55 protein-coding genes and 2 pseudogenes (1 of these 57 running past the window's edge) are annotated in these 57,062 nt (G+C 55.7%); 39 read left to right on the top strand and 18 right to left on the bottom strand.

Annotated features, from left to right (window positions below; translation table 11 throughout):
• The 20 genes from mnmG to DW56_RS09820 form a co-directional block, all read left to right on the top strand.
• A protein-coding gene (mnmG, locus tag DW56_RS09915; protein ID WP_024555011.1) for a tRNA uridine-5-carboxymethylaminomethyl(34) synthesis enzyme MnmG crosses the window boundary here: on the top strand, positions 1-149 show its 3' end. It extends 1,741 nt beyond the left edge of the window; the window shows 149 of its 1,890 coding nt (coding positions 1,742-1,890); the start codon falls outside the window, past its left edge; its stop codon occupies positions 147-149.
• Between the two features lie 52 nt (positions 150-201).
• Positions 202-825, top strand: a complete 624-nt coding sequence (gene rsmG / locus DW56_RS09910; RefSeq protein WP_024555012.1) for a 16S rRNA (guanine(527)-N(7))-methyltransferase RsmG — start codon at positions 202-204, stop codon at positions 823-825.
• Positions 826-1,439: 614 nt separating this feature from the next.
• Positions 1,440-1,820, top strand: a complete 381-nt coding sequence (gene atpI / locus DW56_RS09905) for a F0F1 ATP synthase subunit I (RefSeq protein WP_024555013.1) — start codon at positions 1,440-1,442, stop codon at positions 1,818-1,820.
• A gap of 8 nt (positions 1,821-1,828) precedes the next feature.
• Positions 1,829-2,647 carry a F0F1 ATP synthase subunit A gene (gene atpB, locus DW56_RS09900; protein WP_024555014.1) on the top strand — a complete coding sequence of 273 codons (819 nt, stop codon included), beginning with the start codon at positions 1,829-1,831 and terminating at the stop codon, positions 2,645-2,647.
• Positions 2,648-2,698: 51 nt separating this feature from the next.
• Positions 2,699-2,938 carry a F0F1 ATP synthase subunit C gene (gene atpE, locus DW56_RS09895; RefSeq protein ID WP_000429386.1) on the top strand — a complete coding sequence of 80 codons (240 nt, stop codon included), beginning with the start codon at positions 2,699-2,701 and terminating at the stop codon, positions 2,936-2,938.
• 65 nt (positions 2,939-3,003) lie between these two features.
• Entirely contained in the window at positions 3,004-3,474 is a 471-nt protein-coding gene (gene atpF / locus DW56_RS09890) for a F0F1 ATP synthase subunit B (protein WP_024555015.1), read from the top strand.
• A gap of 14 nt (positions 3,475-3,488) precedes the next feature.
• Positions 3,489-4,022: a F0F1 ATP synthase subunit delta gene (atpH, locus tag DW56_RS09885; RefSeq protein ID WP_024561928.1), complete on the top strand. Its 534-nt coding sequence runs from the start codon at positions 3,489-3,491 to the stop codon at positions 4,020-4,022.
• A 12-nt stretch (positions 4,023-4,034) separates the two neighbouring features.
• The gene (gene atpA, locus DW56_RS09880; protein WP_024551308.1) at positions 4,035-5,576 is read left to right on the top strand and encodes a F0F1 ATP synthase subunit alpha; all 1,542 of its coding nucleotides are present in this window, start codon (positions 4,035-4,037) and stop codon (positions 5,574-5,576) included.
• A gap of 50 nt (positions 5,577-5,626) precedes the next feature.
• On the top strand, positions 5,627-6,490 hold the full coding sequence (gene atpG / locus DW56_RS09875; RefSeq protein ID WP_024551307.1) for a F0F1 ATP synthase subunit gamma: 864 nt from the start codon (positions 5,627-5,629) through the stop codon (positions 6,488-6,490).
• Positions 6,491-6,516: 26 nt separating this feature from the next.
• A complete protein-coding gene (gene atpD, locus DW56_RS09870; RefSeq protein WP_007677766.1) occupies positions 6,517-7,899 on the top strand; it encodes a F0F1 ATP synthase subunit beta in 1,383 nt (460 codons plus the stop codon).
• Between the two features lie 20 nt (positions 7,900-7,919).
• A complete protein-coding gene (locus DW56_RS09865) occupies positions 7,920-8,339 on the top strand; it encodes a F0F1 ATP synthase subunit epsilon (protein ID WP_024551306.1) in 420 nt (139 codons plus the stop codon).
• Positions 8,340-8,855: 516 nt separating this feature from the next.
• The gene (gene glmU / locus DW56_RS09860) at positions 8,856-10,226 is read left to right on the top strand and encodes a bifunctional UDP-N-acetylglucosamine diphosphorylase/glucosamine-1-phosphate N-acetyltransferase GlmU (protein ID WP_024551305.1); all 1,371 of its coding nucleotides are present in this window, start codon (positions 8,856-8,858) and stop codon (positions 10,224-10,226) included.
• A gap of 181 nt (positions 10,227-10,407) precedes the next feature.
• Positions 10,408-12,237: a glutamine--fructose-6-phosphate transaminase (isomerizing) gene (glmS, locus tag DW56_RS09855; RefSeq protein ID WP_024551304.1), complete on the top strand. Its 1,830-nt coding sequence runs from the start codon at positions 10,408-10,410 to the stop codon at positions 12,235-12,237.
• 83 nt (positions 12,238-12,320) lie between these two features.
• On the top strand, positions 12,321-12,935 hold the full coding sequence (locus tag DW56_RS09850; RefSeq protein ID WP_024551303.1) for a hypothetical protein: 615 nt from the start codon (positions 12,321-12,323) through the stop codon (positions 12,933-12,935).
• A gap of 270 nt (positions 12,936-13,205) precedes the next feature.
• Positions 13,206-14,246, top strand: coding sequence for a phosphate ABC transporter substrate-binding protein PstS (gene pstS / locus DW56_RS09845; protein WP_024551302.1), 1,041 nt, complete (start codon positions 13,206-13,208; stop codon positions 14,244-14,246).
• A 69-nt stretch (positions 14,247-14,315) separates the two neighbouring features.
• A complete protein-coding gene (gene pstC / locus DW56_RS09840) occupies positions 14,316-15,275 on the top strand; it encodes a phosphate ABC transporter permease PstC (protein WP_024551301.1) in 960 nt (319 codons plus the stop codon).
• The gene (gene pstA, locus DW56_RS09835) at positions 15,275-16,168 is read left to right on the top strand and encodes a phosphate ABC transporter permease PstA (protein WP_029697196.1); all 894 of its coding nucleotides are present in this window, start codon (positions 15,275-15,277) and stop codon (positions 16,166-16,168) included. Before pstC ends, pstA begins: the two co-directional genes overlap by 1 nt.
• Positions 16,169-16,215: 47 nt before the next feature.
• Positions 16,216-16,989 carry a phosphate ABC transporter ATP-binding protein PstB gene (gene pstB / locus DW56_RS09830; protein ID WP_024551299.1) on the top strand — a complete coding sequence of 258 codons (774 nt, stop codon included), beginning with the start codon at positions 16,216-16,218 and terminating at the stop codon, positions 16,987-16,989.
• A 58-nt stretch (positions 16,990-17,047) separates the two neighbouring features.
• Positions 17,048-17,773, top strand: a complete 726-nt coding sequence (gene phoU / locus DW56_RS09825) for a phosphate signaling complex protein PhoU (RefSeq protein WP_024551298.1) — start codon at positions 17,048-17,050, stop codon at positions 17,771-17,773.
• A gap of 228 nt (positions 17,774-18,001) precedes the next feature.
• The gene (locus DW56_RS09820; RefSeq protein ID WP_024551297.1) at positions 18,002-20,725 is read left to right on the top strand and encodes a sigma 54-interacting transcriptional regulator; all 2,724 of its coding nucleotides are present in this window, start codon (positions 18,002-18,004) and stop codon (positions 20,723-20,725) included.
• Positions 20,726-20,755: 30 nt separating this feature from the next.
• Here the strand turns inward: DW56_RS09820 and DW56_RS09815 are convergent, their stop codons facing one another.
• From DW56_RS09815 to DW56_RS09790, 6 genes are all read right to left on the bottom strand, one after another.
• Positions 20,756-21,745 carry an SIS domain-containing protein gene (locus DW56_RS09815; protein ID WP_024551296.1) on the bottom strand — a complete coding sequence of 330 codons (990 nt, stop codon included), beginning with the start codon at positions 21,743-21,745 and terminating at the stop codon, positions 20,756-20,758.
• Between the two features lie 65 nt (positions 21,746-21,810).
• Entirely contained in the window at positions 21,811-22,872 is a 1,062-nt protein-coding gene (locus tag DW56_RS09810) for an SIS domain-containing protein (RefSeq protein ID WP_024551295.1), read from the bottom strand.
• A 15-nt stretch (positions 22,873-22,887) separates the two neighbouring features.
• Complete coding sequence (locus DW56_RS09805) at positions 22,888-23,748, bottom strand: PTS system mannose/fructose/sorbose family transporter subunit IID (protein ID WP_024551294.1); 861 nt, start codon at positions 23,746-23,748, stop codon at positions 22,888-22,890.
• Between the two features lie 2 nt (positions 23,749-23,750).
• Complete coding sequence (locus tag DW56_RS09800) at positions 23,751-24,494, bottom strand: PTS mannose/fructose/sorbose/N-acetylgalactosamine transporter subunit IIC (RefSeq protein WP_024551293.1); 744 nt, start codon at positions 24,492-24,494, stop codon at positions 23,751-23,753.
• Between the two features lie 10 nt (positions 24,495-24,504).
• Positions 24,505-24,975 carry a PTS sugar transporter subunit IIB gene (locus DW56_RS09795; protein WP_024551292.1) on the bottom strand — a complete coding sequence of 157 codons (471 nt, stop codon included), beginning with the start codon at positions 24,973-24,975 and terminating at the stop codon, positions 24,505-24,507.
• Entirely contained in the window at positions 24,972-25,400 is a 429-nt protein-coding gene (locus tag DW56_RS09790; RefSeq protein WP_024551291.1) for a PTS sugar transporter subunit IIA, read from the bottom strand. The genes DW56_RS09795 and DW56_RS09790 overlap by 4 nt, the downstream gene beginning before the upstream one ends.
• A gap of 335 nt (positions 25,401-25,735) precedes the next feature.
• Here DW56_RS09790 and DW56_RS09785 point away from each other — a divergent pair, with 335 nt between their 5' ends.
• Positions 25,736-26,854, top strand: coding sequence for an alpha/beta hydrolase-fold protein (locus tag DW56_RS09785; protein ID WP_234409169.1), 1,119 nt, complete (start codon positions 25,736-25,738; stop codon positions 26,852-26,854).
• 38 nt (positions 26,855-26,892) lie between these two features.
• Here the strand turns inward: DW56_RS09785 and cbrC are convergent, their stop codons facing one another.
• The gene (cbrC, locus tag DW56_RS09780; protein WP_024551289.1) at positions 26,893-27,480 is read right to left on the bottom strand and encodes a PF03691 family colicin E2 tolerance protein CbrC; all 588 of its coding nucleotides are present in this window, start codon (positions 27,478-27,480) and stop codon (positions 26,893-26,895) included.
• Positions 27,481-27,533: 53 nt separating this feature from the next.
• On the bottom strand, positions 27,534-28,199 hold the full coding sequence (gene yieH, locus DW56_RS09775; RefSeq protein WP_024551288.1) for a 6-phosphogluconate phosphatase: 666 nt from the start codon (positions 28,197-28,199) through the stop codon (positions 27,534-27,536).
• 168 nt (positions 28,200-28,367) lie between these two features.
• Here yieH and DW56_RS09770 point away from each other — a divergent pair, with 168 nt between their 5' ends.
• The gene (locus DW56_RS09770; RefSeq protein WP_024551287.1) at positions 28,368-29,705 is read left to right on the top strand and encodes an NCS2 family permease; all 1,338 of its coding nucleotides are present in this window, start codon (positions 28,368-28,370) and stop codon (positions 29,703-29,705) included.
• Positions 29,706-29,749: 44 nt separating this feature from the next.
• Here DW56_RS09770 and DW56_RS09765 read toward each other — a convergent pair whose 3' ends face one another.
• The 3 genes from DW56_RS09765 to DW56_RS09755 all read right to left on the bottom strand — a co-directional run bounded on the left by DW56_RS09765 (position 29,750) and on the right by DW56_RS09755 (position 32,152).
• Entirely contained in the window at positions 29,750-30,316 is a 567-nt protein-coding gene (locus DW56_RS09765; protein WP_024551286.1) for an NADPH-dependent FMN reductase, read from the bottom strand.
• A 28-nt stretch (positions 30,317-30,344) separates the two neighbouring features.
• Positions 30,345-31,085: a 4'-phosphopantetheinyl transferase family protein gene (locus DW56_RS09760; protein ID WP_024551285.1), complete on the bottom strand. Its 741-nt coding sequence runs from the start codon at positions 31,083-31,085 to the stop codon at positions 30,345-30,347.
• Between the two features lie 389 nt (positions 31,086-31,474).
• The gene (locus tag DW56_RS09755) at positions 31,475-32,152 is read right to left on the bottom strand and encodes a hypothetical protein (RefSeq protein WP_024551284.1); all 678 of its coding nucleotides are present in this window, start codon (positions 32,150-32,152) and stop codon (positions 31,475-31,477) included.
• Between the two features lie 375 nt (positions 32,153-32,527).
• On the opposite strand from DW56_RS09755, the gene DW56_RS09750 reads away from it, so the two are divergent.
• The 6 genes from DW56_RS09750 (at position 32,528) to DW56_RS09725 (ending at position 38,643) form a co-directional block, all read left to right on the top strand.
• Positions 32,528-33,457, top strand: a complete 930-nt coding sequence (locus DW56_RS09750) for a TauD/TfdA dioxygenase family protein (protein ID WP_024561929.1) — start codon at positions 32,528-32,530, stop codon at positions 33,455-33,457.
• A gap of 18 nt (positions 33,458-33,475) precedes the next feature.
• Positions 33,476-34,801, top strand: a complete 1,326-nt coding sequence (locus tag DW56_RS09745; RefSeq protein ID WP_024551379.1) for an ABC transporter substrate-binding protein — start codon at positions 33,476-33,478, stop codon at positions 34,799-34,801.
• Positions 34,802-34,813: 12 nt separating this feature from the next.
• Entirely contained in the window at positions 34,814-35,716 is a 903-nt protein-coding gene (locus DW56_RS09740; protein WP_024551380.1) for a carbohydrate ABC transporter permease, read from the top strand.
• Positions 35,697-36,572 carry a carbohydrate ABC transporter permease gene (locus DW56_RS09735; protein ID WP_024551381.1) on the top strand — a complete coding sequence of 292 codons (876 nt, stop codon included), beginning with the start codon at positions 35,697-35,699 and terminating at the stop codon, positions 36,570-36,572. The genes DW56_RS09740 and DW56_RS09735 overlap by 20 nt, the downstream gene beginning before the upstream one ends.
• Before the next feature lie 4 nt (positions 36,573-36,576).
• Positions 36,577-37,638: an ABC transporter ATP-binding protein gene (locus DW56_RS09730; protein ID WP_024551382.1), complete on the top strand. Its 1,062-nt coding sequence runs from the start codon at positions 36,577-36,579 to the stop codon at positions 37,636-37,638.
• A 384-nt stretch (positions 37,639-38,022) separates the two neighbouring features.
• A complete protein-coding gene (locus tag DW56_RS09725) occupies positions 38,023-38,643 on the top strand; it encodes a LysE family translocator (RefSeq protein WP_024551383.1) in 621 nt (206 codons plus the stop codon).
• A 56-nt stretch (positions 38,644-38,699) separates the two neighbouring features.
• Here DW56_RS09725 and mnmE read toward each other — a convergent pair whose 3' ends face one another.
• From mnmE to rpmH, 5 genes are all read right to left on the bottom strand, one after another.
• Positions 38,700-40,064, bottom strand: a complete 1,365-nt coding sequence (gene mnmE, locus DW56_RS09720) for a tRNA uridine-5-carboxymethylaminomethyl(34) synthesis GTPase MnmE (RefSeq protein ID WP_024551384.1) — start codon at positions 40,062-40,064, stop codon at positions 38,700-38,702.
• 105 nt (positions 40,065-40,169) lie between these two features.
• Positions 40,170-41,816 (bottom strand): membrane protein insertase YidC, encoded by a 1,647-nt coding sequence (yidC, locus tag DW56_RS09715; RefSeq protein WP_024551385.1) that lies wholly within the window; start codon positions 41,814-41,816, stop codon positions 40,170-40,172.
• A 2-nt stretch (positions 41,817-41,818) separates the two neighbouring features.
• A complete protein-coding gene (gene yidD / locus DW56_RS21620; RefSeq protein WP_049292869.1) occupies positions 41,819-42,076 on the bottom strand; it encodes a membrane protein insertion efficiency factor YidD in 258 nt (85 codons plus the stop codon).
• Entirely contained in the window at positions 42,040-42,399 is a 360-nt protein-coding gene (gene rnpA, locus DW56_RS09710) for a ribonuclease P protein component (protein ID WP_035889824.1), read from the bottom strand. Before rnpA ends, yidD begins: the two co-directional genes overlap by 37 nt.
• A gap of 17 nt (positions 42,400-42,416) precedes the next feature.
• On the bottom strand, positions 42,417-42,557 hold the full coding sequence (rpmH, locus tag DW56_RS21615) for a 50S ribosomal protein L34 (RefSeq protein WP_000831330.1): 141 nt from the start codon (positions 42,555-42,557) through the stop codon (positions 42,417-42,419).
• A gap of 611 nt (positions 42,558-43,168) precedes the next feature.
• Here rpmH and dnaA point away from each other — a divergent pair.
• From dnaA to yidA, 5 genes are all read left to right on the top strand, one after another.
• Complete coding sequence (gene dnaA / locus DW56_RS09705) at positions 43,169-44,557, top strand: chromosomal replication initiator protein DnaA (RefSeq protein WP_024551387.1); 1,389 nt, start codon at positions 43,169-43,171, stop codon at positions 44,555-44,557.
• Between the two features lie 4 nt (positions 44,558-44,561).
• On the top strand, positions 44,562-45,662 hold the full coding sequence (gene dnaN / locus DW56_RS09700; protein ID WP_024551388.1) for a DNA polymerase III subunit beta: 1,101 nt from the start codon (positions 44,562-44,564) through the stop codon (positions 45,660-45,662).
• A complete protein-coding gene (gene recF / locus DW56_RS09695) occupies positions 45,662-46,735 on the top strand; it encodes a DNA replication/repair protein RecF (RefSeq protein ID WP_024551389.1) in 1,074 nt (357 codons plus the stop codon). The genes dnaN and recF overlap by 1 nt, the downstream gene beginning before the upstream one ends.
• Before the next feature lie 28 nt (positions 46,736-46,763).
• A complete protein-coding gene (gene gyrB / locus DW56_RS09690) occupies positions 46,764-49,178 on the top strand; it encodes a DNA topoisomerase (ATP-hydrolyzing) subunit B (RefSeq protein ID WP_024551390.1) in 2,415 nt (804 codons plus the stop codon).
• Between the two features lie 170 nt (positions 49,179-49,348).
• The gene (yidA, locus tag DW56_RS09685; protein ID WP_024551391.1) at positions 49,349-50,161 is read left to right on the top strand and encodes a sugar-phosphatase; all 813 of its coding nucleotides are present in this window, start codon (positions 49,349-49,351) and stop codon (positions 50,159-50,161) included.
• A 117-nt stretch (positions 50,162-50,278) separates the two neighbouring features.
• Here yidA and DW56_RS22865 read toward each other — a convergent pair whose 3' ends face one another.
• On the bottom strand, positions 50,279-50,437 hold the full coding sequence (locus tag DW56_RS22865) for a type I toxin-antitoxin system Hok family toxin (RefSeq protein WP_049292914.1): 159 nt from the start codon (positions 50,435-50,437) through the stop codon (positions 50,279-50,281).
• Positions 50,397-50,555, bottom strand: a pseudogene (locus tag DW56_RS21610) (DUF5431 family protein); the annotation flags it as partial. The gene DW56_RS22865 and the pseudogene DW56_RS21610, both read right to left, overlap by 41 nt.
• A gap of 372 nt (positions 50,556-50,927) precedes the next feature.
• On the opposite strand from DW56_RS21610, the gene dgoR reads away from it, so the two are divergent.
• The 6 genes and pseudogenes from dgoR to DW56_RS09655 all read left to right on the top strand — a co-directional run.
• Positions 50,928-51,617, top strand: coding sequence for a D-galactonate utilization transcriptional regulator DgoR (gene dgoR, locus DW56_RS09680; protein WP_024553176.1), 690 nt, complete (start codon positions 50,928-50,930; stop codon positions 51,615-51,617).
• Positions 51,614-52,498 carry a 2-dehydro-3-deoxygalactonokinase gene (locus DW56_RS09675; protein WP_024553177.1) on the top strand — a complete coding sequence of 295 codons (885 nt, stop codon included), beginning with the start codon at positions 51,614-51,616 and terminating at the stop codon, positions 52,496-52,498. Before dgoR ends, DW56_RS09675 begins: the two co-directional genes overlap by 4 nt.
• Complete coding sequence (locus tag DW56_RS09670; protein ID WP_024553178.1) at positions 52,482-53,099, top strand: 2-dehydro-3-deoxy-6-phosphogalactonate aldolase; 618 nt, start codon at positions 52,482-52,484, stop codon at positions 53,097-53,099. The genes DW56_RS09675 and DW56_RS09670 overlap by 17 nt, the downstream gene beginning before the upstream one ends.
• Positions 53,096-54,244: a galactonate dehydratase gene (gene dgoD, locus DW56_RS09665; protein WP_024553179.1), complete on the top strand. Its 1,149-nt coding sequence runs from the start codon at positions 53,096-53,098 to the stop codon at positions 54,242-54,244. Before DW56_RS09670 ends, dgoD begins: the two co-directional genes overlap by 4 nt.
• Before the next feature lie 304 nt (positions 54,245-54,548).
• A pseudogene (locus DW56_RS09660) lies at positions 54,549-55,885 on the top strand (MFS transporter).
• A 148-nt stretch (positions 55,886-56,033) separates the two neighbouring features.
• On the top strand, positions 56,034-57,062 hold a 1,029-nt coding region (locus DW56_RS09655), incomplete at its 3' end, for an MFS transporter (protein ID WP_035889820.1).

Genomic DNA, 57,062 nt, shown 5'->3' with positions numbered 1-57,062 from the left:
GCCTCTCCAATGAGGTTATCGCCAAGCTGAACGACCATAAACCGGCTTCAATCGGCCAGGCGTCCCGCATCTCCGGGATAACTCCAGCCGCTATCTCCATTCTGCTGGTCTGGCTGAAAAAACAAGGGCTGCTGCGCCGCAGCGCCTGAACGTGTTAAACATGGGCCAGCAACTGACTGGCCCTTTTTTTGGGATACCGTTGTGCTCAATTCACTCAATCGTCTGCTGGATGCTGCGGCTATTTCGCTGCCCGATCGCCAGAAAGAGCAGTTGCTGGCTTATGTGGAGATGCTGAACAAATGGAATAAGGCTTATAACCTGACATCCGTACGCGATCCGCAGGAAATGTTGGTGCGTCACATCCTGGACAGCATTGTCGTTGCGCCTTATCTGAAAGGAACGCGTTTTATTGATGTCGGCACGGGACCTGGCTTGCCAGGCATTCCGCTGGCTATAGTGATGCCGCAGGCGCATTTCACGCTGCTGGATAGCCTTGGCAAACGCGTTCGCTTTCTAAAGCAAGTGCAGCATGAGTTGAAGCTGGAAAATATCACGCCGGTACAAAGCCGCGTGGAGGCGTTCCCCGCTGAGCCGCCGTTTGATGGGGTTATCAGCCGCGCCTTCGCCTCATTGTCCGATATGGTGAACTGGTGCCATCATTTGCCGGCAGGGGAGGGGCGGTTTTACGCGTTAAAAGGATTGCGTCCTGATGATGAAATCGCCTCGCTTCCGGCAGGCTTTAGCGTTGATGAAATCGTGCCGCTCAGGGTACCGTCTCTGGAAGGCGAACGGCATCTGGTTACGATTAAACCAAACAATATTTAATTTTTATCAAAAAAAGTGGAAATAAGGATGTTTCCATTTTGTTAATTACAGCCTTAAAAACAGGCGATCGGCGTGTCGGAAGTTTTACCCTTTATTTACTGTGGCTTTTCTGTTTCTTAACGGCGCACGTTTTGTATGCCAATTTAAATAATCAACCGCGAAAATATCAGCCTGCTAAAAGTATGCTTTGGCAAAGTTTAAATGTTAAATTTTTGTCGCGGATGTCAATAAAAGGTTTTTATCGTGTTTTTCTCACTTTTATGAAATGGATAAAATAAAGTTAACCCATTTCAATAAGATAAGTGATTAACATTCTTAAATGAAATAAATTTCCCTGCCGGGGTAATGTTAAGAATGTGATCTAAAGCACGCTTTATTTGCCGTTATTACGCGCGTTACGTCAATTTCGCTTTTCACGCGGCCGTTTCATAAAAAGTGTGAAAAACGCTGTGCTGAAAATTATTTAAACATTTATTCACCTTTTAGCTACTTATTGTTTGAAATCACGAGGCCGCCCCGTATAATTTGAGCGCTTTTTGAAGCTTGACTCTGAGCTGCAAAGACAGTTTTATACGACACGCGACATACCTCAAAGGGAGCAGGAGTAAAATCTTATGACGGTGTCGCTTTTGAGTAGAAACGTTGCTCGCAAGCTTCTGTTCATTCAACTTCTGGCGGTGATAGCAATCGGATTGCTGTTTTGCCTCAAAGCCCCCTTCTGGGGCGCTTCCGCGATAAGCGGAGGTCTGGCGGTTTTGCTGCCAAACATGTTTTTTATGATTTTTGCCTGGCGCCATCAGGCGCAACCACCCGCTCAGGGCCGTGTGGCCTGGTCATTCGCTCTCGGCGAGGCGATTAAGGTGATTGTGACCTTTACTTTGCTGGTGGTGGCGCTGGCGGTATTCAAAGCGGAATTTGTACCGCTCATAGTGACGTGGGTTTCGGTGCTGGTGGTTCAGATACTGGCGCCAGCTGTAATCAACAACAAAGGGTAAGAGGCATCATGTCTGCAGGAGAAATCTCGACGCCGCAGGAGTATATAGGTCACCATCTGAATAACCTTCAGATTGACCTGCGTACCTTCTCGCTGGTGGATCCGCATAACCCCCCGGCCACCTTCTGGACGCTCAACATCGACTCCATGTTCTTCTCTGTGGTGCTCGGTCTGTTGTTTCTGGTGCTGTTTCGCAAAGTCGCTAAAAATGCGACCAGCGGCGTACCGGGTAAATTCCAGACGGCGGTAGAGCTGGTCATCGGCTTCGTGCATGGTAGCGTGAAAGACATGTACCATGGCAAAAGCAAGCTGATTGCCCCGCTGGCCCTGACGATTTTCGTCTGGGTATTCCTGATGAACCTGATGGATTTACTGCCAATCGACCTGCTGCCGTACATCGGCGAGCACGTGTTCGGCTTGCCTGCGCTGCGCGTGGTGCCGTCTGCTGACGTGAACATCACCCTGTCCATGGCGCTTGGCGTGTTTATCCTCATTCTGTTCTACAGCATCAAAATGAAAGGCATCGGCGGCTTCACGAAAGAGTTGACGCTTCAGCCGTTCAATCACTGGGCGTTCATTCCGGTCAACTTGATCCTGGAAGGCGTGAGCCTGCTGTCCAAGCCGGTTTCTCTCGGTCTGCGACTGTTCGGCAACATGTATGCCGGTGAGCTGATTTTCATTCTGATTGCTGGTCTGCTGCCGTGGTGGTCGCAATGGTTGTTGAACGTGCCCTGGGCAATTTTCCACATCCTGATCATTACACTGCAAGCCTTCATCTTCATGGTTCTGACGATCGTCTATCTGTCGATGGCGTCTGAAGAGCATTGATTTTTTAACTCAACACTACTGCGTTTTAACTGAAACAAACTGGAGACTGTCATGGAAAACCTGAATATGGATCTGCTGTACATGGCTGCCGCTGTGATGATGGGTCTGGCGGCAATCGGTGCTGCGATCGGTATCGGCATCCTCGGGGGTAAATTCCTGGAAGGCGCTGCGCGCCAGCCTGATCTGATTCCTCTGCTGCGTACTCAGTTCTTTATCGTAATGGGTCTGGTGGATGCTATCCCGATGATCGCTGTGGGTCTGGGTCTGTACGTGATGTTCGCTGTCGCGTAGTAAACGAAGTTGTCTGGCACTAACGGGCAATATCAGAACATTAACCAGATAAGAGGCATTGTGCTGTGAATCTTAACGCAACAATCCTCGGCCAGGCCATCGCGTTTGTCCTGTTCGTTCTGTTCTGCATGAAGTATGTATGGCCGCCTTTAATGGCTGCCATCGAAAAGCGTCAAAAAGAAATTGCTGACGGCCTTGCTTCTGCTGAACGAGCTAAAAAGGATTTGGACCTTGCACAGGCCAACGCGACCGACCAGCTGAAAAAAGCGAAGGCGGAAGCTCAGGTAATCATCGAGCAGGCGAACAAACGCCGCGCGCAGATCCTGGACGAAGCCAAAGCTGAAGCAGAGCAGGAACGTAACAAAATCGTCGCGCAGGCGCAGGCTGAAATCGAAGCCGAACGCAAACGCGCACGCGAAGAGCTGCGTAAGCAAGTCGCTACGCTGGCTGTTGCTGGCGCCGAGAAGATCATCGAACGTTCCGTGGATGAAGCTGCTAACAGCGACATCGTGGATAAACTTGTCGCTGAACTGTAAGGAGGGAGGGGCTGATGTCTGAATTTGTAACGGTAGCTCGCCCCTACGCCAAAGCAGCTTTTGACTTTGCCGTCGAACACCAGAGCATCGACCGCTGGCAGAACATGCTGGCGTTTGCCGCTGAGGTGGCTAAAAACGAACAAATGGCAGAGCTTCTCTCCGGCGCCGTGGCGCCGGAAACGCTCGCTAAGTCGTTTATCGCAATTTGCGGTGACCAGCTGGACGAAAATGGCCAGAACCTGATTCGGGTGATGGCGGAAAACGGTCGTCTGAAGGTCCTTCCTGATGTTCTTGAGCAGTTCATGCAACTGCGCGCAGCCCTTGAGGCTATCGTTGAGGTGGATGTCACCTCAGCCAGCGCGTTAAGCGACGAACAGCTTGCGAAAATCAGCGCCGCGATGGAAAAACGTCTGTCACGCAAAGTTAAGCTGAATTGCAAAATCGATAAGTCTGTAATGGCAGGCGTCATCATCCGTGCGGGTGATATGGTCATTGATGGCAGCGTGCGCGGCCGTCTTGAGCGCCTTGCAGACGTCTTGCAGTCTTAAGGGGACTGGAGCATGCAACTGAATTCCACCGAAATCAGCGAACTGATCAAGCAGCGCATTGCTCAGTTCAATGTTGTGAGCGAAGCTCATAACGAAGGTACTATTGTTTCTGTAAGTGACGGTGTTATCCGCATTCACGGCCTGGCCGATTGTATGCAGGGTGAAATGATCTCCCTGCCGGGTAACCGTTACGCTATCGCACTGAACCTGGAGCGCGACTCCGTAGGTGCGGTAGTTATGGGTCCTTACTCTGACCTCGCCGAAGGCATGAAGGTTAAGTGTACTGGCCGTATTCTTGAAGTGCCGGTTGGCCGTGGCCTGCTCGGTCGCGTGGTTAACACCCTCGGCGCGCCGATCGACGGCAAAGGTCCGGTTGAACACGATGGCTTCTCGCCAATCGAAGTTATCGCACCGGGCGTTATCGATCGTCAGTCCGTAGACCAGCCTGTACAGACCGGTTACAAATCTGTCGACGCCATGATTCCAATCGGCCGCGGCCAGCGTGAGCTGATCATCGGCGACCGTCAGACCGGTAAAACCGCAATGGCTATCGACGCCATCATCAACCAGCGCGATTCCGGTATCAAATGCGTGTACGTGGCTATCGGTCAGAAAGCGTCCACCATTTCTAACGTGGTTCGTAAACTGGAAGAGCATGGCGCGCTGTCCAACACTATCGTTGTGGTCGCTACCGCTTCTGAATCTGCTGCGCTGCAATATCTGGCGCCGTATGCCGGTTGCGCAATGGGCGAATACTTCCGCGACCGCGGCGAAGACGCGCTGATTGTTTACGATGACCTGTCTAAACAGGCTGTCGCTTACCGTCAGGTTTCTCTGCTGCTCCGTCGTCCGCCGGGACGTGAAGCATTCCCGGGCGACGTGTTCTACCTCCACTCCCGTCTGCTGGAGCGCGCATCCCGCGTTAACGCGGAATACGTAGAGAACTTCACGAAAGGTGAAGTGAAAGGTAAAACCGGCTCCCTGACCGCGCTGCCGATCATCGAAACCCAGGCGGGTGACGTTTCCGCATTCGTTCCGACCAACGTAATTTCCATTACCGATGGTCAGATCTTCCTGGAAACCAACCTGTTTAACTCCGGTATTCGTCCGGCGGTTAACCCGGGTATCTCCGTATCTCGTGTGGGCGGTGCTGCTCAGACCAAGATCATCAAGAAACTGTCCGGTGGTATTCGTACCGCGCTGGCGCAGTATCGTGAACTGGCGGCGTTCTCTCAGTTCGCCTCCGATCTGGACGAAGCAACCCGTAAGCAGCTGAGCCATGGTCAGAAAGTAACTGAACTGCTCAAGCAGAAACAGTATGCGCCGATGTCTGTTGCACAGCAGGGCCTGGTACTGTTCGCGGCGGAACGCGGTTACCTCGAAGATGTGGAACTGGCGAAAATCGGTAGCTTTGAAGCCGCTCTGCTGGCTTACGCTGATCGTGACCACGCTCCGCTGATGCAAGAGATTAACCAGAACGGTGGCTATAACGATGAGATCGAAGGCAAGCTGAAAAGCCTCCTCGACTCCTTTAAAGCAACCCAGTCCTGGTAACGTCTGGCGGCTTGCTGTAAAGCAAGCCGCAAGGCATTGAGGAGAAGCTCATGGCCGGCGCAAAAGAGATACGTAGTAAGATCGCAAGCGTCCAGAACACGCAAAAGATCACTAAAGCGATGGAGATGGTCGCCGCTTCCAAAATGCGTAAATCGCAGGATCGCATGGCGGCCAGCCGTCCTTATGCAGATACCATGCGCAAAGTGATTAGTCACCTTGCTACCGGTAATCTGGAATATAAGCACCCTTACCTGGAAGAACGCGACGTTAAACGCGTGGGCTACCTGGTGGTGTCTACCGACCGTGGTCTGTGCGGTGGTTTGAACATTAACCTGTTCAAAAAACTGCTGGCGGATATGAAAGCATGGTCCGATAAAGGCGTTCAGTGCGACCTCGCAATGATCGGCTCCAAGGGCGTTTCTTTCTTCAATTCCGTAGGCGGCAACATTGTCGCTCAGGTGACCGGCATGGGGGATAACCCTTCCCTGTCCGAACTGATCGGCCCGGTTAAAGTGATGTTGCAGGCCTACGATGAAGGTCGTCTGGACAAGCTTTACGTTGTCAGCAACAAATTTATTAACACCATGTCTCAGGCTCCAACCATCACTCAGCTGCTGCCGTTACCGGCGTCAGAAGATGAAGAGTTGAAACGCAAATCCTGGGATTACCTGTATGAACCCGACCCGAAAGCGCTGCTGGATACCCTGCTGCGTCGTTATGTGGAATCGCAGGTTTATCAGGGCGTGGTTGAAAACCTGGCCAGCGAGCAGGCCGCACGAATGGTGGCGATGAAAGCCGCAACCGATAATGGCGGCAGCCTGATTAAAGAGCTGCAGTTGGTATACAACAAAGCTCGTCAGGCCAGCATTACTCAGGAACTCACCGAGATCGTCTCGGGGGCCGCCGCGGTTTAACCAGGTTATTTCGTAGAGGATTCAAGATGGCTACTGGAAAGATTGTCCAGGTAATCGGCGCCGTGGTGGACGTCGAGTTCCCTCAGGATGCCGTACCGAAGGTGTACGACGCCCTTGAGGTAACAAATGGTAATGAGCGTCTGGTGCTGGAAGTACAGCAGCAGCTCGGCGGCGGTATCGTACGTACCATCGCGATGGGTTCTTCCGACGGCCTGCGCCGCGGTCTGCCGGTTGCAGACCTCGAGCACCCGATCGAAGTCCCGGTAGGTAAAGCGACCCTCGGCCGTATCATGAACGTGCTGGGTCAGCCGATCGACATGAAAGGCGATATCGGCGAAGAAGAGCGTTGGGCTATTCACCGCGCGGCGCCTTCCTATGAAGAGCTCTCCAGCTCTCAGGAACTGCTGGAAACCGGCATCAAAGTTATCGACCTGATGTGTCCATTCGCTAAGGGCGGTAAAGTTGGTCTGTTCGGTGGTGCGGGCGTAGGTAAAACCGTAAACATGATGGAGCTTATCCGTAACATCGCGATCGAGCACTCCGGTTACTCCGTGTTTGCAGGCGTGGGTGAGCGTACCCGTGAAGGTAACGACTTCTACCACGAAATGACCGACTCCAACGTTCTGGATAAAGTATCCCTGGTTTACGGCCAGATGAACGAGCCGCCGGGAAACCGTCTGCGCGTTGCGCTGACTGGCCTGACCATGGCTGAGAAATTCCGTGACGAAGGTCGTGACGTACTGCTGTTCGTCGACAACATCTATCGTTACACCCTGGCCGGTACGGAAGTATCCGCACTGCTGGGTCGTATGCCTTCAGCGGTAGGTTATCAGCCGACGCTGGCGGAAGAGATGGGCGTTCTGCAAGAGCGTATCACCTCCACCAAAACTGGTTCTATCACCTCCGTACAGGCGGTATACGTACCGGCGGATGACTTGACTGACCCGTCTCCGGCAACCACCTTTGCGCACCTTGACGCAACCGTGGTACTGAGCCGTCAGATCGCATCTCTCGGTATCTACCCGGCCGTTGACCCGCTGGACTCCACCAGCCGTCAGCTGGACCCGCTGGTCGTAGGCCAGGAGCACTATGATACCGCTCGCGGCGTGCAGTCTATTTTGCAGCGTTATCAGGAGCTGAAAGACATCATCGCCATCCTCGGTATGGACGAACTGTCTGAAGAAGACAAACTGGTGGTAGCTCGCGCGCGTAAAATCCAGCGCTTCCTGTCCCAGCCGTTCTTCGTAGCGGAAGTGTTCACCGGTTCTCCGGGTAAATACGTATCGCTGAAAGACACTATCCGTGGCTTTAAAGGCATCATGGAAGGCGAATACGACCATCTGCCGGAGCAGGCGTTCTACATGGTTGGCTCTATCGACGAAGCCGTGGAAAAAGCCAAAAAACTTTAACGCCTTAATCGGAGGGTGATATGGCAATGACTTACCACCTGGACGTCGTCAGCGCAGAACAGCAGATGTTTTCTGGTCTGGTTGAGAAAATCCAGGTTACGGGCAGTGAAGGTGAACTGGGTATCTACCCGGGTCACGCCCCGCTGCTCACCGCCATTAAGCCTGGTATGATCCGCATCGTGAAACAGCACGGCCACGAAGAGTTTATCTATCTCTCCGGCGGCGTGCTGGAAGTGCAACCGGGCAACGTAACCGTGCTCGCGGACACCGCGATTCGTGGCCAGGATCTCGACGAAGCGCGAGCCCTGGAATCGAAGCGTAAGGCGGAAGAGCATATTCGTAGTTCCCACGGCGACGTGGACTACGCTCAGGCTTCTGCTGAACTGGCTAAAGCGATCGCCAAACTGCGCGTTATCGAGTTGACCAAAAAAGCGATGTAACACCGGCTTGAAAGTGAAAATGCCAGTCTGATGACTGGCATTTTTTTTATCTGAATATTATCGCCGCACTCTGTGGCTGGTTATTTATTATACTTTCTCTACACCCATACTCGCCTCGTTCACAGCAAATCTTTGTATTTCAACTGTGTGACTAGTTCATTCGGATGATTGATCAAATAGTGTGGTCTGCCAGACTCAAAACGCTTCAGAAATGAAGGCGCAAAGCAGAGCCTTATACCCGCTGACAGCACAAAATATAAAAATGTCATGGAAAACGCGCAGGCGAACAGCTGCTTTATTTTATAAATGAAAAAACTATTAACCAACTGATTGTTATTTAGTTTCTTCGTGTTTAGCCAGCAAAAACCCCATTTTGCGGTACTTTTATAAACCCGGATGCGTTAAGCGAGTGGAAAAACGCAGGATTTAACAACGATCCTTTTTATGCTGAAAAATATGTAGAATTTTCATTATCAACTCGCTTTACTTCATTCACTTTTAAAAGTCAGGACAGATATGTCAAACAGTGCGATGAGCGTGGTGATCCTTGCAGCAGGCAAAGGCACCCGCATGTATTCCGACCTTCCGAAGGTGCTGCATCAACTGGCCGGCAAAGCCATGGTGCAGCATGTTATCGACGCGGCTAAACAGGTAGGCGCGCAGCGCGTACATCTGGTTTATGGTCATGGCGGCGAACTGCTTAAGCAAACGCTTCGCGACGACTCGCTGAACTGGGTATTGCAGGCGGAGCAACTGGGTACCGGCCATGCTATGCAACAGGCGGCGCCGTTCTTTAATGACGATGAAGACGTTCTGATGCTCTACGGCGATGTGCCGCTCATCAGCGTGGAAACGCTTGGGCGTCTGCGCGCTGCCAAACCGCAGGGCGGCATCGGTCTGTTGACGGTTAAGCTTGACGATCCCACAGGCTATGGCCGTATTACCCGCGAGAACGGCACCGTAACCGGCATCGTTGAACATAAAGATGCCAGCGATGAACAGCGCCTTATTAATGAAATCAATACCGGTATTCTGGTCGCAAATGGCGCGGATCTGAAACGCTGGCTGGCGAAGCTGAATAACAATAATGCCCAGGGTGAATACTACATCACCGACATTATCGCCATGGCCCATCAGGAAGGGCGAGAAATCGCCGCGGTGCATCCGGAGCGCTTAAGCGAAGTGGAAGGGGTTAACAACCGTCTGCAACTGGCGCGCCTGGAACGTGTTTATCAGGCCGAGCAGGCAGAGAAGCTGCTGCTGGCGGGAGTCATGTTGCGCGATCCGGCGCGTTTCGACCTGCGCGGCGAGCTGGAACATGGTCGCGATGTAGAAATCGACGTTAACGTCGTGATCGAAGGCCGCGTCACCCTTGGCAACCGCGTGAAAATCGGCGCAGGCTGCGTCATCAAAAACAGCATCATCGGCGATGATTGCGAAATCAGCCCTTACACCGTGGTGGAAGAGGCCCGCCTTGACTCCGCCTGCACCATCGGCCCGTTTGCACGTCTTCGTCCTGGCGCTGAGCTTGAAGAGGGCGCGCACGTCGGCAACTTTGTCGAAATGAAAAAAGCGCGCCTGGGCAAAGGTTCCAAGGCGGGTCATCTGACTTATCTTGGCGATGCGGAAATCGGCGCCAATGTAAACATTGGCGCGGGTACCATCACCTGTAACTACGATGGCGCGAACAAACATAAAACCCTTATCGGCGATGACGTCTTTGTCGGCTCCGATACGCAGCTGGTGGCGCCTGTCAGCGTAGCGCGCGGCGCCACTATCGGCGCGGGCACGACGGTAACGCGTGATATCGCTGAAGATGAACTGGTCATAAGCCGCGTGAAACAGACCCATATTCAGGGCTGGCAGCGTCCGGTGAAGAAGAAGTAGTTCTCCGCGTCCTTCGGGAAGCGGTTTGGGCAGAGGGGCACATAATAAATCGCCCCCGCCCGCATCCCTTAAGGGATAAATAATAATAACCCCACTCTCTACAAGGCTCGGGGCGCCCAAAAAGGGCATAACAGGTCGTCGACAACGTATGGCGAAAAGCCATAATCAGGAACCATAAACTATGTGTGGAATTGTTGGCGCAGTCGCGCAACGTGATATTGCTGAAATCTTGCTCGAAGGCTTACGTCGTCTGGAATACCGCGGTTATGACTCTGCGGGTCTGGCGGTGGTTGACAGCGAAGGGCATATGACTCGCCTGCGTCGCCTTGGCAAAGTCCAGATGCTGGCTCAGGCGGCGGAAGAACAGCCGCTGCGTGGCGGCACCGGTATTGCTCACACCCGCTGGGCAACGCATGGCGAGCCTTCTGAAGGCAATGCGCACCCGCATGTTTCCGGCCACATCGTGGTCGTGCATAACGGCATTATCGAAAACCATGAACCGCTGCGCGAAGAATTAAAATCCCGCGGCTACGAATTTATCTCCGAGACAGACACCGAAGTTATCGCTCACCTGGTGCACTGGGAGCTGGAGAAAGGCGGTACGCTGCGTGAAGCCGTACTGCGCGCTATCCCTCAACTGCGCGGCGCTTACGGCACCGTTATCATGGACAGCCGCGACCCGAGCGTGCTGCTGGCTGCCCGCTCCGGCAGCCCGCTGGTCATTGGTCTTGGCATGGGCGAAAACTTTATTGCTTCCGACCAGCTGGCGCTGCTGCCGGTAACGCGTCGCTTCATCTTCCTGGAAGAGGGCGACATTGCCGAAGTAACGCGCCGTACTGTAACCGTGTTCGAGAAATCGGGCGATCAGGTCACCCGCGAAGAAATTGAATCTAACCTGCAATACGATGCGGGCGATAAAGGCGTTTATCGTCACTATATGCAGAAAGAGATTTATGAGCAGCCGAACGCCATTAAGAGCACCCTGACCGGGCGCATCAATCATGGCGAAGTGGATCTCAGCGAGCTGGGTCCTGACGCGAACAATCTGCTCTCTCAGGTTGAGCATATTCAGATTGTCGCCTGCGGCACCTCTTACAACTCCGGTATGGTTTCCCGTTACTGGTTTGAATCGCTGGCTGGCGTGCCGTGTGATGTCGAAATCGCGTCTGAATTCCGCTACCGGAAGTCTGCGGTTCGCCGCAACAGCCTGATGATCACCCTTTCGCAATCCGGCGAAACGGCGGATACGCTGGCAGCGCTGCGTCTGTCAAAAGAGCTGGGTTATCTTGGTTCGCTCGCCATCTGTAACGTGCCAGGCTCCTCTCTGGTGCGTGAGTCCGATCTGGCGATGATGACCAAAGCGGGCACCGAAATCGGCGTTGCCTCAACCAAAGCTTTTACCACCCAGTTAACCGTACTGCTGATGCTGGTGGCGAAACTGAGCCGTCTGAAAGGGCTGAGCGCCTCTATCGAGCAGGATATTGTTCATGGCCTCCAGGCGCTGCCTAACCGCATCGAACAGATGCTGGCTCAGGATAAACGCATCGAACAGCTTGCCGAAGGGTTCTCTGAGAAACACCACGCCCTGTTCCTGGGTCGCGGCGATCAATACCCTATCGCGCTGGAAGGGGCGCTGAAGCTCAAAGAGATCTCCTACATTCATGCGGAAGCTTATGCCGCAGGCGAGCTGAAACATGGCCCGCTGGCGCTTATCGATGCCGATATGCCGGTTATCGTGGTGGCGCCTAACAACGAACTGCTGGAAAAACTCAAGTCCAACATCGAAGAAGTACGCGCCCGTGGCGGCCAGCTGTATGTCTTCGCCGACCAGGACGCTGGTTTCACCAGCAGCGAAAACATGCACATCATTCCGATGCCGCATGTGGAAGAGGTGATTGCCCCGATTTTCTACACCGTGCCGCTGCAACTGCTGGCTTATCACGTCGCGCTTATCAAAGGCACCGACGTGGACCAGCCGCGTAACCTGGCGAAATCCGTAACGGTGGAATAAGCCTCCTTAACGCGTGTTATCCTGAAGAGGTTGCCGTCTGGCAACCTCTTCTTTTTTGGCTACCCCCTGGAAAATACGCTTTCATGTTTTTGCTTAAATGGATTTCCGGCTCGCGCTTTTATGCGCTTCTGGCCTTCAGCGCCAGCGTCGAGGACGATATCGCTCGCCGCAGGCTGCATCAGCTGAAGGAGAAAATGGCGCAGTGCAGCGAGGAGCCCAAATCCCGCTATTTCGGCGTCGCCTCTTTCTTTCATGTGCTGGTCGCCAGCACGTATGCTTTGTTTTTCAGCGCCATCGCGAACGTAGCGGCATTACGCCCAACTTTTTCAGCGATCTTCGTCATAGCTGGCTTCGCCTGGCTGCTCGTTTTAATGATCCCCACTTTTCTTATTGAAAAAGGAAGGCGCGTCGGGCTGGTTGCTTTGCTTTACAGCTGGTTTTTTCACCTGGCGCTCAGCCTGGCGACGCTGATTTATGGTCTTGGCTTTCTGCCGCTCTCGCGCATTTCCATACTGTGCTGGTGCGCCGGCGCGTTACTGGTGTGGCTTGCCTGGAAGGTGATAAACAGCCGGGAGATGAGTATCCTGGTGCGCTGGTGTTTGCGACTAAAAATGCGTCAGACGCTGATGCGACAGCTTCAGCGACGCTCTGTCAAAAAGCGCAGCAAGCCGCCTGCAATCCCTCAGAAAAGGCGTTAACGCTGGCGTAGAAAAATGACCAATCAGGATGAAAAACAGCCATCCTGCGCTATGTTTACCCTGTCATAAAAATAAAATTTACGCTTCATTTCTTTGTCATAAATTACTTTAATTGATTGATTTTTATGGTTATTACTTAAAGTAAATGCGTAAATTCCGCGCTGTCATAAAACTGTCATAATTCGTACATTTAACTGTCACCCAATTGTCCTATTTTGCAGAGCGTAGCCACTTAACAATGAATTACGTTTACCTCATGCAGGAGACATTATGAAAGTTATGCGTACCACCGTCGCAACCGTTGTCGCCGCGACCTTATCGATGAGCGCTTTCGCCGTTAACGCGGCTGCAAGCCTGACTGGCGCCGGTGCAACCTTCCCGGCGCCGGTGTATGCCAAGTGGGCTGACACTTATCAGAAATCCACCGGTAATAAGATTAACTACCAGGGGATCGGCTCTTCCGGCGGCGTGAAGCAAATCATCGCGAACACCGTGGATTTCGGTGCTTCCGATGCGCCGCTGTCTGACGAAAAACTACAGCAGGAAGGCCTCTTCCAGTTCCCGACCGTTATCGGCGGCGTGGTGCTGGCGGTTAACCTGCCGGGCTTCAAAGCGGGCGAACTGGTGCTTGATGGTAAAACCCTGGGCGATATCTACCTGGGCAAAATCAAGAAGTGGGATGACGAAGCCATCGCTAAGCTGAACCCGGGCAAAAAACTGCCTTCTCAGAATATCGCAGTGGTGCGTCGCGCTGACGGCTCCGGCACCTCTTTCGTTTTCACCAGCTACCTGGCGAAAGTGAACGAAGAGTGGAAATCCAAAATCGGCGCCGGCTCGACGGTTAACTGGCCGACCGGTCTTGGCGGTAAAGGCAACGACGGCATCGCCGCGTTCGTACAGCGTCTGCCTGGCTCTATCGGCTATGTGGAATACGCTTACGCCAAGCAGAACAACCTGACCTACACCAAACTGGTTTCTGCTGACGGCAAGCCGGTTGACCCGACCGAAGAGAACTTCTCCAACGCGGCGAAAGACGTGGACTGGAGCAAATCCTTCGCTCAGGACCTGACTAACCAGAAAGGCGAAAACGCGTGGCCGATTACCTCCACCACCTTCATCCTGGTTCACAAAGAGCAGAAGAAACCTGAGCAGGGCGCTGAAGTGCTGAAGTTCTTCGACTGGGCTTACAAAGAAGGCGCGAAACAGGCTAATGACCTGGACTACGCTTCTCTGCCGGACAGCGTGGTTGAGCAAGTTCGCGCAGCATGGAAGACCAACGTGAAGGACAGCAGCGGTAAAGCGTTGTACTAATTAGCATTACCTTTGTCCCGGAAGCCGGTAAAATTGCCGGCTTTCTGGGCTCAACTGAAAGAGTGAATTATGGCTGCCACAAAGCCTGTATTTAACCCTCCGGGGAAAAAAGGTGACATGATATTCAGCGCGCTGGTTCGTCTGGCTGCGCTGATTGTGCTTTTGCTGCTGGGCGGCATTATCGTCTCCCTTATCATCTCCTCCTGGCCAAGCATCCAGAAGTTCGGTTTCTCCTTCCTCTGGACCAAAGAATGGGATGCGCCGAACGATATCTACGGCGCGCTGGTGCCTATTTACGGCACGCTGGTGACCTCGTTTATCGCGCTGCTGATCGCGGTTCCCGTAAGCTTCGGCATTGCGCTGTTCCTGACGGAACTGGCTCCGGGCTGGCTCAAGCGTCCGCTCGGCATCGCCATTGAACTGCTGGCCGCTATCCCGAGTATCGTTTACGGCATGTGGGGCCTGTTTATTTTCGCGCCGCTGTTTGCGACTTACTTTCAGGAGCCGGTGGGCAACGTGCTTTCCGCCATCCCTTTTGTGGGCGCGCTCTTCTCCGGTCCGGCGTTCGGCATCGGCATTCTCGCGGCGGGCGTGATTCTCGCCATCATGATTATTCCTTACATCGCAGCGGTCATGCGCGATGTATTCGAGCAAACCCCGGTGATGATGAAAGAGTCAGCCTACGGCATCGGCTGCACCACTTGGGAAGTTATCTGGCGCATCGTGTTGCCGTTCACCAAAAACGGCGTAATCGGCGGCGTCATGCTCGGTCTTGGCCGCGCGCTGGGCGAAACCATGGCGGTGACGTTTATCATCGGCAACACCTACCAGCTCGACAGCCCCTCGCTCTATATGCCGGGCAACAGCATCACGTCGGCGCTGGCGAACGAATTCGCCGAAGCGGAGTCGGGCCTGCACGTGGCGGCGCTGATGGAGCTTGGCCTGATCCTCTTCGTCATCACCTTTATCGTGCTGGCGATTTCTAAAGTCATGATTATGCGTCTGGCGAAAAACGAGGGGGCACGATAATGGCGACGACTCTGGAACTGCAAACCTCGCAGGAGCTGGCGCAATCGCGCCGTAAAATGCAGGCGAAGCGCCGTACAAAAAACCGCATCGCGCTGACCTTGTCTATGGCCACCATGGCGTTCGGCCTGTTCTGGCTTATCTGGATCCTGTTCTCAACGGTAGTGCGCGGCTTTGACGGCATGTCGCTCGCCCTGTTCACCGAAATGACCCCGCCGCCAAATACGGCGGGCGGCGGTCTGGCGAACGCCCTGGCAGGCAGCGGGTTGCTTATTCTCTGGGCGACCGTTTTCGGTACGCCGCTTGGCATTATGGCGGGCATTTACCTGGCGGAATATGGCCGCAAATCCTGGCTTGCCGAGGTTATCCGCTTTATTAACGACATTCTGCTTTCCGCTCCTTCCATCGTGGTGGGTCTCTTCGTCTACACCATCGTGGTGGCGCAAATGGAGCACTTCTCCGGCTGGGCGGGCGTGATTGCGCTGGCGCTGTTGCAGGTGCCGATTGTTATCCGCACCACCGAGAACATGCTCAAGCTGGTGCCGGACAGCCTGCGCGAAGCGGCTTACGCGCTTGGCACACCGAAGTGGAAGATGATCTCCGCCATTACGCTGAAGGCGTCTGTTTCCGGCATTCTGACCGGCGTGCTGCTGGCGGTGGCGCGTATCGCGGGCGAAACTGCCCCGCTGCTCTTTACGGCGCTCTCTAACCAGTTCTGGAGCACCGACATGATGCAGCCTATCGCCAACCTGCCGGTGACCATTTTCAAATTCGCCATGAGCCCGTTTGCCGAGTGGCAGCAGCTTGCCTGGGCTGGCGTGCTGATTATTACGCTGTGCGTGCTGTTGCTGAATATCCTGGCACGCGTGCTGTTCGCTAAACGTAAACACGGTTAATTGATGCGGCGCGGCAAAACGCGGCGCCGGATAAGGAAAAGATTGCAATGAGTATGGTTGACACTACCCCGGGCAAAATTCAGGTTCGCGATTTGAACTTTTATTACGGGAAATTCCATGCCCTGAAAAACATCAGTCTGGATATCGCCAAAAATCAGGTAACGGCTTTTATCGGCCCGTCCGGCTGCGGTAAATCGACGCTGCTGCGCACCTTCAACAAAATGTTCGAGCTCTATCCGGAGCAGCGCGCAGAAGGCGAAATCCTGCTTGATGGCGAAAACATCCTTACGCACTCACAGGATATCGCCCTGCTGCGCGCTAAAGTCGGCATGGTATTCCAGAAGCCGACGCCGTTCCCGATGTCGATTTACGACAACATCGCCTTCGGCGTGCGCCTGTTTGAGAAGCTTTCCCGCGCGGAGATGGACGAACGCGTGCAGTGGGCTTTGACCAAGGCCGCATTGTGGAATGAAACCAAAGATAAACTGCACCAGAGCGGGTACTCTCTCTCCGGCGGTCAGCAGCAGCGCCTTTGCATCGCGCGCGGCATCGCCATCCGCCCGGACGTCTTGTTACTTGATGAGCCTTGCTCGGCGCTGGATCCTATCTCCACCGGGCGTATTGAAGAGCTTATCACCGAGCTTAAGCAGGACTATACGGTGGTCATCGTGACCCACAATATGCAGCAGGCGGCGCGCTGCTCGGATCACACGGCGTTTATGTATCTCGGCGAACTGATTGAGTTCAGCAATACGGACGATATCTTTACCAAGCCGAAGAAGAAACAGACTGAAGATTACATCACGGGTCGTTACGGCTGATATGCCCTGATATTTCAGGTGAGCCGCTTTTGAATCTGTCGGGCATGCGGAGTGCTAAATGGACAACCTTAATCTTAATAAACACATTTCTGGTCAGTTTAACGCGGAGCTGGAGTACGTACGTACTCAGGTGCTGACCATGGGAGGGCTGGTAGAACAGCAGCTCTCCGACGCGATTACCGCCATGCACAACCAGGACAGCGAGCTGGCCAAACGGGTTATCGAAGGCGATCAGAAAGTTAATATGATGGAAGTGGCGATTGATGAAGCCTGTGTGCGCATCATCGCCAAGCGCCAGCCGACGGCGAGCGACCTGCGCCTGGTCATGGCGATTATCAAAACTATCGCTGAGCTGGAGCGCATCGGCGACGTAGCGGATAAAATTTGCCGCACCGCGCTGGAGAAATTTTCTCAACAGCATCAGTCGCTGCTGGTAAGCCTGGAGTCGCTTGGCCGTCACACGGTGCAAATGCTGCACGATGTGCTGGATGCCTTTGCGCGCATGGATCTCGACGAAGCGGTACGCATCTACCGTGAAGACAAAAAAGTGGATCAGGAATACGAAGGCATTGTTCGTCAGCTGATGACCTACATGATGGAAGATTCCCGCACCATCCCAAGCGTGCTTACCGCGCTGTTCTGCGCGCGTTCTATCGAGCGTATCGGCGACCGCTGCCAGAACATCTGCGAATACATCTTCTATTTCGTTAAAGGCCAGGATTTCCGCCACGTTGGCGGCGACGAGCTGGATAAACTACTGGCGGGTAAAGATCCAAAAGAGTAATCACGCCCCCTGCCCGTTAATTACGCGCAGGCTTTAGTAAATAAGCGCCGCTGGCCCGTCAGGTCAGCGGCGTTTTTTCTATGCTGACAGCCCCAAAATGCCGCCGCTCAGATAACGCGGCCCGTTTTCCTTTGACCGATCGCCCGTTTTCGCCCAGCGCAGGCTATTTTTCATTCACTAATGTGGCTATGTTAGAAAACCCTGTTAGTGAACGGAGTTGCCCGATCCATGAATAAGGATTTGATATTTCAATGGCTTGAAAAGGCGTGCGGCCAGCGACAATTAACAGCGGCGGATACCAGCGATTTTAGCGCTATGCAGATTGCCAGCCACTTTCGTCAGAAGCGAAACATTGTCAGCCATCATCTGAATAACCTGCACCGCGAGCAGCGGGTCATAAAAATAAACAGTCGCCCGGTGCTTTTTCTGCCGGTTAATCAGTTGCGGGAACGACACGGCCTGGCAGTGCGTCAGATGGAATATGCTTCTCTTGCCGGATTGCTGGAAGACCGACAGGACAGCCTTGAGACGCTGATTGGCGCGCAGGGCAGCTTGCAGGAGGCTATCCGTCAATGCAAGGCGGCTATCAGCTACCCGGGCAGCGGCCTGCCGGTATTGCTGAAAGGACCTACGGGCACCGGCAAAAGCTTCCTGGCCGGCCGTCTCTGGCGTTACGCTATTGAACAACACATCCTCGCCCCGGATGCGCCCTTCCAGGTGTTTAACTGCGCGGAATACGCTAACAACCCGGAACTGCTCACCTCCAAGCTTTTTGGTCATGTTAAAGGGGCTTTTACCGGCGCCGACAGAAACGTTGAAGGGTTGATCGAGGCGAGCGACGGCGGCGTGCTGTTTATTGATGAGGTGCACAGGTTAACGCCGGAAGGCCAGGAAAAGTTGTTCCACTTTATGGATAACGGCACCTGGCGGCGGCTTGGCGAGAGCAGCCAGGAACGGCGAGCCTGCGTGCGGCTTATTTTCGCCACCACGGAGGAACCGGATAAACACTTCCTGGCGACGTTTATTCGCCGTATCCCAATGATAGTGAAAATTCTGCCAGTGGCGGAGCGTGGTCAGTATGAACGCATGGCTTTTATCTGGCATTTTTTCCAGACCCAGGCGCGCCAGCTCGGGCACGATCTGGCGGTAGACGGCGAAATCATGCAATTGCTGCTGGAGGAGCCGGTAGAAGGCAACGTGGGCGGCCTTGAGAACCTGATCAAAAACGTCTGCGCTAATGCCTGGGCGTTCGGACAGCGCCGGGAGGCGATCCTGGAGGTCAAAGCCGGACATATTCCGGATAAGCTTTTGCCGGGCCGTCCGCTGCTGCCGCTGCTCAGTCAGGAAAAGGTGATTATTCTTCGCGACAGTCAGGGCGCGCCGGTACTTGCGGGCAGGCAACAGGAGTATGAGAGGCTAACCCGTAATGTCTGCGGCCTTTGCCTTGAACTGTCGCGCGAAAACATCAGTTCGCGCGCCTTTGGCAAACTCGTTTATCAGAACGTTACCCAGTATCTTGATGCGCTGATGAACAAAGAGAGCGAAATGGCGCAGCAGGAAAAGCGGCTGCGCTTTATTGAGGATGCCGGCAAGCTTATCGCCGCCAACTACGATCTGGCGCTAAGCGGCGAATTTGCTTTTCTCACCGGCCGTTACCTCACCAGCCTGCCGTTGACGCTGCGCGAACCCGATGAAAGCTCCCGGCAGATTATGGCTAACTGGCTGAGTCAGGAAGCGGGGCTGGCGCACAGGGTGGCGCAAAAACTTATCGAAGTCATCGTAGCGAAATACGATCTGCTTATTACCACGCTGGACCGGGCTGCCATTACCGCTATCGTCAGCAATGCCATTGACGCCACTGTCAGCAGCAAAATAAAAGCGGTGATTGTGGCGCATGGCTATTCCACCGCCAGCAGCATCGCCAGCGTGGCAAACCGGCTTATCGGCGAGAAAATTTATCATGCGATGGACATGCCGGTAGATGTCGCTTTCAGCGACGTAAGCCGCGCCATTCTTGACTACCTGCAACATACCGACACCAGCGCCGGGGTGATGATCCTTATCGATATGGGCTATAGCCGCGAAATCGCCGACACGCTGCTCGAAGCTATCCACGGGCCGCTGGTGGTGGTTGATAACGTCACAACGCGTCTTGCGCTGAATATCGCCAGCGAGATCGCGTTATCTAAAAGCATTGAGTCGATAGCGGAAGAGATTGTGCCGCTCAACCGCTCAAGCTGGGATATTCATTACCCGCGCCATAAAAAAGAGAAGGCGTTGCTGGTCACCTGCGTTACCGGCATTGGCACGGCGTTTAAGTTTAAGAATCTGATGGAAAAAAGCCTGTTGGCCGATTTCAACATCAACATCATCGCCTGTGAATTTACCCGCCTGAAACACCAGCCGAACGCGCTTTTTACCCAGTATGACGTTATCGCCATCATCGGCACGCTGGATCCGCAGGTAAACGGGGTGCCTTATATGGGCATCGAAGAGCTGCTCGGCGAGCAGGGACACGCTAATTTAACGCAGCTGCTGAGCGGGTATTTAACGGAGAAACAGATAAACGCCATTAACCAGAATATGGTGCGAGAGTTTTCACTGCATAATGTGGTTAATTCTCTGACTATCCTTAACGCCAGCAAAACGCTGGGGTATATCGAAGAGATTATTGCCGAATGGCAGCAGACGCTGGGCTTCACCTTCTCCAATAACCTGATCATCGGCCTTTATGTGCACCTTAGCTGTATGATCGAGCGCCTTGTTATGCGCAATGAGATAACCCATTACCGCAATCTTGAACGCTTTAGCGAACGGCACGGCGATTTTATCGCTATGGTGAACCGCTCTTTCCAGCGCTTTAAGTCGCTCTATAACATTTCTCTGCCGGTGGCGGAGATAGGGTATATCCACGATATCTTTGAGTTGCGGGTGGCGGAGTTCAGCCAGTGAAAGCGGGGCGAGCAGGCCGCCCCGTGAGGGTTAGTATTCCACTTTCCACATATAGCGACGCGTGGTCAGCGGATGATGACGCGCCTGTGAAAGCGCCAGGTTATAAACGTCCAGCAGCGCAGTGTGGAACAGACCGCAGAAATATTCGCGCACCGCTTCCGGCAGAGCATTGATGCCCTGTTCTCTGGCGTCAATCACTTGCAGCTTGCCGCCATACTGACGAATAAAACGAATGGCGCGCTCATCCAGCGCGCGGGTGCGGCCTTCGCTTTGCAGCAATACAAACGGCGTGCCCTCTTCGGTAATTTCAAACGGGCCGTGGAAATATTCGCCGCTATGCACGCTGGCGGAGTTAATCCACTGCATCTCCAGCAGAATGCAAATAGACTGCTGGTGCGCGGCGCCGAACGACGGTCCGCTGCCCATCATGTAAATCACCTTGTCATCTTTGTAAGTCTGGGCGAAGCGCTGCGCATCCTCCTGCACTTTGCGCTGCCCATCGCGCACTACGTTTTCGAACTGCTCAAAAGCGCCAACCATGGTTTCATACTGGGCGTAGCCTTCCGTCTGTTGCAGCAGTTCCAGCGCCAGCCATAAGCCGTAAGCGGCTTTTTGCTGCGCCGGGTCGACGGTTTCCGGGTAGCGCGCCCAGCGGTATTCGATAACCGCATCGCTGTGCTCGCAAAGCGGCGAAGCCGGCGCAAAGGTAAGGCCCACCGTGGCGGCGCCTCTGGCTTGCGCCACCCGGGCCGCTTCTACTGTTTCGGGCGTATTGCCCTGCTGTGAAGCCAGAATCACCAGGCTATTTTCGCCGAGCGCCTGCGGCGTGGCGTGTACAAATTCGTTGCTGGTGATATAGCCCACCGCGAGTTTTTTCGCTTCGCAATCGAGAAAATATTTCGCCGGGTAAAAACCCGTTAACGAACCGCCGCAGCCAACAAAATAGACGCGTTCAATAGCGGGCTTATTCTGCAAAAGCGTGCTGATAATTTTTCGTGACTGCTCATGAGGATGTGACATTTTCTTCTCCTTCAGGCGTAAAGGGTCCTCCGCGCAAGGCGGATAACAGTAAGTGGCTGAGTTAATTAGGCTGCTTGTTTGCTTTTCATTTTCTGATGAAATTGCGGATCTTTCGGAATGGCCGGGTTAATGCCTTTTTCCGGCGCGAGCTTTGCGCACAACATTTGCAGCGGAATAATGTATTCAAAGACGCTGAAATCTTTATCGTTAATAAAGGGAAAGCGCATATTTTTGCCGTTCTCTTCCACCTGGCTGCCGATGCGGTAAATATGGTTTGTCCACTGCGAGAGAATAGCCACCAGATTTTCGCTGCGTTCGTCAGGGCGATTATCAAGCATAATCAGCGCCGAGCCGCTGTTGAAGGCGTTATATATGCCGTGGATAAACTCCTCGAATTCGTAGCCGGAAACCGGGCAGCGCAGCGTCTCCAGCAACTTCAACGCCCCTTCCTGCGCTGTGCCGTAAAGTTCCGGCGGCGCCACCAGGCGCAGATCCTGGCTTTCGGCGAGCGGGCGCGCCGGGCCTTGCGCCCAGGCGGCGGAGGCGTCAATCACCGCAGGCAGATGGCGGAACGTCTTTGCCATGCGCGCTTTTACTTCCTCCAGCTGCGACTGAGTAATCGCGTTGCGCTGCCCGGCCACGCTGAGCGCCAGCAGCATCAGATTCAGCAGCGTGCAGAGGTAGCCTTTGGTTTTCGCGCCCGCTTTTTCTTCGCCGCAGGGTACGGTCAACACATGATCCGCCACGCGATCGATAGTCGCATTCTCCACGCCCGCCATCGATGCCGTCACATGGCCCGCTTCCCGGGCGCGCCTCATTGCTTCAAGCGTAGAGAGGCTGCCGCCGCCCTGGGAGATGCCGATCAACAAAGCCTTGCCGCCGCGCGCCAGCGTGGCGCTGTCGAGTAAAAAAGGATAACTGACGTCTACCGGCACGTGACACCACTGCTGCATAAAGCGTCTCGCGGTGAGCGCGCCATGGTAGGAGGTGCCGGAGCCGGTAAGGATTATCCGCGTTACCCCTTGCTCTGAAAGGGCGCTTGCGGCCTGCGTTAAATCGTCACGGCGTTGGTCCAGCATCGCCAGCAGGCGTTGCGGCGCCTCGTTCATGTAATCTTCCATCTGCATTGTAAAAACCCTCAGTTAAAGAATGCCCAGCGCGCTGGCCAGCAAGCCAAACGCCACGGTGCCCAACAGAACCCAGTTAATGCTGACGCCTTTGCGGATGAGCTTGTACATCCCCAGCGTGAAGAGCAGCGGCAGCAGCGAAGGCAGAATTTTGTCGAGAAAATCCTGCACTTTGACGGTGGTGTTGCCGGTGGTGAAGCTCAGCGGCGTGTGAATATCAATCATGGTGGCGGTCATGGCGCCGACCACCATCAGCCCTACAATCGAGGCGATGTAAGTCACCCGGTCCATTAGCCCGCTCTGATAGATGCGCATCAGCCAGGTGGTGCCGGCGCGGTAACCGAGCTTTAGCCCGTACCAGCGGCAGAAGAGATGCGGCAGGTTATAAACCAGCAGCGCCACGACAGGCCCGAGCACGCTGCCTTGTTGGGCGAAATAAATGCCCATCCCGGCGGCGATAACTTTAAGCGAACCCCAGAAGATAGAGTCGCCAATGCCCGCCAACGGCCCCATCAGGCTGGTTTTAACGGCGTTGATCGACTCCTCATTAAATTCCGGATTGCGGCGGTTCTCCTCTTCCATGGCGATAGCCAACCCGAAGATAAACGTCGACAGGTGGGGCGTGGTGTTGAACAGCACCAGGTGGCGCTGGAGCGCCCGGCTTAGCGCTTCACGCGTGTTATATATTCGGCGCAGCGCCGGACTCATGATAAAAGCGCAGCCCATGTGCTGCTGGCGCTCGTAGTTCCAGGAGCCCTGAAGAGTAAAGGAGCGCCAGAAGATGCTGCGCAGATCCCGCGCCGTTACTTTTCCCTCTGTTTGTGTCTGTGCGTCAGCCGTCGCTTTTTCGTCGAGATGTTCCGTTAACTGACTCATGGTTATGCCTCCGGCTGTTGGTTGCTAAGGAACTGGCTGATGATGAAGGCCAGCACCACCGAAAAGAGCGCAATCGCGATAATATCCAGCCCGGTATAGGCGGCGATAAGAAAGCCCAGACCGAGATAGGGCAGCAGCTTGGTGCTCAGCATCATGTTGATAAGCAAGGCGAAACCCAGTGCCGGCAAAATCTTACTGGCGATGACCAGGCCATTGGTGATAACCGGCGGGATAGCATCCAGAAACCAGGTGACGGCGGATGAACCCAGCAGGATGGCGAAAAACACCGGCAGAAAGCCGCTCAGGAAATAAAGCACCGTGGGGCCGCCCAGATGCATAAATGCCACCATGCGAGTGTTGCCTTGTTCGGCGTAGCGGTCGGCAAGATGACCAAAGCGGGCATTGGCGACGCGCACCAGAATCCCCAGCGTCTGCGCCAGCATAGAAACCGGAATAGCGATGGCCAGCGCCGCTTCAGGCCCGCGTCCGGACATAATGGAAAAGGCGGTCGCAAGGATAGCGCCGGTGACAATATCGGGCGGATGGGCGGCGCCAATCGCCACGTTGCCAAGAAAAATCAGCTCAAGCGTGGCGCCGATAAGGATCCCTTCCGTCATGTTGCCGCAGACCAGGCCTGTCAGGGTACACATCACCAGCGGGCGATCGATCATCGTCACCCCCAGCAAACGCCCTTCCAGAATGCCCAGCGCGGCGATAAGCCCCAGCAGGGTTGCAGTCAGCAACATGGTTTTCTCCTTATACTTTCTCGTTGAGCAGCTCCGCAGAGTGCGCCGGTACCTGGCGCATCTCCATCCGGATGCCTCTCTCTTTCATTTGCCGGCTGTCGGAAAGCTCCTCCGGCGTCAGATAGATGGCTTTGCCGAACTGCTGAGCGCCCTCTTTTTGCGCGATGCCGCCAAAGTTCACCGCGTCAATACCCGGCACTTTTTCCACCAGTTCCAGCGTCTCGCGGGTATTTCCCAGCACGATCATCACTTTTTTGTGGTCGAGCTTGCCGCTGTTGAGCTTTGTCGCCGCCTGGTCGACAGTGGCGATATCCAGCGTGACGCCCGCCGGTTTAGCGAGGTTAAGGGACATGGTGATAAAAGGATCGCTGGCGGCTTTTTTATCCGCGACGATGATGTAGTCGATATCCAGCGCGCGGGTCCAGGCAAAGACAACCTGACCATGCAGCAGGCGGTAATCAATACGAACGAGTTTTATCATGGGTGATCTCCGGCAATTTCTGTGGGGGATTGCAATACGGCGTTGATAAAGACGATAGATTCCCGGGCGGTCGCCGTGGCGTAGTTAATCGCCTCTTTGACGCTTTGCGCTTCGCAGAGTAAAAACTCCAGCAGCAGCGTAAGGTTAACGCCCGCAACCACATAAACGTTGTCATGGCGCAGCACGGTTCTGGCGGCGCTGTTATTCACGCTGCCGCCCAGCAGGTCGGTAAAGATCACCACCTCCTCGCCTGCGGCCTGAATCACCAGTTCTTCAAATACGCGCTCCAGCTGTTCCGTGGTGGCTATTTCACCCTGATAAGCGCAAACAGGCTTTACGCCATGCTCTTCGCCAATCAGCAACGCCAGACTTTCCACCACGCCGGTGGCGAAATTACCGTGGCTGGCTACATAAACATGTTTCACCTGTTCATCCTCTTTTTGGGTTAGCTTGTTGGGCTGAAGTTAAAAGAGCAAAAGCCGTGCCATAAATTAAAGCTTTTAATTATCAGTAAGTTATTTTGATTTATTGACACTAAGAACAGGAGGCCTGGCACAAAGGAGAAGCGGGAAAGGGAAAAGCTGACACTGCGAAGCGGGAACGTGACGGTGGTTGCGTTAATAAAGCCAGCGCGCAAGAACATTTCCCGAAGCGGCTGATTTTACGCAATACTTTTACAGCCACTCCGAGGCGTATAAAAAGGAATATGCTTGTGAAACGTCTGCTTACCCCGCTTGCTCTGCTTATCGCTGCTTCCGCCATGCCGCTGCGCGCGGCGCCGCTGCCCGCTACGCCCGACCAGACGGTGCCGCTCAATCAGTTCATCACCCAGGTAAACGCCGATAAATCAGTCACGTTCCGTCTTTTCGCCCCTGCCGCTAAACGCGTTGCTGTCGTCACCGGCTCAACGGCGGACAGCATGGTTTCGCATGAGATGAAAAAAGAGGCGAACGGCGCATGGACGTGGAAAAGCGAGCCGATGAAGCCCAACCTGTATGAATATTTCTTTGATGTGGACGGCTTTCGCTCTATTGATACGGGCAACCCCTATGTGAAGCCACAGCGCCAGCCTAATACGTCGCTGGTTCTGGTGCCTGGCAGCATTATTGATGACCGGGCGGTGCCGCATGGCGATGTGCTCGCGCTGAGTTACCACTCCAGCGCCCTGAAATCGGAGCGCAAGGTCTACGTCTGGACGCCGCCGGGCTATAGCCAGGAGAGCGATCCGCTGCCGGTGCTCTACTTCTATCACGGCTTCGGCGATACCGGGCTTTCGGCTATTACCCAGCTACGCATTCCGCAGATCATGGATAACCTGCTCGCCGAAGGCAAAATCAAACCGATGCTGGTGGTGGTGCCGGATACCGAAACGGACATCAGCGACGCGGTGCCGGAAAACTTCCCGGCTGCCGACAGGCGTAAAGATTTTTACCCCCTCAATGCCCGGGCGGCCGACAAAGAATTAATGAACGATATTATTCCGCTGATCGGACAGCGTTTTAACGCCCGTAAAGATGCCGAGGGCCGTGCGCTGGCGGGGCTTTCGCAAGGCGGCTATCAGGCGCTGGTTTCCGGCATGAGCCATCTGCAAAGTTTTGGCTGGCTGGCCTCTTTCAGCGGTGTAACCACCGCAACGGTGCCGAATGACGAGGTCACGAAGCAGCTTTCGCGCGCTGACGATATTAACCAGCAACTGCGCAACTTCACGCTGGTCGTCGGCGATAAAGACAGCGTGACCGGGAAAGACATTGCCGGGCTGAAAACCGAGCTTGAGCGCCAGAAAGTGAAGTTCGATTACGTCGAGTATCCGGGTGCTGGACATGAAATGGATGTCTGGCGACCTGCCTATGCGGCGTGGGTGCAGAAGATTTTTAACTAAGCGGCAAACGGGTCAGCCGCGCTGGCTGACCCGGGCAGTTAATCGAAATCGATATGCAGACGGTATTTTGCGCAGTGCAGACACTGAAATAAATAGCCCTGACAGGAGCCGTTATTAAAGAGCACTTTTTCCAGATCCTCTGTTTGCAGACCACTGTCAGCGCAATCACTTTCTAAGTTGGCAAACTCGCTTAACCGATCCTTTATCTCTTTCCAGCCGACATAACCGACAAAAGCGCAAAAATCGTCGCAGTGAGCAAGCCAGTGCTCTTGCTGCCAGCCGCGATAGCCAGGAGTTCGCTCAACCAGCTCCGCCACCTGCTCAAGCGTAATCGCGCCTGTGGTTCCCTGCGCTTCGCCTTTCTCGTTGAAGGCGTAGTCTACCCCTTCAAGACTGGCGTCATCCTGAAAGACGCCGTTAAATTTTTGCGCCGCCGCGCCGCTCGCTATACACCACGGGCAAAAGGCGTTTATGTTTTCAACGCTATAAAATGGCCCGCTGTAGTAAAGAGGCGTAGCCTGCTGACAACAATCGCACTTCACCGTTTTGCCGGTTTCGAATGCGCCGGTTTCCAGCGGGCGAGGGTGATATTTAAACAGAGGGAGGGGGCGAATGGCGTCAGTCATCAGTAACGTCCTGTTGGTTGATAAAGCACGCGCCTGCGAACAGGCGCGAAGGGTTAACGCGTTACATCCCACCCGCGCGCCCGCCAGAGCGCGGGAAGCTGTTCAAGCCCGGTAAACGCCGTCACATTCGGGTGATCGAGCGGCGGATTGTGCGGGTCGGCACAAAAGTAATAAACCTGCATGCCTGCGGCAATGCCCGCTTTTGCTCCTGCCGCGGAGTCATCCACCAGAATGCAGTTTTCTACATTGACCTGCATCGCATCGGCGGCAAAGTGCATTAACGCCGGGTCGGGCTTCCAGCGCTGAATGTCGTAGCCGCTGTAAAGTTTATCGGGAAAATGGCGCAACATGCCGGTTTTGCCGAGCGACTGCTGCATCTTGCTCACCGGCCCGTTGGAAACAATGCACATCGGCGCCGTGACGCTTTCAAGCAGCGCCGCCGCGCCCGGGATCTCCACCAGCTCCGTCTCAAAAAGCCGCGCCACCTCGGCGCGATAGACCGGCTCCATCTCTCCCTTTGGCAGGCTTACGCCATATTCGGCGCTGATGGTATCGATGATTTCATAAAGTTTTACGCCCTTGAACCGCTTAAACACCTCTTCCAGCTCAAGCTGGATACCCCATCGCGCGAACATATGGACATACGCGCGCGAGCAGATGACTTCGCTGTCGACCAGCGTGCCATCGCAATCGAAAAAGATCGCTTCAATACGGGACATGCCGTTTCCTGTTAATGCAAGTTGAACGTTTACTCTAAGCGGTTTGCGCCACGCAATCGATGCCGTATAAGCAAATTCAATGAAAAAAAGTGTGTGACAAGCGTCAACCTCGCGGCTTTTTGGTATAGGATAGCGGCGAATTTTCCCTCCTTTTGCACGGAATTGAGAATGAGCCAACAACAGACTGCCCAGGGCTCCGGCCAGGGGTTGCTTGAGCGCGTGTTTAAACTTCGCGAGCACGGCACCACGGCGCGCACTGAAGTGATTGCCGGTTTTACCACTTTCCTGACGATGGTTTATATCGTTTTTGTTAACCCGCAAATTCTGGGCGCGGCGGGGATGGATACTCACGCGGTATTTGTCACCACCTGTCTGATTGCCGCGTTCGGCAGCATCCTGATGGGGCTGTTCGCCAACCTGCCGGTAGCGCTGGCGCCGGCAATGGGGCTGAACGCCTTTTTCGCTTTTGTTGTGGTAGGCGCAATGGGCCTTTCCTGGCAGGTGGGGATGGGCGCCATTTTCTGGGGCGCCGTCGGCCTGCTGCTGCTGACTATTTTCCGCGTGCGTTACTGGATGATTGCGAATATCCCGGTCAGCCTGCGCGTTGGCATCACCAGCGGCATCGGTTTGTTTATCGGCATGATGGGCCTGAAAAACGCGGGCGTGATTGTCGCTAACCCGGAAACGCTGGTCAGCATCGGCAACCTGACTTCTCACAGCACGCTGCTGGGGGCGCTTGGCTTCTTTATTATTGCGGTTCTCGCTTCGCGCAATATTCACGCTGCGGTGCTGGTTTCTATTATCGTGACCACCCTGCTGGGCTGGATGCTTGGCGATGTAAATTACAACGGCATTGTCTCGGCGCCGCCGAGCGTGCTCTCTGTGGTCGGTCAGGTGGATCTCGCCGGTTCGCTGAATATCGGCTTGGCGGGCGTTATTTTCTCCTTCATGCTGGTTAACCTCTTTGACTCCTCTGGTACGCTGATTGGCGTGACCGACAAAGCGGGCCTGGCCGACGAGCAGGGCAAGTTTCCTCGCATGAAGCAGGCGCTTTATGTCGACAGCGTCTCTTCTGTTGCCGGTTCTTTTATTGGCACCTCTTCGGTGACGGCTTACATTGAATCGTCTTCCGGCGTTTCCATTGGCGGGCGCACCGGCTTGACCGCCATTGTGGTCGGCCTGCTGTTCCTGCTGGTGATTTTCCTTTCGCCGCTGGCGGGCATGGTGCCGCCGTATGCGGCCGCAGGCGCGCTGATTTACGTGGGCGTGCTGATGACCTCCAGCCTGGCGCGCGTGAAGTGGGATGACCTCACGGAAGCGGTGCCGGCGTTTATCACCGCCGTGATGATGCCGTTTAGCTTCTCCATTACCGAAGGCATCGCGCTGGGCTTTATCTCTTACTGCATCATGAAGATTTTCACCGGACGCTTTAAGGATCTCAGCCTTTGCGTAGTGGTGGTCGCTCTGCTGTTTGTGCTGAAGATTGTTTTTATCGACGCGCACTAAGTTTTAATTAAAAAGAAGAGGGCCAGCATTGCTGGCCCTTTTTGTTAGTTGCGCACCCGCTGGATATAGTCGGCGAAGGCGGTCAACTGACCGGTAAGATGGTCCAGCGTGCTTTGATCGATAACTTCGCCCGTCTGCGGGTCGACTTTGTTCTGAATCACGCCGCCCATAAATTCCGGCTTGTTCATTACCATGGCGTCTAAAAAGACCAGGATCTGGCGCAGATGATACTGGCAGCGCGCGCCGCCGATGGCGCCCATTGAACTGGTCTGAATCAGCACAGGCTTGCCTGCAAGCGGCTGCTCCGGCAGGCGGGAAAGCCAGTCGATAGCGTTTTTCAGGCCGCCCGGCACCGAGTAGTTATACTCAGGCGTCACGATCACCACGCCGTCCGCCTGACGGATCTGCTCCGCTATCGCTTCAACGCTTTCGGGAAACCCTTCTTCCTGCTGAATGTCCGCGTCATAGAGCGGAATATCGCCAATAGAGGGCAATGCGTTCACCTCCATGCCTGCCGGCGCGATCTTCGGCAACGTGCGCGCCACCATAGCGTTAAACGAACCTTTGCGCAGGCTTCCCAACAGCGTGACAACTTTCAGCGTTTCAGACATGGCGACTCCTTCGGTCAGGGATAAAAGATCAGTTGAGTATAAGCGTTTTCTCGACGGGAAAACTGGTAAAGCGCATCAGGCGCGCATCCGGCCCCTGCGTGCGTTTTTGCGTGTCCGGCAGGCCGCGCCAGCCCTGCTGCGCATCAAATTCCCAAAGCTTGAGCTTATCTGTGGTTGGCGAGACGGCTATCGCCCACACCAGCACATCTTCCGCGTCGCTGACAGCCTCGACATTGGGCGTATCGGCCACGCGCAGCCTGCCTGCGCCCGGCAGCAGTTGCAACTCTTGCTCCGGGTGGCCGGTAAGCTTCAGCAGGCTACGGCGCAGCGTCAACAGCTGAGATTTCGCCTCCGCCGGATCGTTCTGGTTGGCAATCCAGATGGTTTCGTTGCTGGTCAGGCCGGGTTCGCTGCGGGACGCTAACGGGTTGGTAAGGTTGCGGGCAGCGCGCCGTAGCTCCATCCCAAGCCCGCAGCGGCCATCGGTCGCCAGCGCCACGCCTACCATATTTCCTGCATAAGAAAGGGAGAAATCGGCAAGGGTCTCGTCGCTGAAATGCGGCCGACCCTGTGGGTTGCGGCTCAGGGAAGGCAATTCCTTAAAGCCATAAAGCATGAACACCAGCTCCGCCAGCAGCGAGCGCGAGGCGAGATAGCGGTGGCGGCGGTGCTCAGGTAATTCCCGCGCCTCGTTACGGCATTCGTCGTTTAGTCTTGGCGAGATAACGTTGTCAGCGTTAAAGGTCCCTCGTGCAAAATGCGTTGCCATTTGTCGCTCCGTGATAATGGTCAGATAGTGATAAGGCGTAAAACATACAAACCGGGTGAATGGTGGATCTGAAGTCAATCAGCAAAATTATGCTTAGGTTTTAATGCGAAAACGGTTAGCTGAACAGACCAGTTGAACCATCTTTACAAATATATCTTTACCGTGAGGGTTACGACACGCTTTCGGCGCCGGTTTGCACAGTGGTTTTCACCACTTCGCTTAGCTGCGCCAGCTTGCATCACTGCGCGCCGCGGCTGAGTCAGAAAGGCACCGGCGCAGGACGACAAACGCAAAGCTGCCTGCGGCGCCGGGCATTCATCCCGTCGATGTGATGATCGTGATTCGGTTTAATGGCGCCGAAGAGTGGAGTTTTGGCGGCGGCCGGATGTTTAATCCAGCGTCTCTACCTGCGTCCAGTTGTAGTTAGTCATCACCAGCTGGCGCGGCGCGCTTACCATGCCGTAACGCGCCTGCTGGCGGGAAAGAAAAAATTTCCGCCACTTTTCAGGAAGCCGCGCGGCGCGGTAGCGCAGCAGGGTGCTGTGCCAGAAGGGCGGCGGCAGCGGCGTGTTCTTATAGCGCGCCTGAATTTCATCCCGCCAGCTGGAGCGCAACAGCCGCTGCGCCAGCTCTCTGCGCGCCGCCGCGCTGGCTTCATCGGGAATGCCCGCAAGCAGCAGTTGGCCCGGCAGCGCCACCAACTGAAGTTCGCTAATGCAGGTGGGCTTAGTGCGGTACGCTTCCCAGATCGTCTGCAACTCAGCAAGGTTTTCCGGCCGCTGCTGGCGTTGATAAAGGGGCAGGGTAACGGCCAGGAAAGTAAAATGCAGACCATCAAGCGGCATTGCGTCCGCCAGTGGGTCGCCTTCGGCAAGCGCATTGACCTCTGTAAGCAGGCTTCGCAGCGCAGGCGAAAGCGGAGGCTGAATGCCGGTCGCCGGGGCAAATTTATCTTTATTGTAATAGTCACCTTCCATCGCTTCGCCAGTCGAGGGCGCCTGGCGCCAGAGCGCGAGCGTACGCGCGCTGGTTTCGTCATAAAGCGGGGTTAAATCGGTTTTCGGCATAACAACGTCTCTGAAAAGAGAAAAGAAGAAAGTAACCTGTAACTTTAGTCAGGCGATATCGCTAATCCAATACCCTGCGCCATAAATAATATTCCGACATTAACAATATCGGTCTGACTTTAGGAATGGTTGAATAACGGGTAACAGTGCAGAATATTCTTTTTAATAAATCGCTGTCGGGAGAGATGATATAAGCCATAAAAAAGATTGTGCATGATAATAACGCTACCGTAAAAGAGAGCGCATTTTCTAATTTGCGGATTTTAACTTTGCTTATGCGGCGCGGCGTCATATCAATATGCTCACACGGTCTTTCAGCGCGGCGTCTTTCATTCCTATGATGCTCTTCCTTAACGTAATGAAAGGAAAGCCACCATGACCGTCACCCATGCTATTTCCCCACAAGCGTTTCCGTTATTAAATTTACGCCGCGTTGCCGGAAATATTGGCGCTGAAATTCGCGATATTGAATTATCCGCTAACGTAAGCGATGAATTATTTGCGCAGATAGAAGCGGCGCTGCTGAAATATAAAGTGCTCTTTTTCCGCAATCAAAACCATTTAACCGATGAGGCGCATCAGGCTTTTGGCGCACGCTTTGGCAAAATTGTCGCGCACCCTACCGTCCCGGCGCCAACGGGCACCAAACTGTTTGAACTGGACGCGTCTAAGGGCGGCGGCCGTGCGGACTCCTGGCACACTGATGTCACTTTTGTAGAAGCTTTCCCGAAAATCTCCATTCTGCGCGGCGTGACCATTCCGGAATATGGCGGCGACACCGTGTGGGCCAACACGGTGCTGGCGTATGAGCGGCTGCCCGAAGCGCTTAAGCGCTTTGCCGAGTCGCTGCGCGCCGTACACAGCAACGATTACGACTATGGCGCTGAGCGCATCGTTGCTGAAGAGCACCGCGTTCAGCATCATCGCCAGGTGTTTGTCTCCTCTGTCTGGGAAGCGGAACACCCGGTAGTGCATGTGCATCCGCAGACCGGCGAGCGAGCGCTGCTGCTGGGCCATTTCTTTAAACATCTGGTGGGCTTTAGCAGCCGCGAGTCGGCACGTATTTTCGAGCTGCTGCAAAACCGCGCCATTCAGCTTGAAAACACGGTTCGCTGGCAGTGGCAGCAGGGCGATGTGGTTATCTGGGATAACCGCAGCACTCAGCACTACGCCGTGAACGATTACGGAAACCAGCCTCGCGTGGTGCGCCGTGTGACGGTGGAGGGGGAACCGGCCGTCGCCGTTGACGGTAGCCGCAGCCGCACTGTTTCCCGCCCGCAGCCTGCCGGGCAGCAGGTCGCCTGACTGAAAAGGACGCCGAAAATGCAAAGACGTGACCTGTTAAAAGCGATGGCGGCCTTCGGGGTTTACGCCATGATGCCTGCGCTGGCGCGTGGGGCGAACGGCGCGCGCAAGTTTGAAGGCGTTACGCTGAACGTTTCTACCTTCAGCGCCGCCTGGCCGAAGCTGCTGCGCCAGTGGCTGCCGGAGTTTGAAGCGCTGACCGGCGCCCGGGTGCAGCTTGATACCCCCTCTTTCCCGGTTTACAACCAGCGGGCAGACCTGGAGCTTTCCACCAAAGGCTCCGCTTATGACGTGGTCAACGTCACCTTTATCTACACCAGCCGCTGGATCAACGCAGGCTGGCTCACGCCGCTGGACAGCTTTATCGCCGACCCAAACCAGACCTCGCCGCAATGGGACCTGAACGATTTCCTGCCCGCCGCGCTGGCGCCGGAAACCGGACGCGACGGCAAGCTCTACGGTATTCCTTATGTGGTGGAAGCGATGCTGGCAGGCGCTTCCCGTTTCGATCTTATTCAGCAGGCCGGGCTCGGTTTTCCTCAGACGACGGACGATCTGCTAAGCGTGCTGAGGGCGGTGAATAAGAAAGCGCGCGTATCGGGTTACATTACCGATAACCACTACGGCTGGACGTTCATCCCTTACTTGCAGGCTTTCGGCGGCAACGTCTTCCGCACGCCGCCGGACGATCTTTTCCCGGTGCTGGATTCTCCGGAAGCGGTGGCGGCGGCGGACTATTTTGCCAGTCTTATTCGCGAATTCGGCCCCAACGGCGGCATTACCTATACCGCCGACCAGTCGCTCCAGGCGCTTAAACAAGGGCGCGTGAATTTTTCCGACGCCAGCCAGACCTATCTGGCGCAGCTGGCCGACCCCTCGTCCCGCACGCTGAAAACCGCGAGTTTCGGCCAGATGGTGAGCGGGCCGAAAGGGCGCTTCCCGGGCATGGCGGTGCATGCGCTGGGCATTCCCGTCGGTTCGAAAAACAAGGAGGCCGCCTGGGCTTTTATTCAGTGGGCGCTTTCTAAACAGCTTACTCGCCGGGCGATTGGCGCGGGATACGGCTCGCCGACGCGGCGCAGCGACATCGACTCTCAGGCGTTTCGCGGCAAGCAGGTCGTCAACGGCATCGATCTGGCGCAGCTGTCGCTGGACGCCATTGAGCGTGCGGGCAGCGGCGGCTACATGAAATACCGCACCGTGGAAGTCTATCCGCAGGTGGATCAGCAACTGAACAAGGCCATTGCGCTTATCGCTTCCGGACAGCTTTCGGCGAAGCAGGCGATGGCGCAGGCGCAGGCGGGCACGATTTCCGACCTTAAGCGCGCAGGCGTGAAAATCTAAGCGGAGGCGCGAATGAGTCAACCGATAAGCTGGCGAGCGCGGCGGCGCAACGCGCTGCTGGTGGGGCTTTCGCCGTCGCTGGCGGTGCTGGCGCTGCTCACCATCGTGCCGGCGCTGGCGCTGGTGACGGCAAGCTTCACGCCGTTCAGCCTGACCAACCCGCAGGCGTCGTTCAACTTCCAGCAGCCGCTGATTAACTACCAGCAGTTGCTGCATGATGAACGCTTTCTCAATTCTGTCGTCACGCAGATGAAGCTTTCGGTGGCGAGCGTCTTCTTTCAGGTGCTGATGGGACTGCTGCTGGCGCTGCTGCTTAACGGCGAAACGCGCCTGCTGCATGGCGTGCGCACGCTGCTGCTGATCCCGATGGTGCTGCCGCCGATTATCGTGGCGCTTATCTGGAAGATTATCTACACGCCGGACATCAGCCCGCTACACCAGGTGCTGGACCGGCTCGGTTATCCGCTCGACTCGCTTATCGCCAACCCGGACACGGCGTTATGGGCGATTGTGGCGGCGGATGTCTGGCAGTGGTTTCCCTTCACCATGCTAATGGTGCTGGCGGCATTGCAGATGATCCCGCACGAGCCGAAAGAGGCGGCAAGCCTCGACGGCGCGCGCTCGTTCAACCTCTTTCGCTACATCGTCCTGCCGCATCTCAAGCCGGTGCTGGCGGTCTGCGTGCTGTTTCGCCTGATAGACAGCTTTAAAGCCTTTCCGCTGATTTACGTGCTGACGGACGGCGGGCCGGGGTCAGTGACCGAGGTGACCAACTATTACGGCTTTATCCAGGCTTTTAACTTTTCGTACTGGGGATACGGCAGCGCTATTGCCGTCATCATCCTGGTGGGGGTTTTCATATTGAGCTGGCTGACAGGCCGGGCGGGGTGGAACCATGACGGTACAGCAACCTGAAACCAATGGCGCGATGCTTGCCGCGGGCCGAGTCGCGGTACGCCGCAAAACGTTGCGCCTGAAGGGCGGGCGCGAAATCCTGACGCTGGCGCTGCTGTTCATCATCCTGTCGCCGTTTTTATGGATGGTGATTATGGCGTTCCGGCCCGCCGAGGCGGTATTTGACCTCACGCTGTGGTTCACGCCGACGCTTGAGGCGTTTCGCTCGCTGATTGAAGGCAACTTTCTGCACTCTTTTGGCAACAGCCTGTGGGTAAGCGTGCTTTCCACCTTCTTCTCGCTGCTGCTGGGCGTGCCTGCCGCCTGGGTGCTGACGCGCTGGCGCTTTCGCGGTCGTCGTCAGGTGGCTATGTGGATTTTAGTCACCCGCATGGCGCCGCCGATTGCTTTCACCATCCCTTTCTTCCTCGCCTGGCGCTGGCTTGGGTTGCAGGATACGGTAATCGGACTTGCGATTGTGTACCTTACGTTCAACCTGGCAATAGTCATCTGGCTGATGCAGACCTTTTTTGCCGCCGTGCCGGTAGCGCTGGAAGAAGCTTCCTGGATGGACGGCTGCTCGCTGTGGCGCAGCTTCTGGACCATCTCGCTGCCGCTGGTCAAGCCGGGCCTCGCGGCGACGGCCATCCTTTGCTTTATCTTCTCGTGGAACGACTTCTTCTACGCCCTGATTTTAACGCGCACTAACGCCATTACCGCTCCGGTGGCCATTGTGAACTTCCTCCAGTACGAAGGCTGGGAGTGGAGCAAAATCGCCGCCAGCGGCACGCTGGTCATGCTGCCGGTAGTGGCGTTTACGCTGCTGGTGCGCCGCTATCTGGTTCACGGGCTGACGGCCGGTGGCCTAAAGGATTAACACTATGGCAACGCTGAACTTACGACAGATTGAAAAGCATTTTGCGGACAACGCTATTATCAAAGGCGTCGATCTCACCATACGCCACGGCGAGTTTATCGCGCTGGTTGGGCCTTCCGGCTGCGGCAAATCGACCCTGCTGCGCATGATTGCCGGCCTTGAGAGCGTTTCCGGGGGCGACATCCTGCTGGATGGCGAGGTGATAAACGATCTGCCGCCGCAGGAGCGCAACATGGCGATGGTGTTTCAGAACTACGCGCTCTACCCGCATATGACGGTCGCGGAAAATCTGGGCTTCTCGCTGAAGATGCAGGGCGCGGCGAAAGACGAAATAGCAAGGCAGGTGGCGCAGGCCGCCGCCACCCTTGGGCTAACGCCATTGCTGGCGCGCAGGCCCTCGCAGCTTTCCGGCGGGCAGCGCCAGCGCGTGGCGATGGGGCGGGCGATACTGCGCCATCCGCGCCTTTTTCTCTTCGACGAGCCGCTCTCTAACCTCGACGCTAAGCTTCGCGTGGAGTTGCGAAGCGAAATCAAAAGCCTGCACCAGCGGCTCGACGCGACCATGATTTACGTCACCCATGACCAGGTGGAGGCGATGACCATGGCGGACCGCATCGTGGTATTGAAAGACGGCAACATCGAGCAGGTCGGTACGCCGCTTGAGCTGTACGACCGGCCGAATAACGCTTTTGTGGCAAGCTTTATCGGATCGCCCGCCATGAACCTGTTCAGCGGAAGGCTGGAGCAAAACGGCTGGGTCACGACCGATGATGGCGTGCGGCTGCCCGTCGCGCAGGCGCCGCGACAGGCGATCGGCCAGCGGGTGCTCTATGGTGTGCGCCCACAGCACTTTGTCCTGCAACAGGCCGACAGCCTGAGCGCCCGCGTTGATGTGGTTGAGCCGACCGGCTCGGAAACGCAAATCGTTTTTGATATCGGCGCACAGAAAGCCACCGCGCTGTTCCATTCGCGTATTGCGGTGCGGACTGGCGAAACGCTGGGCCTGCTGCCGGACCCGCATCAGGCGCACCTGTTCGACGCCGAAACCGGCCTGCGGCTGAATTGAGATATGCATGATGAGCTACAGCGTGTTTGCATGTGGCTCGCTGGATGGCGCCATGATGAGTGACTTTCTGGCGTCATCCCAGTAACTCAGGAGCGGCACAGGTTTATACCCTGTAAGCCAGCCTTGCCAGTAAAACCCTCATTACTATCACAAAGACGAGCGGCACGGGCGCGGGAGGAGATAAACAGCATGCAGGCGCCGGATATTGTGCTGCAAGGGCCATGGCGCTGCCTCGCCTGCGACGACGCGCGCGGCTGTGGTGGATGCGGGAATACGGCTTTGCGGGCAATGTATGGCTGGCACCGGATTTCGGTAGGCAGGCGAAAAAGGGCTGGATAATGGCTTCGTTATTTGTCATTTTTTCTCTCTTTTCGGGAGGAAAATATGTCTGTTACCGACGCCCTGCTCGCCTACTGCCTTGCCGCCACGCTCTTAACGTTAACGCCCGGTCTCGATACCGCGCTTATCCTGCGTACCGCTTCCGCCGAAGGGAGCAAAAAAGCGTTTCACGCCGCGCTCGGCATTGATGCCGGGTGCTTTGTCTGGGGCGCGCTGGTGGCGTTTGGTCTGGGGGCGTTGATTGCTGTTTCCGAAGTGGCTTACAACCTGCTGAAATGGTGCGGCGCGGCTTACCTGATGTGGCTGGGCGCGCAGTTGCTTTTTCGCCCGCGCGACACGTTCACAACCGCTACGGCGGGCGGTGAAAAGAGCACCAACTGGTTTATGCGCGGTCTGCTCGGCAACGTGCTTAACCCAAAAATGGGCGTGTTTTATGTCTCTTTCCTGCCGCAGTTTATTCCCGCCGGCCATGCGCCGATGGAGTGGACATTCCTGCTGGTGACCATTCATGTGCTTATCGGCACCCTCTGGTCGTTAACGCTGATCCTTGCTACGCGCTCGGTTTCCGGCGCGCTCAGCAAACCTGCCGTGGTGAAATGGATGGACCGCTCGACGGGGCTGCTGTTTATGGCCTTCGCCGCGAAGCTTGCTTTCAGTAAACGGTAAGTTTTACCCGGCAGAGATAAAAAACCCGCATCGCTGCGGGTTTTTGTTTTTTGACGCTACTTGCCAATACAGAAGCTGGAGAAGATCCGTCCCAGCAGGTCATCGGAGGTAAACTCGCCGGTTATCTCGCTTAAGCTTTGCTGCGCCAGGCGCAGCTCTTCCGCCAGCAGTTCGCCCGCCCAGGCGCCCAGCAGTTGCGCTTTGCCCTGTTGCAGGTGGTTTGCCGCTTCTTCCAGCGCCTGCAAGTGACGTCGACGGGCCAGGAAACCGCCTTCCATATTGGTGTCAAAGCCCATGCTGCTTTTCAGGTGGTCGCGCAGCACCTCCACGCCTTCGCCGGAACGGGCCGACAGACGAATCAGTGAGTGACCGTTTACTTCTGACAGGCCCGCCGGTTCGCCGGTAACGTCCGCTTTATTACGCACAACGGTGATGGGTAAATTCTGCGGCAGACGCGCCATAAAGTCGGGCCAGATTTGCGCCGGGTCTACGGCGTCGGTGGTGGTGCCGTCGACCATAAACAGCACGCGGTCCGCCTGTTCAATCTCTTTCCAGGCGCGCTCAATGCCGATGCGTTCTACTTCGTCGCTCGCTTCGCGCAGGCCAGCCGTGTCGATGATATGCAAGGGCATGCCGTCGATATGAATATGCTCGCGCAATACGTCGCGGGTCGTGCCGGCGATGTCGGTAACGATGGCCGCTTCACGGCCCGCGAGCGCGTTCAGCAGGCTTGATTTCCCGGCGTTGGGGCGCCCGGCGATAACCACTTTCATCCCTTCGCGCAGCAGGCTGCCCTGGCGCGCTTCGGCGCGTACCGCGTCGAGATCGCCAATAACCGTGTTGAGCTGCGCTTCGATTTTACCGTCCGAGAGAAAATCTATCTCTTCGTCCGGGAAGTCTATCGCCGCTTCCACAAAGATGCGCAGGTGAGTAAGCGCTTCCACCAGATGGTTTACGCGCGCCGAGAAAGCCCCCTGCAAAGAGTTAAGCGCCGAACGCGCCGCCTGCTCCGAGCTGGCGTCAATCAGGTCGGCAATCGCTTCGGCCTGGGCCAGGTCAAGCTTGTCGTTGAGGAACGCGCGTTCCGAAAACTCGCCGGGGCGGGCGATACGCACGCCGGGAATCGTCAGGATGCGCTTAAGCAGCAGATCCAGAATCACTGGCCCGCCGTGGCCCTGTAGTTCCAGCACGTCTTCGCCGGTAAACGAGTTGGGGCCAGGGAACCACAGCGCAATGCCCTGGTCGAGCGGGGTGTTATCGCTGTCTTTAAACGGCAGATAGTCGGCGTAACGCGGCTTAGGCAGCTTGCCCAGCACCGCCTGCGCCACGTCCCGCGCCTGCTTGCCGGAAATGCGCAGAATGCCCACGCCGCCGCGTCCGGGTGGGGTTGCCTGGGCGACGATGGTATCGCTATGGCTCATGATATTCCTGTCAATCTGTTGACGGGAGCGTTGCGCTTACCCGTCCTGAAAAATAAAAAAGGCGGTCAACTGACCGCCTTCCATTTTAGCTTTGCCTTAACCGAATCAGGACTTTTTCTTCTCGCGGCTGTGCAGACCGCGTTTTTCCAGACCGCGGTAGATCAGCTGCTGCTGAAGGATGGTCACCAGGTTGCTGACGATATAGTACAGCACCAGACCGGACGGGAACCACAGGAAGAAGACCGTGAAGATGACCGGCATAAAGGTCATGATCTTCTGCTGCATCGGGTCGGTCACGGTGGTCGGCGACATCTTCTGGATGAAGAACATCGTTACGCCCATCAGGATCGGCAGGATGTAGTACGGGTCCTGCGCGGACAGGTCGTGGATCCAGAGCGCGAACGGCGCGTGGCGCAGCTCGACAGAGCCCATCAGCATGTAGTACAGCGCAAGGAAGATAGGCATCTGAATCAGCAGCGGGAAGCAACCACCCAGCGGGTTTACTTTCTCTGCTTTGTAGAGCGCCATCATCTCCTGGCTCATACGCTGCTTGTCATCGCCAAGACGCTCACGCATCGCTTGAATCTTCGGCTGCAACATACGCATTTTCGCCATGGAGGTGTACTGCGCTTTAGTCAGCGGGTACATGATGCCACGAACGATAAAGGTGATGACGATGATGGAGAAGCCCCAGTTACCGAGGAAACTGTGGATCCATTTCAGCAGTTTGAACAGCGGCTGAGAGATAAACCACAGCCAGCCGTAGTCTACGGTCAGGTCCAGGTGCGGCGCGACGGCAGCCATTTTGTCCTGGATTTCCGGGCCGACCCACAGGGTGCTGGTCAGTTGACCCGTCTGGCCAGGCTGCACCAGTACCGGCTGTGATTTGTAGCCGATAGCCGCAACGCCGTTGCCAAGATTGGTGGTGTAGAAGTTATTGTTCACATCGTTACGCGGAACCCATGCGGTAGCGAAGTACTGCTGGAGCATCGCCACCCAGCCGCCTTTGGAGCTGATGTTCAGGTTCTCGTTGTCGGCGATAGTATCGAACTTGTACTTCTCATACTTCTCGTCAGGCGTGGAGTAAGCCGCGCCGCGGAAGGTATGCAACGCAAAGTTGTTGCTGCCGGTATCGCGATGGGAAGGCAGGTTGATGGTCTGCTTCAGTTGACCAAAGGTAGACACTTCCAGCGGTTTCTGGCCGGCGTTCTGCACGCTGTAGCCCACGTTCACCGCATACTCGCCGCGCTTAAGCACGAAGGTTTTGGTGAAGGTGTTGCCTGCGGCATCGGTATACGTCATCGGGATAGCCAGTTCGTTCTGACCGTCCGCCAGGGTAAACGTATCCTGGGCGACGTTATAAAGCGGACGCGCGCCGTTCGCCGGGTTATCCGGGCCGTCACGGCCAGTCAGGCCGCTCTGCGCCTGATAGATAAATTCCGGGGTCGTTTCCAGCAGCTGGAACGGTTCGTTAGAACCCAGCTCTTTCGGGTAGGTCAGCAGCAGCGCCTGCTCTACGTCGCCACCACGGGTGTTGATGGTAAGAGAGAGGACGTCTGTCTTAACGGTAATGAGTTTCCCCTGGCCACTGGCCGGTACGCCCTGGCTTGCGGCGCTACCCGCTGCGGTGGTCGTAGTCTGCGTGGTCTGCTGCGTCTGAGGCTGAGGATTTTTATCCTGCTCCCAGGCTTGCCAGATCATGAAAGACACGAACAACAAAGCGATGACAAGAAGATTGCGTTGCGAATCCATCGTTAGTGTTCTCTGGTATCAAAAGGTCCTGGCGGGACGGGGTCGTCTCCACCCGGGTGTAAAGGGTGGCATTTTAATACGCGTTTCACTGTCAACCAACTGCCTTTTATCACCCCAAACCTGCGTAATGCCTCAATTCCATACTGCGAACAGGTGGGGTGAAAACGACAATGTGGCCCAAGCAAGGGGCTGATAAATCGTTGATAGACCCGAATGAGGGCTATCAGGAGCCGCGAGCCAGGCGACAATGACGACGCCATAACTTTTCCAACGCTTCCGAAAGCGCCCGGTTATCGAGATCGGCAACACCCCGTTTCGCCACTACCACAAAATCCATCGACGGCAGTTCATGCTGAAGTAAACGGAAGCTTTCACGCGTCAGACGTTTAATCCGGTTGCGTTCATGGGCGCGTTTAACATTCTTTTTGGCGACGGTAAGACCGATGCGGGGATGCCCCAGCGAATTGTGGCGGCCGAGAATGGTGATTTGCGGCGTGCCAGCCCGTTGTGGTTGCTGGAAGACGAAAGTGAAATGAGTGGGAGTTAACAAACGTAACTCCCTGGGAAATGCGAGCTTAACCACTAGCGGGTTAGCTTTTATTACTTGGAAACGGTCAGACGAGCGCGGCCTTTAGCACGACGACGTGCCAGAACCTGACGACCATTTTTAGTAGCCATACGAGCACGGAAGCCGTGAGAACGGTTGCGCTTCAGTACAGACGGTTGAAAAGTGCGTTTCATGGCGATTTCTACCTAAACTTGAATAAATTCACTGACTTTGCATAAGGGCGAACGGACAGCCGAACGTCTGGCGGCGAAGTCAAGGATGATTAAAGAGGCCGGATTGTAATAATTGTACACTCCGGAGTCAATTCACTTTCCTTATTTCCCGCGCCGTCGCGCCCGTTTTTTGAGCAATTAACGCGCAGAAATTAAGCCCTCTGACTGCGGGAACCGCAGCGGGTGGGAAATTATACGGGCTCAGAGGCAAAGCGCAAGGATCCACCGGGATCTTAATGCGATCGGTCAGGGCTTTTTTTCGCGATCGCCATTTAATTTTCCGATATGCCGTCTAAATCGCGCCGCAGGGTTGAGAGGATCGTTTACACTTAATCGGCCCGGCGCGTCCCTGTGGATAAATCATGAAGAATCTGTGAGAAACAGAAGATCTCTGGCTCGCTTTAGGCTATGATCCGCGGTCCCGATCGCGATCCCCGGATCGACTGCCTCGGGTTAAAACCGCAAATAGCGGTTCGCATGCTTCCCGTTTCGGGGTTTGATCCGCATGTGTCAACAATCATGAATGTTTCAGTCTTCGTCTTTTATCGACTTTTGTTCGAGTGGAGTCCGCCGTGTCACTTTCGCTTTGGCAGCAGTGTCTTGCCCGATTGCAGGATGAGTTACCAGCCACAGAATTCAGCATGTGGATACGCCCCCTACAGGCGGAACTGAGCGATAACACGCTGGCTTTGTATGCGCCAAATCGTTTTGTGCTCGATTGGGTAAGGGACAAATACCTTAATAATATCAACGGACTGCTTAATGATTTCTGCGGCACCGACGCGCCGCTTCTGCGTTTTGAAGTCGGCAGCAAGCCGGTCACTGCACAGGCGGCCGCGCCGGTAAATGCTGCGGTGAAGCCTGCGCCTGTCGCCGCGCCGGTCGCCCCGCCTGCCCGCCCGAGTTGGGATAACGTTCCCGCGCCGGCGGAGCCCTCCTACCGCTCGAACGTCAACGTAAAGCATACGTTTGATAACTTCGTGGAAGGTAAATCGAACCAGCTGGCGCGCGCGGCGGCGCGTCAGGTGGCGGATAACCCCGGCGGCGCTTATAACCCGCTCTTCCTTTATGGCGGTACGGGCCTCGGTAAGACTCACCTGCTGCATGCGGTGGGCAACGGCATTATGGCGCGTAAGCCTAATGCCAAAGTGGTGTATATGCATTCCGAGCGCTTTGTGCAGGACATGGTAAAAGCGCTGCAAAACAACGCTATTGAAGAGTTCAAACGCTATTACCGTTCGGTAGATGCGCTGCTTATCGATGATATTCAGTTCTTCGCCAACAAAGAGCGTTCGCAGGAAGAGTTTTTTCATACCTTTAACGCGCTGCTGGAAGGCAATCAGCAAATCATCCTGACTTCAGATCGCTACCCCAAAGAGATTAACGGCGTGGAAGACCGTCTGAAGTCTCGTTTCGGCTGGGGCCTGACGGTGGCTATCGAGCCGCCGGAACTGGAAACCCGCGTGGCGATCCTGATGAAAAAAGCCGACGAGAACGACATTCGTCTGCCGGGCGAAGTGGCCTTTTTCATCGCAAAACGCCTGCGCTCCAACGTGCGAGAGCTTGAAGGGGCGCTGAATCGCGTTATCGCCAACGCCAACTTTACCGGGCGGGCGATTACCATCGATTTTGTGCGTGAAGCGCTGCGCGATTTGCTGGCGTTGCAGGAGAAGCTCGTCACCATCGACAATATTCAGAAGACGGTGGCGGAGTATTACAAAATCAAGGTCGCAGACCTGCTTTCCAAGCGGCGCTCCCGCTCGGTTGCGCGTCCGCGGCAGATGGCGATGGCGCTCGCCAAAGAGCTGACCAACCACAGTTTGCCTGAGATTGGCGACGCGTTCGGTGGCCGCGACCATACCACCGTGCTGCACGCCTGCCGTAAAATTGAGCAGCTGCGTGAGGAAAGCCACGATATCAAAGAAGATTTTTCCAATTTAATCAGAACACTCTCTTCGTGACGCTATGAAATTTACCGTAGAACGTGAACATTTATTAAAGCCGCTGCAACAGGTTAGCGGCCCGCTCGGTGGCCGCCCGACATTGCCTATTCTCGGCAACCTGCTGTTGCAGGTCGCCGACGGCGCGCTGTCATTAACCGGCACCGATCTGGAAATGGAAATGGTGGCGCGCGTAGCGTTGTCGCAGCCGCACGAGCCCGGCGCCACTACGGTGCCGGCGCGTAAATTCTTTGATATCTGCCGTGGCCTGCCGGAAGGGGCGGAAATTGCCGTGCAGCTGGAGGGCGACCGCATGCTGGTGCGCTCCGGGCGCAGCCGTTTCTCGCTTTCCACGCTGCCGGCGGCGGATTTCCCGAATCTGGACGACTGGCAGAGCGAAGTGGAGTTTACGCTTCCTCAGGCGACCATGAAGCGGCTTATCGAAGCCACGCAGTTCTCCATGGCTCATCAGGATGTGCGTTACTACTTAAACGGCATGCTGTTTGAAACCGAAGGCGAAGAGCTGCGCACGGTCGCGACCGACGGCCACCGCCTGGCGGTCTGTTCGATGCCCATTGGTCAGCCATTGCCAAACCATTCGGTGATCGTGCCGCGTAAAGGGGTGCTGGAGTTAATGCGTATGCTGGACGGCGGCGAAAACCCGCTTCGCGTACAAATTGGCAGCAATAATATTCGCGCCCATGTAAACGATTTTATCTTTACCTCCAAGCTGGTGGATGGCCGCTTCCCGGATTACCGCCGCGTGTTGCCGAAAAACCCGGACAAAACGCTGGAAGCGGGCTGCGATCTGCTCAAGCAGGCTTTTGCCCGCGCCGCCATTCTTTCCAACGAGAAATTTCGCGGCGTGCGCCTTTACGTGAGCGAGAACCAGCTTCGCATTACCGCCAATAACCCTGAACAGGAAGAAGCGGAAGAGATTCTGGACGTCACCTACGGCGGAACGGAAATGGAAATCGGCTTTAACGTAAGCTACGTGCTCGACGTGCTGAACGCGCTTAAGTGCGAAAGTGTGCGTATTCTGCTGACCGATTCCGTCTCCAGCGTACAGATTGAAGACAGCGCCAGCTCCTCGGCGGCTTATGTCGTTATGCCTATGAGACTCTGATGTCGCTTTCACGCTTGTTGATCCGCGATTTTCGCAACATCGAAAGCGCGGATCTCGCTCTCTCTCCCGGCTTTAACTTTCTGGTTGGCGCCAACGGCAGCGGCAAAACCAGCGTGCTGGAAGCCATTTACACGCTGGGTCATGGGCGGGCCTTTCGCAGCCTGCAAATTGGACGGGTTATTCGCCACGATCGGGAAGCGTTTGTTCTGCATGGCCGCTTGCAGGGAGAAGAGCGGGAAATTTCCGTTGGCTTGACCAAAGATCGCCTGGGCGAAAGCAAGGTGCGCATCGACGGCACCGACGGCCATAAAGTGGCGGAGCTGGCGCACCTGATGCCGATGCAATTAATTACCCCCGAGGGGTTTACTTTGCTCGGCGGCGGCCCCAAATACAGAAGAGCATTCCTTGACTGGGGATGCTTTCACAACGAGCCGGGTTTTTTTGTCGCCTGGAGCAACTTAAAACGCCTGCTAAAGCAGCGCAACGCCGCGCTGCGCCAGGTCACCCGCTATGAACAACTTCGTCCCTGGGACAAAGAGCTGGTGCCGCTGGCGCAACAGATAAGCCAGTGGCGAGCCGATTACAGCGAAGCTATCGCCAGTGACATGGCCGATACCTGCGCGCAATTTTTACCTGAATTCAAATTAAGCTTCTCTTTCCAGCGCGGCTGGGAAAAAGAGAGCGATTACGCCGATGTGCTGGAGCGCAGCTTTGAGCGCGACCGGCTGCTGACCTATACCGCGCACGGCCCGCACAAAGCCGATTTCCGCATCCGCGCCGACGGCGCGCCGGTGGAAGATACGCTGTCGCGAGGACAGCTAAAGCTGCTGATGTGCGCGCTGCGTCTGGCGCAAGGGGAGTTTCTTACCCGTGAAAGCGGGCGACACTGCCTTTATCTGATAGATGATTTTGCCTCTGAACTCGATGATGTCCGCCGTGGTCTACTGGCGAGCCGCTTAAAGGCTACCCAATCCCAGGTGTTTGTCAGCGCGATAAGCGCTGAACATGTAATGGACATGGCGGACAAAAATTCGAAGATGTTCGCTGTCGATCAGGGTAAAATAACGGATTAACCCAAGTACAAATGAGCGAGAAACGTTGATGTCGAATTCTTATGACTCCTCCAGTATCAAAGTCCTGAAAGGGCTGGATGCGGTGCGTAAGCGCCCGGGCATGTATATCGGCGACACGGATGACGGCACCGGTCTGCACCATATGGTATTTGAGGTGGTGGATAACGCTATCGACGAAGCGCTCGCGGGTCACTGTAAAGATATCGTCGTGACAATCCATGCCGATAACTCGGTGTCGGTATCGGACGATGGTCGCGGCATCCCGACCGGCATTCACCCGGAAGAGGGCGTTTCGGCGGCGGAAGTTATCATGACTGTGCTCCACGCGGGCGGTAAGTTCGACGATAACTCCTATAAAGTTTCCGGCGGTCTGCACGGCGTGGGGGTTTCGGTAGTAAACGCCCTGTCGCAGAAACTGGAGCTGGTGATTCGCCGCGAAGGCAAAGTGCACCAGCAAACTTACGTGCACGGCGTGCCGCAGGCGCCGCTGGCGGTTACCGGCGAAACCGAACAAACCGGTACGCAGGTGCGTTTCTGGCCAAGCCTTGAAACCTTCACCAACGTCACCGAATTTGAATATGAAATTCTGGCCAAGCGTCTGCGCGAGCTGTCGTTCCTGAACTCCGGCGTTTCTATTCGTCTTCTCGACAAGCGCGACGGCAAACAGGATCACTTCCACTACGAAGGCGGCATCAAGGCGTTCGTTGAGTACCTCAACAAGAACAAAACGCCGATTCACCCGAACATCTTCTATTTCTCTACCGAGAAAGACGGCATCGGCGTGGAAGTGGCATTGCAGTGGAATGACGGCTTCCAGGAAAACATCTACTGCTTTACCAACAATATTCCGCAGCGCGACGGCGGTACGCACCTTGCAGGCTTCCGCGCGGCGATGACCCGTACGCTGAACGCTTACATGGATAAAGAAGGCTACAGCAAGAAAGCGAAGGTCAGCGCCACCGGCGATGACGCCCGTGAAGGCCTGATTGCCGTTGTTTCCGTAAAAGTGCCGGACCCGAAATTCTCCTCACAGACCAAAGACAAGCTGGTCTCTTCGGAGGTGAAATCGGCGGTTGAGCAGCAGATGAACGAACTGCTGGCGGAATACCTGCTGGAAAACCCGAACGACGCGAAAATCGTTGTCGGTAAAATTATCGATGCGGCCCGCGCCCGTGAAGCAGCCCGTAAAGCGCGTGAAATGACGCGCCGCAAAGGGGCGCTGGATCTCGCTGGCCTGCCGGGCAAACTGGCGGACTGCCAGGAGCGCGACCCGGCGCTTTCTGAACTCTACCTGGTGGAGGGTGACTCCGCAGGCGGCTCCGCCAAACAGGGCCGTAACCGTAAAAACCAGGCGATTCTGCCGCTGAAAGGCAAAATCCTGAACGTTGAGAAAGCGCGTTTCGACAAGATGCTCTCTTCTCAGGAAGTGGCGACGCTTATCACCGCGCTCGGCTGCGGCATCGGCCGCGATGAGTACAACCCGGACAAGCTGCGCTATCACAGCATCATCATCATGACCGATGCGGACGTCGACGGCTCGCATATCCGTACGCTGCTGTTGACCTTCTTCTATCGTCAGATGCCGGAAATCATTGAGCGCGGCCATGTGTACATCGCTCAGCCGCCGCTTTACAAAGTGAAGAAAGGCAAGCAGGAGCAGTACATTAAGGATGATGAAGCGATGGATCAGTACCAGATCTCCATCGCGCTGGACGGCGCTACGCTGCACACCAACGCCAGTGCCCCTGCGCTTGCCGGTGAAGCGCTTGAGAAGCTGGTGGCGGAATACAACAGCGCGCAGAAGATGATTAACCGTATGGAACGTCGCTACCCGCGCTCGCTGCTGAAAGAGCTGGTTTATCAGCCAACGCTTGCCGAAGGCGATCTGTCTGACGAAGCGAAAGTCACCCGCTGGGTTTCCGCGCTTATCACCGAGCTGAATGAGAAAGAGCAGCACGGCAGCGTGTGGAAATATGATGTTCGCGAAAACAGCGAGCAGGGGATGTTCGAGCCGGTTGTGCGCGTGCGTACTCACGGCGTGGATACCGATTATGTTCTCGACCACGAGTTTGTCATCGGCGCAGAATACCGTCGTCTGTGCACGCTTGGCGAGAAACTGCGCGGCCTGATTGAAGAAGATGCGTTTATCGAGCGCGGCGAGCGCCGTCAGCCGGTAGCGAGCTTCGAGCAGGCGCTGGACTGGCTGGTGAAAGAGTCCCGCCGCGGCCTGGCTATTCAGCGTTACAAAGGGCTGGGCGAGATGAACCCGGACCAGCTGTGGGAAACCACCATGGACCCGGAAAGCCGCCGCATGCTGCGCGTAACGGTAAAAGACGCCATTGCCGCCGACCAGCTTTTCACCACGCTGATGGGGGATGCCGTCGAGCCGCGTCGCGCCTTTATCGAAGAGAACGCCCTGAAAGCGGCGAATATCGATATCTAAGCGAATCGGTCATCAAAAATACCGCCTCCGGGCGGTATTTTTTTATGGGGACATTCGATCGCTGTGCTGTGCTTGCCATAAGCCCGTTCTTTCATTCGAAGCGACGCCCTGTCTTTGTGAGCCGAATCGTGCCAGGATGAAAAACGAAACCCATCACTTAAAAGAATGCTATGTCCATAAAACTCATTGCCATCGATATGGACGGCACGCTGCTGCTGCCGGATCACACTATTTCTCCTGCGGTAAAGGAGGCGATTGCCGCCGCCCGCGAGCGCGGCGTTAACGTGGTTCTGACGACCGGACGCCCTTACGCCGGGGTCGAAAATTATCTGCGCGAACTGCATATGAACCAGCCTGGCGACTACTGCATCACCTACAACGGCGCGCTGGTGCAGAAGGCGGCGGATGGCAGCACGGTGGCGCAAACCACGCTGAGCTATGACGATTACCGTTACCTTGAGCAACTTTCCCGCGAAGTCGGCTCGCATTTTCATGCGCTTGACCGGACCACCCTCTACACCGCTAACCGCGATATCAGCCGTTATACGGTGCACGAATCTTTTGTGGCCACTATCCCGCTGGTCTTCTGCGAAGCGGAGAAAATGGACCCGAACATGACCTTTCTGAAGGTGATGATGATCGACGAGCCGGATATTCTTGATAAAGCCATTAGCCGCATCCCGCAGGAAGTAAAAGAGAAGTACACGGTGCTGAAAAGCGCGCCATATTTCCTGGAGATGCTTGATAAGCGTGTAACCAAAGGCACGGGCGTGAAGTCGCTTGCTGAAGCGCTGAATATTAAGCCCGAAGAGGTCATGGCGATTGGCGATCAGGAAAACGACATCGCCATGCTGGAATACGCAGGCGTTGGCGTGGCGATGGAAAACGCCATTAGCTCGGTGAAGGAAGTGGCGAATTTTGTCACCAAAACCAATCTCGAAGATGGTGTGGCGTACGCCATTGAGAAATTTGTTCTGCATTAAACGCAGCGGAAATAAAAAAGGCTGCCAGCGTAAACTGACAGCCTTTTTAACAAGCGCTTGCGGTATGCCTGACGCCATCCTTTCCGAAAAGGCGGGGATGCCCCCGCCTCCAGATTGCTACTTACCGGAGCCGCAAGCCATGCTTGCCGCAACCTCCCTGAATCCGTCTTTATAGCGAATTTCGCAAAGCGATTCTCGTAATAAAGAGGTGAGTATTAATAGCGTTATACAGACGATTAATAAGCACCAGATCGCGGCAGTTCGCGGCAGTTTCATAGCTTTCTTCTCCTTGCCTTGCGGCGGGTAAGAGGCTATCCTGATGTTGTCGGACATCGGAGTGAGCCTCGTTGGTTAATGAAAATTGGCCTTCGGGGCTTTCTTCTTTCTGCCTCACAACATGTACCGACTCCGTGAGGCAAAAAGCCTCAAGCGCCGCCGCTATTCTACCGCCTTCATTTTCGCCATCACCACCAGAACCATGCGGGCGTTTTACTGAATTTTTCTTAGTAAATCCTGTGCTTACGTTAGCGATTTCACTACTGGTCGATTCATAAATAAGCCCCGTCAATAAAACGGGGCTTTTTTATATGTTCTGTAAAATGGATTGTCTTTTTTGTGATCTGGATTGTAGTACAACTGTTATTTATTGTACTACATTCACCCTATCAACAATTCAGCCTGCTTCACGTTTGTACTGCAAAAGAGAGGCGAAAAGCGGCAACCACGGTAAAGTAAGGGGCATTACCCTTTGTTTTAAGGAATCACTATGACCCTCACGAAAACCGACCGCATTATCGTCACGCTGGGTCGCCAGATTGTTAGCGGAAAGTATGCCCCGGGTTCGGCACTGCCAGCGGAGGCGGAACTGTGCGAAGAGTTTGAGACCTCGCGCAATATCATTCGCGAAGTTTTCCGTTCGTTAATGGCGAAACGGCTGATTGAGATGAAGCGCTATCGCGGCGCGTTTGTGGCGCCCCGCAACCAGTGGAATTTTCTTGATACTGAAATTCTGCAATGGGTGCTGGAGCATGACGATGATCCCCGGCTTATCGCGGCGATGAGCGAAGTGCGAAACCTGGTCGAGCCGGCCATTGCCCGTTGGGCGGCGGAGCGCGCCACCTCAAGCGATCTGGCGCAAATTGAGCTGGCGCTTAACGACATGATCGCCAATAACCAGAATCGCGAAGCGTTCAATGAAGCGGACATTCGCTATCACGAAGCGGTGCTGGCTTCGGTGCATAACCCGCTTTTGCAGCAGCTGAGCGTCGCTATCAGCTCTTTGCAGCGTGCGGTGTTTGAACGGACCTGGATGGGCGACGAGGCCAATATGCCGAAAACCCTCCAGGAACATAAGGCGCTGTACGATGCGATTCGGCATCAGGACGGCGATGCGGCGGAGCAGGCGGCGCTCACGATGATCGCCAGCTCTACCCGAAGACTTAAGGAAATCACATGACATCTCGCTACATCGCTATCGACTGGGGGTCGACCAACCTTCGCGCCTGGCTTTATCAGGGCGATAACTGCCTGGATAGCAGGAAATCAGAAGCGGGCGTTACCCGGCTTAACGGCAGAACGCCCGAAGCGGTACTGGCGGAGGTAACTGAAGGCTGGCGCGATGAAAGCACGCCGGTTGTGATGGCAGGCATGGTCGGCAGCAACGCAGGCTGGAAAATCGCCCCTTATTTGCCTTGCCCGGCCCGCTTCGCGGAATTTGGCTCGCAGCTCACCACCGTCGCCAGACAGGTTTTTATCATTCCCGGCCTCTGCGTACAGCGTGAAGATAACCGCAATGTAATGCGCGGCGAAGAGACGCAGCTGCTCGGCGCCCGTTCGCTGCAACCCGCGCCGCTTTACATCATGCCCGGCACCCACTGCAAATGGGTACAGGCAGACAGCGAGCAGGTCCAGGATTTTCGCACCGTCATGACCGGCGAGCTGCATCATCTTTTACTTAAGCACTCGCTTATCGGCATGGGCTTGCCGGAGCAGACGCTTAATGCCCCCGCGTTTCAGGCCGGGCTGGAACAGGGGCTTGAGACCGACGCGCCGCTGGCCCGTCTGTTCGAAGTGCGCGCAGGCCACGTGCTGGGCGATTTAGCCCGCGAACACGTCAGTGAATTTCTCTCGGGGCTGCTGATTGGCAACGAGGCGGCGAGCATGACCCGCCTCTGGCAGCCCGATCGTCAGCAGCCTTTAACTATCGTCGCCAGTCCGGCGCTCGCCAGCCGCTATCAGCAGGCGCTGAACGCGCTGGGCTACCAGGCGCAGGCGCTTGAAGGCGACGCCGCATTCCAGGCAGGCATAAGGAGCATCGCTCATGCAGTGGCAGAATAGACTTCCCCTCATCGCCATCTTACGCGGCATTAAGCCCGAAGAGGCGCACGACCACGTTGCTGCGGTTATCGACGCCGGGTTTGAAGCGGTGGAAATCCCGCTGAACTCGCCCGACTGGCGCACCAGCATTGCCGCCATGGTAAAAGCCTTTGGCGACAAAGCGCTGATTGGCGCAGGCACCGTACTGAAGCCGGAACAGGTGGACGAACTGGCGGAAATGGGCTGCCAGCTCCTCGTCACGCCCAATATTCAGCCGGAAGTGATCCGCCGCGCCGTGAGTTACGGCATGACGGTTTGCCCCGGTTGCGCCACGGCGACAGAGGCGTTTAACGCCATCGACGCTGGCGCGCAGTCGCTGAAAATTTTCCCTTCCGCCGCCTTTGGGCCGGACTACATCAAAGCATTAAAAGCGGTGCTGCCGCCGGAAGTCCCGGTCTTCGCCGTGGGCGGCGTCACGCCGGAAAACCTGGCGGTGTGGCTGAAAGCGGGCTGCGTCGGCGCAGGGTTAGGCAGTGATTTATACCGCGCGGGGCAAACCGTTGAGCGCACCGCGGAGCAGGCAAAAGCATTTGTTAAGGCGTATCGAGAGGCAGTGCAATGAAAATCACCAAACTAACGACATACCGTTTACCGCCCCGCTGGATGTTTCTGAAGATTGAAACTGACGAAGGCGTGGTGGGCTGGGGCGAGCCGGTCATTGAAGGCCGCGCCCGCACGGTAGAAGCAGCGGTGCATGAGCTGGGCGAGTACCTGATTGGCCAGGATCCGGCGCGTATCAACGACCTGTGGCAGGTTATGTACCGCGGCGGTTTTTATCGCGGCGGCCCGATCCTGATGAGCGCCATTGCCGGTATTGATCAGGCGCTGTGGGATATTAAAGGCAAAGTCTTAAACGCCCCGGTCTGGCAATTAATGGGCGGCCTGGTACGCGATAAAATTAAAGCGTACAGCTGGGTAGGCGGCGACCGTCCTGCGGAGGTTATCGCGGGTATCGAAACGCTGCGCAAAATTGGCTTTGATACCTTCAAATTAAACGGCTGCGAAGAATTAGGCGTGATTGATAACGCGCGAAAAGTGGATGCCGCCGTTAATACCGTGGCGCAAATCCGCGAAGCCTTCGGCATGGATATTGAGTTTGGCCTGGATTTCCACGGTCGCGTCAGTGCGCCGATGGCGAAAATATTAATTAAAGAGCTGGAGCCTTACCGTCCGTTATTTATTGAAGAGCCGGTACTGGCGGAACAGGCGGAATATTATCCCAAGCTTGCTGAACAAACCTCTATTCCTATTGCGGCAGGCGAGCGTATGTTCTCGCGTTTTGAATTTAAACGCGTGCTGGATGCAGGCGGCCTGGCCATTCTGCAACCGGATCTGTCGCATGCGGGCGGTATTACCGAGTGCTATAAAATCGCTGCGATGGCGGAAGCCTATGACGTGGGCCTTGCGCCGCACTGCCCGCTGGGGCCGATTGCGCTGGCTGCCTGTCTGCATGTGGACTTTATCTCGCGCAACGCGGTGTTCCAGGAGCAGAGCATGGGCATTCACTACAACCAGGGCGCCGAATTGCTCGACTTCGTGAAAAATAAAGACGATTTCAAAATGGAAGGCGGCTATTTCCATCCATTAATGAAGCCAGGCCTGGGCGTGGAGATCGACGAAGAGCAAGTTATTGAGCGCAGCCGAAATACGGTCGACTGGCGCAATCCTTTATGGCGGCATGATGATGGTTCGGTCGCCGAATGGTAATGCGCGTCATACTTCGCGCTGCAACGGCGTTGGCTGCGTTAATTCGCCCCAGTCACATAATTTATTATGCTGCCGGGGACTTATTAACTTGCCGCCTTGTTGCAACACGAATTATTTAGCGCATTGCGCGTCATACTTTGCGCTGTAACAGCGTTGGCTGCGTTAATTCGCCCCAGTCACAGAGTTTATTATGCTGCCGGGGAGTCATTAACTTGCCGCCTTGTTGCAACACAAATTATTTAGCGCATTAGCGTTAGTTTATTAAATAAAAAACGATTACATCACCCTCTGTAATTTACAGGGCATGGTGAGGGGCCTCGCCATGCCAAAATCCGGAGAATAAGTACTATGGATATTCCTGTAACCGCCGTGAAAACCGGGCGTCGGCGCTACCTGACGCTGGTGATGATCTTTATTACGGTCGTTATTTGTTATGTCGACCGCGCCAACCTGGCGGTGGCGTCAGCGCATATTCAGGAAGAGTTCGGCATCACCAAAGCGGAAATGGGCTACGTCTTTTCCGCTTTTGCCTGGCTCTATACCCTCTGTCAGATCCCGGGCGGCTGGTTTTTAGACCGCGTGGGTTCGCGCCTGACCTATTTCATCGCCATCTTCGGCTGGTCTGTCGCCACGCTGTTGCAGGGCTTCGCCACCGGATTAATGTCGCTGATTGGCCTGCGCGCCATTACCGGCGTGTTTGAAGCGCCCGCGTTCCCGACCAACAACCGCATGGTGACAAGCTGGTTTCCGGAACAGGAGCGCGCATCCGCCGTGGGGTTTTACACTTCCGGGCAGTTCGTCGGCCTGGCGTTTCTGACTCCGCTGCTTATCTGGATCCAGGAAGTGCTGAGCTGGCACTGGGTATTCATCATTACCGGCGGCGTGGGCATTATCTGGTCGCTGGTCTGGTTTAAGGTTTACCAGCCGCCGCGCCTGACCAAAAGCCTCAGCAAGGCGGAGCTGGATTACATTCGCGAAGGTGGCGGTCTGGTGGATGGCGACGCGCCAGCGGCGAAAACCGAGCGCCAGCCGCTGAGCCGCGCCGACTGGAAGCAGGTTTTCCACCGCAAGCTGATTGGCGTTTATCTTGGTCAGTTTGCCGTGACATCCACCCTCTGGTTCTTCCTTACCTGGTTCCCGAACTACCTGACGCAGGAGAAAGGCATTACGGCGCTGAAGGCGGGCTTTATGACTACCGTACCGTTCCTTGCCGCCTTTTTCGGCGTGCTGCTCTCCGGGTGGCTGGCGGACAAATTAGTGCAGAAAGGCTTCTCGCTCGGCGTGGCGCGTAAAACGCCTGTTATCTGCGGCCTTTTGATCTCCACCTGCATTATGGGCGCCAACTACACCAATGACCCGGTGTGGATCATGGTGCTGATGGCGGTGGCTTTCTTCGGCAACGGTTTCGCCTCTATTACCTGGTCGCTGGTTTCGTCGCTGGCGCCGATGCGCCTGATTGGCCTGACCGGCGGGGTGTTCAACTTTGTCGGCGGCCTTGGCGGCATCACCGTACCGCTGGTGATCGGCTATCTGGCGCAAGACTTCGGCTTCGCCCCGGCGCTGGTTTACATCTCCGTGGTGGCGCTGGTAGGCGCGCTCTCTTACATCCTGCTGGTGGGGGAGGTGAAGCGCGTGGGCTAAGGCCCGTTAAGGGACAAGGTTAAAACAGGCAAGGGAGCGCAGTAAAAGCGTTATCGCCCGGCGCAGCCGTTAACGTCTCGCCGGCGATAACCGTTTCAACATTATAACTAACCGGCCGCCATGAGCGGCCAGACGAGAGGGTTCTGCTATGAATACCGATCTGTACACTACGACCTTACGGCAGCTTAACGCAAAGATAATTCCCTTTATTATCATCTGCTACTTCGTTGCTAACCTCGATAAAACCAATATCTCCATTGCGGCGCTGCAAATGAACGCCGACCTCGGCCTGAGCGCCAGTATGTATGGCCTCGGCGTCGGGATGTTCTATATCTCCTACATCATTTTTGAAATTCCCAGCAACATCATCATGACCAAAGTGGGCGCGCGGGTCTGGATCGCGCGCATCATGATTACCTGGGGCATCGTCAGCGCCGGGATGTCGCTGGTGCAAACGCCAACCCAGCTTTATGTCATGCGCTTTTTACTCGGCATGGCGGAAGCAGGCTTTACGCCGGGCATCATTTACTACATCTCTTGCTGGTTCCCGAAAAGCAACCGCGCGCGGGCGATGTCTTTCTTTTATATGGGCTCAGTGATGGCGTCGATTATCGGCCTGCCGATTTCCGGCACCATCCTGAACATGCACGGCATCGCCGATATCGCAGGCTGGCGCTGGCTGTTCGCCATTGAAGGTATTCCGGCTATCGTGCTCGGCATTCTGGTGCTGTGGCGCTTGCCGCAGTCGCCGGACCACGCGGCCTGGCTCTCCAGCGAGCAAAAAGGCTGGTTGAAGGCGCAGCTGGAGCGCGATAACGCGGGCGTGGAAGTGGGCAAAAATCACAGCTGGCTGAGTGCGCTGAAAAACAAAACCGTGCTGCTGTTGAGCCTGGTCTGGTTCCTGCAAGCGTTTGGCTCTATCGGTATCACCCTTTTCCTGCCGCTCATCATCAAGAGCATGGCGAGCGAGCAGAGCAACATTGTGATAAGCCTGCTTTCAGCGGTGCCGTTTATTGCCGCCTGCTTGTTTATGTATCTTAACGGCCGTCACTCCGACACCACCAACGAGCGCTCCTGGCACCTCGGCCTGCCGCTGATTATCTCGGGCCTTTCGCTCGCCATCGCCATTTATTCCAGCAACCTGCTGGTGGCTTACGCGCTGCTGGTGCTGACGGTA

It is taken from the genome of Franconibacter helveticus LMG 23732 (assembly GCF_000463115.2).
Lineage (GTDB): Bacteria > Pseudomonadota > Gammaproteobacteria > Enterobacterales > Enterobacteriaceae > Franconibacter > Franconibacter helveticus.
This window is presented reverse-complemented; position numbering and strand designations above follow the sequence as displayed.

Coding starts and splice junctions, on each gene's coding strand:
- atpI (WP_024555013.1), top strand. CDS start 1,440: ATGACGGTGTCGCTTTTGAGTAGAAACGTTGCTCGCAAGCTTCTGTTC.
- atpB (WP_024555014.1), top strand. CDS start 1,829: ATGTCTGCAGGAGAAATCTCGACGCCGCAGGAGTATATAGGTCACCAT.
- atpE (WP_000429386.1), top strand. CDS start 2,699: ATGGAAAACCTGAATATGGATCTGCTGTACATGGCTGCCGCTGTGATG.
- atpH (WP_024561928.1), top strand. CDS start 3,489: ATGTCTGAATTTGTAACGGTAGCTCGCCCCTACGCCAAAGCAGCTTTT.
- atpA (WP_024551308.1), top strand. CDS start 4,035: ATGCAACTGAATTCCACCGAAATCAGCGAACTGATCAAGCAGCGCATT.
- atpG (WP_024551307.1), top strand. CDS start 5,627: ATGGCCGGCGCAAAAGAGATACGTAGTAAGATCGCAAGCGTCCAGAAC.
- atpD (WP_007677766.1), top strand. CDS start 6,517: ATGGCTACTGGAAAGATTGTCCAGGTAATCGGCGCCGTGGTGGACGTC.
- DW56_RS09865 (WP_024551306.1), top strand. CDS start 7,920: ATGGCAATGACTTACCACCTGGACGTCGTCAGCGCAGAACAGCAGATG.
- glmU (WP_024551305.1), top strand. CDS start 8,856: ATGTCAAACAGTGCGATGAGCGTGGTGATCCTTGCAGCAGGCAAAGGC.
- glmS (WP_024551304.1), top strand. CDS start 10,408: ATGTGTGGAATTGTTGGCGCAGTCGCGCAACGTGATATTGCTGAAATC.
- DW56_RS09850 (WP_024551303.1), top strand. CDS start 12,321: ATGTTTTTGCTTAAATGGATTTCCGGCTCGCGCTTTTATGCGCTTCTG.
- pstS (WP_024551302.1), top strand. CDS start 13,206: ATGAAAGTTATGCGTACCACCGTCGCAACCGTTGTCGCCGCGACCTTA.
- pstC (WP_024551301.1), top strand. CDS start 14,316: ATGGCTGCCACAAAGCCTGTATTTAACCCTCCGGGGAAAAAAGGTGAC.
- pstA (WP_029697196.1), top strand. CDS start 15,275: ATGGCGACGACTCTGGAACTGCAAACCTCGCAGGAGCTGGCGCAATCG.
- pstB (WP_024551299.1), top strand. CDS start 16,216: ATGAGTATGGTTGACACTACCCCGGGCAAAATTCAGGTTCGCGATTTG.
- phoU (WP_024551298.1), top strand. CDS start 17,048: ATGGACAACCTTAATCTTAATAAACACATTTCTGGTCAGTTTAACGCG.
- DW56_RS09820 (WP_024551297.1), top strand. CDS start 18,002: ATGAATAAGGATTTGATATTTCAATGGCTTGAAAAGGCGTGCGGCCAG.
- DW56_RS09815 (WP_024551296.1), bottom strand. CDS start 21,745: ATGTCACATCCTCATGAGCAGTCACGAAAAATTATCAGCACGCTTTTG.
- DW56_RS09810 (WP_024551295.1), bottom strand. CDS start 22,872: ATGCAGATGGAAGATTACATGAACGAGGCGCCGCAACGCCTGCTGGCG.
- DW56_RS09805 (WP_024551294.1), bottom strand. CDS start 23,748: ATGAGTCAGTTAACGGAACATCTCGACGAAAAAGCGACGGCTGACGCA.
- DW56_RS09800 (WP_024551293.1), bottom strand. CDS start 24,494: ATGTTGCTGACTGCAACCCTGCTGGGGCTTATCGCCGCGCTGGGCATT.
- DW56_RS09795 (WP_024551292.1), bottom strand. CDS start 24,975: ATGATAAAACTCGTTCGTATTGATTACCGCCTGCTGCATGGTCAGGTT.
- DW56_RS09785 (WP_234409169.1), top strand. CDS start 25,736: ATGCCGCTGCGCGCGGCGCCGCTGCCCGCTACGCCCGACCAGACGGTG.
- cbrC (WP_024551289.1), bottom strand. CDS start 27,480: ATGACTGACGCCATTCGCCCCCTCCCTCTGTTTAAATATCACCCTCGC.
- yieH (WP_024551288.1), bottom strand. CDS start 28,199: ATGTCCCGTATTGAAGCGATCTTTTTCGATTGCGATGGCACGCTGGTC.
- DW56_RS09770 (WP_024551287.1), top strand. CDS start 28,368: ATGAGCCAACAACAGACTGCCCAGGGCTCCGGCCAGGGGTTGCTTGAG.
- DW56_RS09765 (WP_024551286.1), bottom strand. CDS start 30,316: ATGTCTGAAACGCTGAAAGTTGTCACGCTGTTGGGAAGCCTGCGCAAA.
- DW56_RS09760 (WP_024551285.1), bottom strand. CDS start 31,085: ATGGCAACGCATTTTGCACGAGGGACCTTTAACGCTGACAACGTTATC.
- DW56_RS09755 (WP_024551284.1), bottom strand. CDS start 32,152: ATGCCGAAAACCGATTTAACCCCGCTTTATGACGAAACCAGCGCGCGT.
- DW56_RS09750 (WP_024561929.1), top strand. CDS start 32,528: ATGACCGTCACCCATGCTATTTCCCCACAAGCGTTTCCGTTATTAAAT.
- DW56_RS09745 (WP_024551379.1), top strand. CDS start 33,476: ATGCAAAGACGTGACCTGTTAAAAGCGATGGCGGCCTTCGGGGTTTAC.
- DW56_RS09740 (WP_024551380.1), top strand. CDS start 34,814: ATGAGTCAACCGATAAGCTGGCGAGCGCGGCGGCGCAACGCGCTGCTG.
- DW56_RS09735 (WP_024551381.1), top strand. CDS start 35,697: ATGACGGTACAGCAACCTGAAACCAATGGCGCGATGCTTGCCGCGGGC.
- DW56_RS09730 (WP_024551382.1), top strand. CDS start 36,577: ATGGCAACGCTGAACTTACGACAGATTGAAAAGCATTTTGCGGACAAC.
- DW56_RS09725 (WP_024551383.1), top strand. CDS start 38,023: ATGTCTGTTACCGACGCCCTGCTCGCCTACTGCCTTGCCGCCACGCTC.
- mnmE (WP_024551384.1), bottom strand. CDS start 40,064: ATGAGCCATAGCGATACCATCGTCGCCCAGGCAACCCCACCCGGACGC.
- yidC (WP_024551385.1), bottom strand. CDS start 41,816: ATGGATTCGCAACGCAATCTTCTTGTCATCGCTTTGTTGTTCGTGTCT.
- yidD (WP_049292869.1), bottom strand. CDS start 42,076: ATGGCGTCGTCATTGTCGCCTGGCTCGCGGCTCCTGATAGCCCTCATT.
- rpmH (WP_000831330.1), bottom strand. CDS start 42,557: ATGAAACGCACTTTTCAACCGTCTGTACTGAAGCGCAACCGTTCTCAC.
- dnaN (WP_024551388.1), top strand. CDS start 44,562: ATGAAATTTACCGTAGAACGTGAACATTTATTAAAGCCGCTGCAACAG.
- recF (WP_024551389.1), top strand. CDS start 45,662: ATGTCGCTTTCACGCTTGTTGATCCGCGATTTTCGCAACATCGAAAGC.
- gyrB (WP_024551390.1), top strand. CDS start 46,764: ATGTCGAATTCTTATGACTCCTCCAGTATCAAAGTCCTGAAAGGGCTG.
- yidA (WP_024551391.1), top strand. CDS start 49,349: ATGTCCATAAAACTCATTGCCATCGATATGGACGGCACGCTGCTGCTG.
- DW56_RS22865 (WP_049292914.1), bottom strand. CDS start 50,437: ATGAAACTGCCGCGAACTGCCGCGATCTGGTGCTTATTAATCGTCTGT.
- dgoR (WP_024553176.1), top strand. CDS start 50,928: ATGACCCTCACGAAAACCGACCGCATTATCGTCACGCTGGGTCGCCAG.
- DW56_RS09675 (WP_024553177.1), top strand. CDS start 51,614: ATGACATCTCGCTACATCGCTATCGACTGGGGGTCGACCAACCTTCGC.
- DW56_RS09670 (WP_024553178.1), top strand. CDS start 52,482: ATGCAGTGGCAGAATAGACTTCCCCTCATCGCCATCTTACGCGGCATT.
- dgoD (WP_024553179.1), top strand. CDS start 53,096: ATGAAAATCACCAAACTAACGACATACCGTTTACCGCCCCGCTGGATG.